Genomic DNA, 57,671 nt, shown 5'->3' with positions numbered 1-57,671 from the left:
TCAACAGCCGCGTACGGAGTCGGCGCAGCCGATGCGGGTCGAGACCCAATCGCTTGCGCATCGCTTCGACAGCGGCGGCGTCATGGATACTACTGGGCATGGCCGCACTTTCGCTCGGCATGCGGTGCGTATTTCGACGGTTCGGTCGGCAAGTTCATGATGGTTCCCGGATTGGCTCAAACGACCCTGTATTGTAGGTCGGATCGGCGGCGGAACCAAGGAACCCTCCGGAGCAGGAATCTCTAATTCGCCGCCGCGCATAAAAAAAGAACGCCCCATCAGGGCGTTCTCAAGCGTTCGCCAACGCGGCGACTTCTATTCGTAGTCCCACTTCATGATCCAGGGATCGGCGGTTCGCTTTTGAAATGCTTTTAGCTTCTCTTGCATTTCCTTTTTGACGTCCGAGTACTTCTCAACGTCGGCCAGATTGTTCGCCTCGTACGGATCGGTGGAGAGATCAAACAGCTCAAACGCCGGGCGATGGATATAGTCCTTCACCGTCCGTTGGCCGTAGTAGGCGTCCGGCCCTTGCTTGTAGATGTCTTGAAATGTCGGCGCCGCCCACAAGTCCGACGCGAACGGATACGGCAATCCATGCGCGATATTCCAGATCAATTTGTAGTTGCCGCTGCGGACGACGCGCATCGGGTAGTACATCGTGATCTCGTGAAACGTGTGCGACGCGTAGATCTCGTCCCAACCCGCGGGCTTTTCCTGATCAAGCGTCTTGAGAAACGAGCGTCCCTGCATTTGATTCTTTTTCGGCGTCGCATTGGCGAAATCGACGATCGTCGGCGTCAGATCAACCCAGCTCACCAGCGCTTCGCAGCGCAGTCCCCGCTTTTGGTTGTAGGGATTGCGAATGATGCAGGGAGAGTTGAGACCCGGCTCGTAGGTGGTCGTCTTTCCACCGGGAAAAGCGATGCCGTGATCCGAGATATAGAGGATCAACGTGTCGTCATAGACCCCCTTCTCTTTCAAGATTTCGACCAAGCGGCCCAACCCCTGATCGATGCGGGAAACCGATTGGTAGTATTGGGCGAGTTCGGCCCGGCAGGTCGGCGTGTCTGGCAGGAAGGAAGGAACAATCACGTCGTTCGGATCAAAGAGGACCGTCTCGACGCCGGGATAGCCTTGCGGTCGATTGCCGAAGGCGTCGGGCTTGTAAGGATCGCTTTTCACCACGCCGCCGCCGCGATGCGGATCCGACGTGCAGATATATAGGAAGAACGGCTTGTCGCTATCTTCCCCGATAAAGTCGGCTGATTCGTTCGCCAGGTCGACGGCGTTGCGGCTATCCCCCTTCAGCGCGTGCTGAAAGTGATAGACCTTTTCCGGCGCGACATGATACTTGCCGATTCGCGCGGTCCGATAGCCGGCCGCTTCTAAGTAAACCGGCAAGCTTTTGACTTTGTCGTACGAGCTGAAGTGATGATAGGCGTGCTCGTGTCCGTAGTGACCGTTGGCGTGATTGAAGATGCCGGTCAAGATGACGCTGCGACTGGCGCTGCAGCTCGCCGTGGTCGCATAGGCGTGATCATAGATCGTGCCGTCCGCGGCTAACGCATCCAGATTGGGAGTTTTGATGACCGGGTTGCCGTAGCAGCCGGCATCTTTTCCCTGGTCGTCGGTAACAAACAACACCACATTGCGCGGAGCCGCGACCGCAGTCGCGGTCCAGCCGAGCAGAAAAAGAAAGGCAAACGATGCGATTCGAGAAATCACGCGAAAACTCCCAGGAAGGTAATAACAGGCGGGAAATTCACAATAACACGCCACGCCGTCCGATTAAAGCGCGTTGCGCCTCTCCTTGAAATCGGTTGGGTGAAATTGCCGCCAACTTCGGCCGCAATTCGACCAGAAACCCGCAATTTGCCGCTCTCTCGCGGAACTGATCTGGGGCAGTTCCGCCCCGTCTGTGAATATTGGCGCAGCCAAACGTGTAGAAAAGCAGCTTATCCCCCACCAAATCAGGCAATGGGGTTAGCGCGCTAGTTAATGTTCGCGACAATCTCGCTTTACCCCCCCTGCAACGCCTGACTTCTGAGCCCCTTTATGCAGTTTCTCGTCGACCAACCGGTTTGGGTCGTCGCCATCTTCATTTTCTGCACACGCATTGTCGATGTGTCGATCGGAACGCTACGAACGATTTCGGTCGTGCAGGGACGTCTCGGCTTGTCCGTCGTCCTCGGCTTTTTTGAGGTGCTGGTCTGGACGATTGCGATCTCGCAAGTCATTACGGGAATCGGCGAGAACCCGATGCTGCTGTTCGCCTACGCAGGCGGTTTTGCCGCCGGCAATGCGGTCGGCATTCGACTTGAGCGGATGCTAGCGATGGGACATGTCGTCGTGCGGATGATTTCGCCGCATGATGGGCCCAAAGCCGCCAAAGCGCTGCGTGAAGCGGGCCAACGGGTCACGACATTCACCGGCGAAGGCCGAGACGGGCCGGTGCTGCTGATCTATATGAATTGCCGCCGCCGCAAGCTGAAGCGCCTGCTCAAGATCGCGACCGCAAGCGATCCCACGATTTTCTACACGGTGGAGCCTGTCCATTCGCACAACGAGGGGCTCAACGTCCCGCTGCCCCATCGCACCGGCTGGCGAGCGCTTTTGAAAATGAAATAGGCGGACTTCAAAATCCCCCCTTTTGAAGTCGCGTTATTTTGTCAAACCTCGTCCTGTGGGCCTGGATAGCTCCGCTATCTCGGCCGACAAAGTAGGCCAGAGACATCAGACCGCAGACGGACCTACAACGATGGTTATGGCGCCGTTTGAATTGGCGAAATGGCCGCGAACTGCTTACCGGGAACCAATGCCGCTTACGGAGTCTTCTCGAAAAGCGCATCACGCCGTGGCTCTTAGATTGTGGTTTTCTTCGGTTTGTCACCGCGATGAATGTGAAGCAGAGGATCCAGCTGTCGAGCTTTTTGCAGCGCTTCGTCCGAATCTCCAAGACAGCCGCGCAGGACGAACTCCTTCGTCAGTTTGGCGGCGGCGATCTTCGTGATGATTTTGTCCGTTAGATTGCAACCGACAAGTTCAAGTCGCTCCAACTTGACGCCGCTTTGCACCAGCGCATCGATATCCGGCGCGTCCTTGAAGAATAACGCGTCTTTGCGAACCACGAGCTGCTGAAGTCCAGCGACCTGAGAGAGCTGACGCAGGAAAGCCCCCGGCGTTCCTTCTGGGATACTAAGTCTTTTGAGTGACTTTATCTCCAGCAAGTGCGACCAGGTCGCTTCACTCGCCCGTTTGCGAAGTTGGATTTTCAGTTCATCGATCTGGGGAAGAAAAGCAAGTGATTCCCAGGCCGCTTCGTCGGTAATATTCAGATTTACGCTTACCGGCGCCGGCGCCCCGAGGACGCCAAACACTTCTCTTGTCTCTTCATTGGGCTTCCAGCCGCGGGTAATAAATAGCCGATACGGATCGTTGAGCGGCGGTGGTCCGCCAGGGGTGGATAGATCGCGCAGCGAATGTACATCCCGCGAAATCATCAATCCGCCATTCCGCGCCCCAATGATCGCCTGACGCATTTTCTCCGACTCCACCGTCGACCAGGTTACCCCTTTCAACTGGGGAGTCGCCTGAGCCAATTGCCGGACTCCGGCGGTCGTTACAAACGTATCGCCTAGCCGAATCGACAGCAGCGCCGGATGCCCTTGCAAGTGGGCGATGCCGGCGTCGGAGACTGGCGTCGTATTCAGAACCAGCGTTTCCAGCGTTTTTATTTTTGCAACCTCCGCGAGGAGCGGATCGGAAATAACGAGCATTGACAGCCCCAGTTCAGTGAGCAACCGACACTGCTGAAGCGTTTTCACCTCCGCCTCCTGTACCATCTGCGTGCCGAACCAGACTTTCGCAACTTCTTCGGTGGGCAATAGAGTGGCTAGTGGGTGCTCCGCCAAATTGATGTCCTCAAGGTGAATGAAAGAGATGAGTCCTTTCATGGAGCCCTCCTCACGGCGAATCACCGCCTGCCCGCCGAGACTGCGGATCTTCTCAGCGAGTTGCTGGTGCTTGGAGATCAGTTCCGGCGCGGGGACTTGGTCGGCGAAGCTGCAGGCAGAGCTACCAAGCAGCAACACAAAGCAAACGGCAAGTTGAAGATGCCGATGAAGCGACTTCGTAAAAAGTGGTTTGCTGGATGATGCTTCAAGCATGCGCATTGAACTACTCCGAGATAAAATGCGATCGTTGACCATGGTCGAGATTGACAATTAACTGAACTAGGAGAATCTCAAGGATTCGAAACATCAAGTTCTTCGTTGAAGTAATCAGAATTGGCCATAATCCATGCCGTGCTGAATGGAACAGCAGAGGACCCTCCCAAGTTTGCCCAGAGAGAAATATCTCCAATATTAATGCCAGCCGGGGGACTGTCGTTAGCTCCCGCTGCATAGGCGATTAGCTTTTCCACATTACTAACGACCAGTGCATCCTGAATTTCGGACAGCTTTTCGCGACTCGCTTCGAGACCCGCCTGATAGACACTAAACATTTCTCCTACACCAATTTCCGTAAAGATTCCGCCGATTTGCAGCGCGCCTTCGATCGCTTCCAAGCCATCCACCGGATTCGAACTCGCGAAACCGTTCCACAACTGCCTTGACCCATTGATGGCATCCAGTGCTGACGACACGTTGCTGAGGCTCTCCACGAGAGTGGGAATGTTGATGTCCAAATTTGTAATCTCCACCAGATCCGAATGTTTCCACTCCACATCTTTAATGTCGATCGTCGCCGCGCCACTGGCAAACACAGCCGCGTCGAAGCCGCCGCCGGGCCGAGGCCGATAGATAATTAGATGCTCGGATTCAATGCTCACGGTAACAATTTGGCCTAGCAATTCACTCCCATCTACGAGCTCAACGCTTTGGAGCGTAAACGAGAGTTCGTCTAGGGTCCCTTGGGGAAGTTGCTCAAATGCCCTTGCAATCAGACCATTCGCATATCCGATAGTATCGTTCGCATATGTCAGCGACTCCCAAGCTTGAGGCGGATTATTTTCGGCGGAAACGACATCCTGAAATCCTTCTTTAAAATAGTATTCATCAAGCAGACGAAACAATTCCCGATGCTCCGGCGTATTCTTCGTCAGCAATGCGGTGCGAAAATCTCTCATCGTCTGATCAACGGTATAGCGAGTCTTTAGCTTTACCATGTAATCGTCGAAGTCGCCCTTGCTGTTAATCTCGTTGACAGTCGCCAGGGCGGCAAGATCGGAGAAATAATATTCTCCTCCGTTGTGAATCACGATCTCGCCGTATCGATCACCGGCGTCGTACGTCGGATTGTAGAAAATGCCGCCGCCAGCATAGAAAAAGGAAATACCAGGCGTCCAGTCGTCAAAATAAACAATGCTACCGTTGTCGGGTAGGTTTTCCGCGTCTTTAAACTTTTCGCTATGAATGGCGTCTCCGCCATCCCCAAATAGAGCCATCGTGAAGAACGACGAACTTCCAGAACCGGATCGCATTAGCAAGTAAAACTCGCCTGGCGCGTATTGATACGGGACGACCGTATAGTCATCGTCGATAGTCGCGTTTTGGATGGCAATCACGGTGTCGTCAAAAGAGGCTTCTACTGCAAAATACTCAGTCGATTCGTCAATATCGATCAGGTCTTGACTGGTTGGATCGACATCCGCCAGTGTTCGCACAAAGACCTCCGCCCTCGTTTGCCCTGCCACGATCGTGACATACTGCTCGAATTGAACATAATCTTCGTCGACTTGAGCGTTGCCGGCATCACCAGTCGATACCCAAAAGGTCACGTTATGGGCAAGCGGATATTCGATTTCCAAGTAGAATCTCGCCACATCGCCTTCCACAACAAAACCATCCGGTATTTCGCTTGGCACAATCGATTCGGGTTGAGAAATCGTAACATCCGGATAAGCATCGACGAGCAACGTGTCGACTACCGCCGAATAGCCTTCCTCATTCCAAACCAGGGCAATCTGATTGTCGGCGGAAGCGATGAGCCCCTCAACATAGATCGTGATTTCTGAGTCGTCGGCAAATTGCGTTACTCCTGTTTTGACTTCCTGGGTCCCCAACTCGTCTAACCAAATCGCAATATTTTGATTGGAGAAGCTAAGTGTGAAATTGCCTACTGGAGCCGATTCACTCTGATTGCCTCGTAGAACGAGTTTGCTAATTTGGCGACGATCACCCATGCCGGAGACGGATATCCGGCCTCCCTTCGCATTCTCCTCAATGTCCGACAGCAGATCTTCCGACGTTTCGCCAATCTGAAGATCCAGATCGCCGCCAAGATCATGGATGCTGACCGTCGCCGTATCGGCGCCAATTGCGTAGTACGGCAGATAGCCGTACTGGGAGTTCCCTTCGCTGGGGAGTAATTTCAAAACAACCTCTTCCGGGTCTTCATGCTCCGAGTCGTTTCGCGGGCGGACGAAGATGTCGACATACGATTCCTGCCCAGGAATCGTCGCCGTTGCATAATTGAACTTCCCTTCGTTGTCATAGTAGATCGGAATATTGAATTCGTACCATTGCTCTTCCACATCGAGATATGCTGGAATCTTGTATCTGGAGACGAGATGGTAGTCACTCAGCGATGCCTGGGTACTTTCGTCAATTTTGAACGCGACCGACAGGCTATGCGTTAGATCGGTTTCGTTGCTGCGAGTAATGCGGAGGAGGCCGTTATTCAGCGGCGTTTCAGACGTTCCGAACTCTGCGGCGATCGCATCGATCGCCGCGATATCGACAGTCCAGTCGTCGTTGTCTTCGATCGTAACGTCGGCCGTGGCGCCGGCACCGATCGTGTAATAGGGAAGACCGGATCGCGTGGACGTGTCAGAGGCGAGGATTGTGATTCGTAATTCACTATCCAATTTGTGATGCGGGTCATTCGTAGGAATGATTCTGAAGTCACCGAACGTGCTCCCCGACCGGATGTAAATGACTCCCCGGTAGAGCTTGTCTTTCGCATCCCAGGTCAACGAGGAGGAAGCTCCGTCGACTCCCACAAAGCTGTAAGGATTTCCTTGTTCGTCCGGTTCAATCTCTACCTTGACCGCCAACGAGTGCGTCAGATCGGTTTCGCCGCTACGCGTAAAGCGGATGACAGCGTCGCGATTCGGTTCGCCGGCGCCATATTCGCTGGCGACGCTCTCCTGCGGCGTTACGTTAACTTCCCAATTGTCGCTTTCATTGATGGTAATTGTCGCAGTGGCGCCAGCGCCTTCGTAGCTCTCTGAAATACCGCTAACAGGGACGGAAAAAGACGATACCAACCGAATGTTTAACTGTTTCGCAGCCTCCGGATCGATATCGTTATTTGCTCGCACCAAGAGGTCAATATCGCTCGCTTCATAATCCCAGGAGATATAGGTGACATACTCGCCGTCGGCATTGGGCGTGCTTCCCAGAGAAATTGGCTGGGCATCACTGGCAGTAATCTTATAAATACTGTGCAAATCACCCAAAGCATCGCCGCTGAACGCGACCACAACTTGCGCGTACCAGCCCGAACTATCGCTACGAGAAATCCGAAACCATTCGCCATCGAAATCCTCTTCATCGACCACACCGTCGTCAATCGTAGAGACCGACATCGTTGCGAGAACTCTGCGCGCCTCTAAAACTTCTACAGGAAAGAGGCGCCTCCGTCGCTTTCGACTTTCCGCCATCGAATAACGACACCGCGCAGGCGTTAAATATTTGACCCAGTTCACAAGAGAAAAGTCCATGCCTTCGCTCGCTGAAATTGCGTGATTGGATAAGAATCGCAAAAAGCTCGAAGTGTGACGTGCACTATAATCGCTGCTGACGCCTTGTTCCGCCTGCGGCGAATCGCAGTTTACAACGTGAGCAGTACGCGAATGGGATAGCGTCTGAGCTAGTTGTAGCGAAGAAAGAACAAGGTTGAATCCGCAGCTTTCAATATTAAAGAAAGAACATTTTCGAGAATTTGCGTCGACAGGCTTTTGATTCGCGGTCGATGCATAGATGGAAATCTGCGAGATTACAGTTACATGCATGATTCCACTAGCATGACGACTATTTCTACAAAATGCATTACTTTCAAGAGAAGCAAGCAGGTTGCTGGACTGCGCCACTCCGCCGCCCGAGATTGAGACAAATTTTGACGATTGCCGCGTCTTCTCTTGTGACTTACTTGTTCAAAGAACTTCCCCGCGCGAGAATTGGCGAATTAACTAACAGCGCCAATCGTACGGCAGAATGAGGGATCCGTAACGCGGCGGCGCTGCAGGAAACTTCGCGGCAAATAGTCAAGACAATCGGAAGTCCTTCACAAAAGCTGCGCTCAAGCGACTTACATCTCGACGTCGTCGTCAATCACTTCCGCATTGTAGGGATGGCTGTGACGATGAAGCCAACGCAGCGCGATACGACCGACGCTGACGACAATCAATAAAAACGGGGGCATCGCGAGCGAGACGACGATAAACAGATACCGTCGCGGCAAAGTATCGCTGGCGACGTTGATCGCATAATACGCCAACGTCGCGACGGCGCAGCAGAGGAACGTCGCGAACATCAAGCCGGCGATGGTGAACCGCGGCATCCAAGCAAGCTTCAGCTTTGACAGCCCCAGAAATTGAGCGACGATCGCGCCCAGCAACATGCCGAACGGGACGCTAATCACCGCGGCGAAGCTGCCGATGATCAAAGCGGCGAACCACGGATTTGCGCCGCTTTGGTAAAGACTGGTCAGCGCGATGATCAATCCGACGGTGACGAACGTCGCAAAGGCGACCAGCGCCGCGATCGCGCGCGCGATATATTTGCCGCTCAAGTTCAAATCTTGGAATCGGCCCGGTAGACTCCGCCGCGAATCTGGCTCACTGGATCGCAGATCGGACATGGTCGATTCCTTACATGCCGTACGTTTCAGGCGTCGGCTTATGCAGACGTTGGACTTCGGCCAATAGCTTGCCGTAGCTGATCTGATCATCCACCGGAATGATCGCGTAGCAACCGTTTTGGCAACAGCAGTCGAGAATCACCTGCCGCGAGTTGGGCGTCTGAAATCCGTCGGTCGACGGCTCATGTCCGGTTAGAAAATATTGAGCGCCTGTCTGCCGAGCGAACGCATCGGCGTTTTCTTGGCGAAAATCGCGTCCCCAAACCAGTCGACCGACATCTCCCTGACAGGCCAGGTCTTCATCGACCAGGGGCCGATCAAACACGGCCGGATCGAACGGTTTTTGGTCGCACTTTTCGGGCAAGCTGTGACAGATCAACAGGCGCTTGCCTGCTTTCACGCCGATGGGAAGACTGCGGAGAAAATGGAGATAGGCGTCGCGGACATCGGCGGTCCGATTGCCGTACATCTCTTGTAGGCCGGCGCGGAACATCAAGTTGAGCATCTTCCCCCCTTTCAGGATCGGGAAGTCGACCATTTCGGCCAGTTCGTGATTGCTCAGCAAAAAATGGACGCGATAGGGAAACTGGCTCACCAACTGCGCGACATCTTCTAACATCAAGTGCGACATGCAGCCCCCCCCTTGCGGATAAGTCGGACCGCCGTGACAAACCTCTTGCAGCACCAGGTGTCGCTCCGGATGAAGCTCGAGTGCGGCGAGTTCTAGAATGCGCTGAAAGTTCCGTCGATTGCCATGCAAGTCGGCGGTCACCATCACATCGGCGGCGTCATTTCCGGCCGGCAGCGAAATCAGATTGCCGTGTCGATTGGGATTGCTGAGGTTGATCTCCGCCGCTTTCTGATAGCGCGCGATGACTTGGTCAGCAAGAGAAGTTTCTACAGTCATAATTTCGACTAGCGGAATCGCGCGAGAAAGGGAAACGTGAATTTCACGTAATCAACTTCTAATTGTTGCCAGTTGATGCGTTCCAGGCAAACGCGATGCGTACTGTGACGGTTGTAACGGGTTTTCCGAGGCCAAGCATTAGGAGAACCTCAAGGAATTCTATGAAATTTCCCCCTCCCCTCCGTTTTTAGCTTAACTTTCAGTTAGGCGCATACCGCCGGCTTCTCCTCTTCATCTTTTCGGATTTCATCAATATGGGCGTAGAGCGGCGAACGTCGATTCGCTTTCCGGTAATGCCGGAAAACGTAAGTGGGCGTCTGGTGCTCGGCAGCGAGGAATTCCGCGTTCGCCTGCTTGATGAATCGATGGCCGGATTCGCGATTGAGCTCGAGGTCTCCAAAACGCGCCTGCAATTGGTAAATCCAGAGCACGAGGAAGAGTTTTTCCTCTTTGGCGAAATCGCCCAGCTCATTCTCAATAATAGCGCTTTCGAAGTTCAAATCACCAGCGTCGGCTTCAAGAACCCTTCGCCCGACCGCAAACTTCATCCCACCAAAGCTCTGCTGCGCGTCGGTGTCCGAATCATTCGTGAGATCTCCGCCGTCGAGTTTCATCGCGCCGCTTGGCGACGAGCGGCGGCGATTATCTTTGTCGCTGCGGCGGTCACCTTTGGCGTCTCGCTGGGGATGTTCAAAGATCAACTGCTGACGGCGACCGGCGCCGAAGAGCCGACGTTCAACGCGCTGATCGCTTCGATGTCTCGCGATTGGAATCAATACGCCGCGGCTCCGCAGGCTCCACGCAATGACGGCCTGCAGGTCTTGGCCGGCCAAGGACAGCAACTTCATCTCTTTGCTCAACAGTTGCGAAGCGACCCGATGCCGCTGCGCGTGCAACGAATCACGGCGCTCAGTACGCCGGAAAACTGGAAAACGATGGAGCTGAGCGAACAGCAGCGTGGCGACATTCAAAATATTCTGCTGGAAGCGAACGCGCATTTTGAGCGAATCTGGACCGTCTATCGCGAGTTTAAGTCGGAACTGGAACTTCGGATCGCCGCCTATCTGGATGAAGTCGAAATCCGCATTCTGTCGCATCTCACGACCGCTCAGGCCCAGTCCTGGTCGCAAATCGGACTGTAATTCCGGCCGGCGACGCCGCGCTGCTAGCAGGCGCTAGTCATTCGGATGATTCCGAATTATTCAATATTCGCGTTTCTACCGCCGATTTAGCAGAGGGAGAGCCTTTTGCGCCGTCGACTCCCGCCGAGCCGGCCCGCGCTGCAAATACGACCCGGACCGTTGGCCACACGAATCAAGAAGGTAGAGATGATGAAACGAATCGCGCTGCTCGCCGCAGTAACCGCCATGGCGGTTGGAAGCGTCGGTTGCCATCAAATTGGCGCAAATCCCTGTCGAAACCCCACCAGCGTCAGCGCTCCTCCTGCCGCCGGCGGCGGCTATGGTGGCGGCGGAGCCGGTGGTTATTCGCCGGAAGTCACCTACCCCTACTACACGACGCGTGGCCCGCGCGACTTCCTCAATCCGCATCCGTACGATATCGGCTATTAATCGTTGATCTCGGGCGTCCACGCGTCCGGAAGAGAACGAAGCCAACGACAAGCGTCGCCAGCAGCAAGCGACGCTTGTCGCATTTCTTGGGCAGTTGCTTGATTCGCGGCGGAGACGCCGTTGCCTGCACGCGCAGCGGCGTGCAGTAGAAAAAACGGATCAGGGCTTGTCGCTATTGCGAAGAGGCCTGCGGTTGCAGGAGCGTCTGATACGCTAGCAGGGCGCGAAACAGATCCCGCGACACCATCACGGTCTCATGCTCGACTTCGTCTTGAATCGTCACCCCACAGCGGCGCGCATCGTCGAAAAGTTGCAGCAATTCTTCGAGGCCGACGGCAATTTCAGCCGCAGCGGGTTGCGCCGTATCGTTCTCGGAGTGATCCTTGGTCGAACCGGCGCGCGGCGTCAAAGCCGCAGTGCGCGCAGAATCGCCGACGACGATCTTCGCCGGTTCGCTCCCGTCGGATGGGGTCGAATCGTCTTCGGGACCAAAATAAACGCGTAAATGCGGCGCCATGGCAAAAAGTCCTAGCGACAACGGCTCGAAACGGAAAGTCAGAGCGACTCGCACCGTGCCAACCTCTCTGTCTACCATTCGATTTCGGCAGAATGCGGCTGATATATCGCACAGAATCGCTGTAACTGCTCCGCAATACCGGCGAGTCATTCGTCGCACCCGCGCAATCGCTAAAGTTCGCCTAGGTACGGATATCTACCACTGCGTCAGGAGTAAAAAGAAGCCGGCTAGGCGAATTCTGTGTTAAATCTTGGACCTTGCCGCTTTGTGAATCCTTGACAACAAAATCGGTAGCCCCTAGATTGCCGGTCTGGCGTCCCATGCGCAGATGCCGCTCTGGCAAGCCTTTGACTCGCGCCGTTGCCTAATTTTTGCAATCGCGCGTCTCCCACCTGATACCTGTTGGCGAATATGGAAATCACAGTCTCGTCCGACCTCAGCATCGTGGCTCGCGAACTGGGGCTGCCGGTCGATCAAGTTCAAAGAACTGTCGAATTGCTGGATGATGGGAACACCGTTCCCTTCATTACGCGATATCGAAAAGATGAAACCGGCGGCTTGGACGAAGAGCAGATCCGCAAGATCCAAGCTCGATCGGCCGCGCTTCGTCAACTGGAAGAGCGAAAGCAGACGATTCTCAAATCGATCGAATCGCAAGGCAAGCTGACCGAAAAGCTGGCCGACAAAATCCAGAAGGCGCCGACCACCAAGCTGCTGGAAGATCTCTATCTTCCCTTCAAGCCCAAAAAGCAGTCGCTGGCCACCCAAGCGCGGCAACGCGGTCTGGAGCCGCTGGCCGACGAAGTCATGGCCGGCAACGAGGCCGCCGCCGATCTGCCGGCGCGTGCGGCTGCATTTGTCAGCGCCGAAAATGACCTCCCCGATGTCGCCGCCGTCCTGCAAGGCGTGCGTCATATCCTGGCCGAAGAATTCGCCGAGAATGCGATTCTCCGTGGACGTCTCCGCAAACTGATGTGGAAGACCGGCACGCTGGTCACGCTGCGTATCGAGCAAGCGGCCGATGCGTCCGACGAAAAAGATCATCACGACGACGAAGCTGCGGACAACGAATCTGAAACGCCCGCAGCCGAAACGGCCGCAGCGGAAACGGTCGCCTCGGCCGAGAGCCAGACTCCCGACGCCGACCAGTCGTCCAGCACCGCCGAGCCCAGCGCCGCGGAATCAAACGCTCCCGAGCCCAACGCAGCAGAATCTAGCGAAACCGCCAGCGAGGCAGAAGCGACTCCTGCTCCGGCACCTCCTGCTCCGGCGGCGCCTGCCGCAACGATTGATCCCAAACGCCGCGCGTTGCAAGAGCAGCGCCGCGATAAGCGTCGCAAGCAAAAGGATCGTGAGCGGAGCAAAAAAGAGAAAGCGTTCAAAGACTACTACGACTATCGCGAACCGATCTCGAAGATCCCGCACCATCGCGTGCTGGCGATCAATCGCGGCGACCGTACTCGCTTTATCCGCGTCAAAATTGAGTGTGACTGGGATCGTCTGTTCGCGTTAGCGGAAGAGACCGCCATCCCGGCTGACCACTCGCAGACCGATTTTTTAAAGCCCTGTTTGCGTGACGGCTTGCAGCGACTGATGCTGCCGAGTCTGGAACGAGAAATTCGCCGCGAACTGACCGAACATGCCGAAGAGCATGCGGTGGACGTCTTCGCCTGCAATCTTCGCAAACTGCTGCTGCAACCTCCGGTTTCCAGTCGCCGCGTCATGGCGATCGATCCCGGCTTCCGCAGCGGTTGCAAGCTGGTGGCGCTGGATCAATTTGGATCGATCCTGGAACAAGGGGTCATTCATCTGATCGGCCCCGAAGATCGCGTCGCCCGCGGTCGCCAACGCTTGATTGAGATGATCCGGCAACATGCCGTCGACATCGTCGCGATCGGTAACGGCACCGCCTGTCGTGAGACCGAAAACCTGGTCGCGTCGATCATCTCGAAAGACATCACGGATCGCGAAGTCGTTTACGTCATCGTGAACGAAGCGGGCGCTTCGGTCTATTCGACCAGCGAACTGGGCCGCGAAGAGTTCCCTGATTTCGACGCGACCGTCCGCGGCACGATCAGCATTGGCCGCCGCTTGCTCGATCCGCTGTCAGAACTGGTGAAGATCAACCCGTCGAACATCGGCGTCGGTCTTTACCAGCACGACGTCAAGTCCAAGCACTTGAAAGAGACGCTGGATAACGTCGTTGAATCCTGCGTGAACTATGTCGGCGTCGACGTCAATCAAGCGAGCCCAGCGCTGCTGAGCTACGTTTCTGGTCTCAATCAATTGACCGCGCGTCGGCTGTACGAATACCGCCGCCAAAACGGTCCCTTCACGTCGCGTGAAGAATTCAAAAAGGTCGCCGGTTTCGGCGAGTCGGCCTTCGTTCAAGCGGCCGGGTTCCTCAAGATTCGAGATGGGGAAAACCCGCTCGACGCAACTTGGATTCACCCCGAAAGCTACGAAGTCGCCGAAAAAGTGTTGGCCAAACTCGACGCGACCATCGACCAGGTTCGCACCGTAAAACCTGTCGAAGCGGCGACGCCAGCCCCTGCTCCGGTCGCAGAGCCTGCGGCGGAAGCACCTGTGGTCGAAGAACCTACCACCGAATCGCCGGTTGTTGCGGAAACGCCCGCGACGGAAACGGTGGAAGCGGAAACTCCGTCCACCGCGGCGGCGGAACCTGCCGTTACCGAAGATGTCGCTGCTGCGGAAGATGCTGCGACGACGGAAGAGGCTACTGCGGAAGAGGCCGTCACCGAAGAAGCCGTCGCTGAAACTTCTGCCGAAGCTCCGGTCGAAACGCCGCCGACTCCGGTCAAGAGCGAAGTCCCTTCGGCCGCGCATGCCGAATTGGTAAAGAAGATCGCAGGCGTCTCAGCCCCCGAGTTCGCCGCTGAATTGGAAGTGGGCGAACATCTGACGCGGGACATTTTGAATTCGCTGTCGCGACCTGGTCGTGACCCGCGAGCCGATTTCCCACCGCCGCTCTTCCGTCGCGGCATCATGAAGTTGGAAGACCTGCGTCCCGGTATGGAGCTCTCCGGCACCGTTCTGAACGTGGTCGACTTTGGCGCCTTCGTCGATATCGGTTTGCACGACAGCGGCATGGTTCATATCAGCCGCCTGGCCAACCGCTATGTGAGCGACCCGCACGAAGTTGTTAGCGTCGGCGATGTCATCACCGTGTGGGTTGTCGAAATCGACAAAGATCGTCGTCGCGTTTCGCTGACGGCGATTGAGCCCGGCACCGAAAAGGCAATTCCGGCCGCCGACGAGAAGCAGCGAGTTGATCGCCCGGAGCGGGCCAAGCGACCTCCGCGCGGCAAAAATCGGCCCGGCGGGAACAAACCGCAACATGCGGGCCACGGGAAACCGAAGGCGAAGACGTTCGTCGCCAAATCGAAACCGACGCCGAAGAAGCCGATCTCCGAAGCGATGAAAGAAGGCAAAGAGCCGCTTCGCTCGTTCGGCGACCTCGCTCAGTTCCTGAATCAAAGTCAAAAAGAAGAAAAAGAGAAGAAGAAGCCGAAAGGGAAATAGTCCCGCTCGGTTTACCGTGACGGCATTTCTTGATTGCCGTCATGCTGATCGCCTTGTTGTTCGCAGCGTAGCGGAACGTTTTGCGATTTCCCCTTCGCTCCATTCACATCGCCGAGCGCGATACGAAGATTCATGAACGATTTTGAAGACCGCCTGAAAAAAGCGATCCAACGAGGCGAAAAACGGAGCTCCGCTCGCACCGAGGCGCTCCGCGCTCAAACGTTGAGCGAAGAAGAATGTCGCGAACTGCACAGCAAATTGCGGCTTCAACTCTCGGACTACATCGAAAAGTGCGTCAGCACGTTGCCCAATCATTTTCCTGGTTTTCAGACCGAGACGATCTTCGGCGAACGAGGCTGGGGCGCCGCTTGTTATCGAGACGACCTTGACCTGACCGGCGGCAAACGCCGCAGTTTGTACAGTCGGCTGGAAATGACGATTCGCCCTTATTCGACCGTTCACGTCCTGGAGCTAACCGCCAAAGGCGCGATTCGCAACAAAGAGACCTTCAATCGCAACTACTTCGAGAAACTGGGGGAAGTCGACGTCGACACGTTCACCAATTTCATCGATGTCTGGGTGATCGAATATGCCGAGATCTACTCCGGCAGCAAAGGCTAGTCGCTGGGCGCCCTGCTGACGGACGATTGAGCATTTCGCAGATCTCGGCGATAATGCGGCCTCTTGATTCGCTTTGACATCGGAAGTCGATTATGTCCGCACCAGCGCCGCGCACGTTCGCCGAATTCTTCGCCGGCATTGGTCTCGTCCGTCTGGGACTGGAGCGCGCCGGCTGGGAAGTTCGCTTCGCTAATGACATCGACGCCGCCAAGCATCGCCAATACGAGGCGCACTTTGGCGCCGATGAGGCGTTCGCCCTGGGTGACGTCCATCAATTGGATGCGGCGGCGATTCCTGATGTGACGCTCGCGACGGCCTCGTTTCCCTGCACCGATCTGTCGCTGGCCGGTGGACGCAAAGGACTCGGAGGCGCTCAGTCTTCGGCGTTTTGGGGCTTCTTTGACGTGCTCAAGCGACTCGGCGGCCGCCGACCGCCGCTCGTCCTGCTCGAGAACGTCCCGGGGCTGCTCAACTCGCACGGCGGCGCCGACTTCGCCGCGGTGCTGACCGCGCTGAACGAGCTCGGCTATCGCGTCGACCCAGTCATGCTCGACGCTAAATGGTTCACGCCGCAAAGCCGCCTGCGACTATTTGTCATCGCCAAAGCGGTTGATGATGACGAGACGCTCGCGCCTGAGCTGCTGACTCCTTCGCCGCTTCGTCCCGCGAGCCTGATCGACTTCATCCAGCGCCATCCTGAGATCATCTGGAGCTGCGCCAGCTTGGCGGATCCGCCGACCGCCAGTCCCCAGAAGCTGGCCGACGTCTTAGAGAAACTGGCCGACGACGATTCGACTTGGTGGTCCGGCGAACGAGCCGAATACCTACTCAACCAGATGAGCCCGCGCCATCGTGCTGACGCCGACGCGATGATCGCTCGCCGCCGCTGGACCTACGGCGCCGTCTTTCGCCGCGTCCGCCGCGCCGCCGATGGTGAGAAGCGTTCGATGGCCGAGATGCGAACCGACGGGCTGGCCGGCTGCCTGCGAACGCCCAAGGGGGGCAGCGGACGCCAGATCCTGTTCAAAGCAGGTTACGGGCGATACGCGGTCCGGCTGTTGACCCCGCGCGAGTGTGCTCGGCTGATGGGCGCCGGCGAATTTACGATCAGCGGATCGAACAACGACGCGTTATTTGGATTCGGCGACGCCGTCTGTTCGAGCGTGTTGACCTGGATCGGCGAGAACTATTTGAACCGCCTGGCGTCCGAATGTCTCTCGCCGCGTCAGCTGGAACTCTTTTGCCGGTAGCGCGAATGTCCCGCTCGACCGATATTTTTGATCCCGAAACTCGCAGCGAAATAATGCGGCGGGTTCGATCGAGCGATACTCGGCCAGAGCGGATTGTCCGCAGTTTGGCGCATCGCTTGGGGTACCGCTTTCGGCTAGGGCGTCGCGACTTGCCGGGGAGCCCCGATTTGACTTTCCCCGGCCGCGGGAAAGTAATTTTCGTACATGGGTGCTTTTGGCATCAGCATGACTGCGCCAGAGGACGACGCCCTTTACCGAAACAGAACGCTGATTATTGGCGTAAGAAGTTAAGCAGGAATCAACAGCGTGACCGCCAAACCCTAAAATCACTGCGAAAACTGGGGTGGAAAACGCTGATCGTGTGGGAATGTGAGACAAAGCAGGGGAACTGGCCTCGATTGGCCCAAAAGTTGAACCGGTTTTTGGCCGCTTCGTCCAAGCGATAGCCGGATTTTGTCGGGGGGGAGGTAAAACCTGGATTTAGGCCTGGTTTATTGCTTTCGACGTCGTATCGGCTATTCTGGAATTGATGTTTTCGCAAACCGCGAAGACCGCCTATTTCCCCAAAGCTTATCTCGCGATCCAGTTTCACTGAATCGTATTCGACTTAATCGAGGGATGCGTCATGTCGCTTCGACTACTTCTAGCTATCGGCATTGCGTCGGTGGTCGCTCAAAACGCGTCGGCCCAGTGGTACTACAACACCGGCGCCAAAGCAGCAACCGTCGCCGAGAGTCAGGCTCGCGGCCTGGCCGATATCGTCCGCGCTCAAGGCGAGTACAACCTGAACACGGCCCGGGCCGCGATCGACGTCGAAGAAGCACGCAGTCAGTACATTGAAAATCGCAACCGGGCCCAACAGGTCTATTTCGAGATGCGTCGCCGCAACGACGAATACCGCGCCGAAAAGGCCGGCCCCAAACCGACCAGCGAACAGCTGTTCCGTTTCAATCAAGAACGCGCGCCGCAACGCTTGGCCGCTTCGCAGTTGGATCCGCTGACCGGCGAAATCAACTGGCCGTTCATCCTGACGGACAAGCCGTATGACGAATATCGAGAGAAGCTGAATCTGGCGTTCGCAATGCGTGCGCGAGAAGGCTCCTACGCCAATGTGGACGAATACCGCAACGTCACCGGCACCGCCGATTCGATGTTCGACGAACTCAAGATCCGAATTCGCGAATACTCTCCGCAAGACTTTGTCGACGCTAGCAACTTCATGAAATCGCTGGTTTACGACGCCCAATTCCCGTCCGGCTAATCGCCTGACGGCCTACGCTCTTCACTCTCATCTTCCGATCCCCTTCCAAAAACATCGTCGCAGCCGACGTACTTTTCTGCGGAGCTTGCAATGTACAAACGACTGTTGTTATCCGTGGCCCTGCCTTTGGCGGTCGCTTCGATCGCTTGGGCTGACGCCGCCGATTCGATCAAGAAACTGTCGAGCGAGGGCGCTGACGCGGTCGCCGCGGCCGACGCGCTGGCGCTGCATCCAGAAGCGGCCGACAAAGCGGTCCCCGCTTTGATTACGGCGCTGGGAAACAAAGACGCCGAACTACGCTGGCATTCCGCCCGAGCACTGGCCGAGTACGAAGCAGCCGCAGCGCCAGCGCTAGATGCGTTGACCAAAGGGCTGGATGATCCCGACGCCCAAGTGCGAGCCTACAGCGCCTATGCGATCGGCGAGATCGGCGAAAAAGCGCTGCCGGCCGTTCCGGCGCTGATCAAGAAAATCACGGACAAAGAAGCGATCGTCCGTCGCGCCGCGATGGGGGCCGTTCGCAAGTTGCCGACCGATCCCAATGAAACGTTACCGCTGATCGCCAAAATCTTGAATGACGCTGATCCCAGCGTCGTCGTTCCGGCGCTGCACACGTTGGCCGAAGCCGGTAAAAAATCGTTGCCCGTTCTGAAAAAAGCCCTCCTGACCGAGCGCGGCGCCTATTGGGCCTGCTTGATCGCCGGCGAGATGGGCCCCGAAGCCGAGAGCGCCGCGCCCAACCTGGCCGAAGTGCTGAAATCGCACAAAGATCCGGATACGCGGATGCAAGCTGCCGTCGCTTTGGGTGAGATCGGCCCTGGCGCAAAAGCCGCGGTTGGTCAATTGGCCGCTAGCTTAGAAGGAGACGACTCGGTCGCCGTTCGCTACGCGTCGGCATACGCGCTCGGCGTCATCAAAGATGTCGCGGCCGAACCGGCCCTGGAATCGGCCGCCAATTCGGACGACGAATTCATGCACATGCTGGGCGAATGGGCGATTGCTCGCCTCCACCCCGATGATACCGAAGCGGTCAAGCATGCCGTCGAGGATCTGGTCGCAGGCATGAAAAGCAAAAACGCCAACGTTCGCGCCGCGGCCGCTCGCTGCCTCAGCGAACTGGAAGCGCCTCGCGAACTGGTCGCTCCGGCCTTGCTGAAAGCGCTTTCCGACGCCGACCCGACGGTCGTGGTCAACATTCGCGAAGCGATTGTCACGCTGGGCCCGAGTGCGACTCCCCGTCTGGTGAAAGCCCTAGAAATCGAAGGGTTGCGGATGCATGCATTGGCGATCCTCCGCCAGCTTGGTCCGGACGCCAAGACCGCGATTCCGGCCCTGATTGAGACCTTGAAAGTGACCGACGGCCAGGTCCAAAGCGAAACGATGATGGTCTTGGGCGGACTCGGAGCAGAGGCCGCTCCGGCCACGGAAGCGATCACCAAGTTTCTCGCCAGCCCGAGCGTCGGTCTGCAGCAAAGCGCACTTTATGCACTGGGCAGCATTGGACCGGCCGCCAAGTCGTCGATCGCCCAGATCGTCCCGCTGTTGGATGGTGATGGCGATTTTACCAAGGTCGCCGCCGGTTGGGCGATTGCTCACATCGATCCCTCCAGCCCAGCAGCCGCCAAAGCGACGACCGTTCTGGCCGCCGCTCTAACGACGGGAAGCGACTTGGTTCGTTTGGAAGCCGCCAAGGCGCTCGGCATGTTCGGCAAACAAGCCGCTACCGCCAAAGAAGCGCTGTCGAAAGCGGCGAGCGATGACAAGTCGGATGCGGTTCGCGCCGCGGCGACCGAGGCCCTGACCAAAGTGCAATAGCACTCGGCGACACAGGATACGAAACGAATCAAACCGCCGCTCCTCCTTCACGGGGAGCGGCTTTTTTTGTCTCGGCGCCGAACGCACGAACTTTCCGCACTCTCCGTAACCTCCATTGGTTGTCATCTTTGCGGAGCATACGATAGCATAAGGCCGAATACTCTTCCGTCGCCTACCTTCCCCCGTTGTTGGCGGTTCCTACCCACGTTGAGATTCGATAGTGACGAGAATTCTGCAATCCGCCTTCTTTGGGTATCTTGTTGCGATCGTCGTTTCGGCCGCCTGTCTGGGGCTCGGCCTGATTCTGACGACTCAGCTTGGCGAGTCGGCCGGGATGATGCTGCTGGTGACCGCCGTGCTGATCGCTTCCTGGTGGGGAGGTCTCTATCCTGGTCTGCTGTCAACAGCCCTGTGCGTCATCGTCGGTTGCTATTACTTTTTATCCCCCCTCTTTTCACCGCGCGTGGATAGCGCCGGCGACTTGCTACGGGTCGCTCTGTTCTTTGTGATCGGCGTGATGATCGCGATCGTCAACGAGGCGAAACGCCGGGCCGTCCTGCGCGAAGTCAAACGTCGCGAAGAACTGCGGCTGATCATGTCGAGCATCGGCGATGCGGTGATCACGACCGATGTCGACGGCAAGATCACCGGCTTGAATCCGGTTGCGGAAGAACTGACCGACTGGACCACCGCCGAGGCCATCGGGCGTCCGTTGACGCAAGTCTTTCGGCTGGTCCATCAACACTCGCGGATAACAATTGACAATGTGGCCCTCAGAGCCGCCGCCGAAGAGGTGACCGTCGGCGCCGCTACCGATTCGATCCTGATCGCGAAAAGTGGTCGCGAACTGCCGGTCGAAGACAGCACTTCCCCCATTCGTGATCGCAGCGGCGCGATCATCGGCGCCGTGCTGGTTTTTCGTGACGTCACGTCTCGCCGACGCACCGAACAGAAACTGCAGTCCAGCGAAGAGCGCTTTCGCGCCTTGGTCAAAGCGACCGCAACGATTGTCTGGACGACCGCTCCCAACGGCCAAATCATCGAAGACTCGCCAACCTGGCGCGCGTTCACGGGCCAAACGTTCGACCAATGGAAAGGAACCGGGTGGCTGGACGCCGTTCATCCCGACGATCGCGAACATACCTTCGAGTGTTGGCGCGTCGCGACGGCGGATCACTCCGCCTACCAATGCGAATACCGCCTCCGCCGCAGCGACGGAGAATATCGCTGGACTTCCGTTCGCGGCGTTCCGATCCTGAACGCGGACGGCAGCGTGCGCGAATGGGTCGGGATGAATGTCGACATCACGGATGAACGAGCCACGGCCGAAAAGGTGCGTGATAGCGAAATCCGCTATCGCCTGGTCAGCGAAGCGGCCAACGACGCGATCTGGGATTGGGATCTCAATACGAACAAAGTGCGCTGGAATGAAGGGCTGCTGCGCAACTTTGGCTACACCAAGTCGCAAGTCGGGACCGACGCCAGCTGGTGGAAAGCCGGCATTCATCCCGATGATCGTCTGCGCGTAGTGGACGGAATACAACATGCGATTGACCACGGACAAGAACGCTGGGCCGACGAGTATCGTTTCCAAAGGGCGGACGGCGACTACGCCTACGTGTTTGATCGCGGACGAATTGTGCGCGACCAAAATACGCCGGTTCGCATGGTCGGTTCGCTGCTTGACCTGACCGAACGAAAACGGAACGAACAGATCCTGGCCGAGCGGTCGCGACTTGCGGCGATGCGCGCCGACGTCAGCGGATGTTTGACCACTAGCGAACCGATGACCGACGTCTTGCAGCGCTGCGCGGAAGCGGTCGTGCGACACCTGGATACGGCGCTGGCGCGCATCTGGATCGTGGACGAAGCGGAATCCATTTTGGATTTGAAAGCGAACGCCGGCGAACGAGGTCATTTGATCGCCGGACATCAACGCGTCGTTTTGGGCGAAGGCAAGATCGGCCGCATCGCCCAGCAGTGCCAGCCGCTGGTGACCAATCAGGCGCCGCTTGATCCCAATCTGAGCGATCCGCAATGGGCGCTGCGCGAAGGAATGGTCGCATTCGCCGGCTATCCCCTGACGATCGAAGGACGCGTGATCGGCGTTTTGGCCACATTCGCTCGGCACGAACTTTCGGACGCAATCCTCAGCGATTTGGCCCCGTTGGCGGACGCGATCGCCCAATATGTCGTCCGCAAACGGGGCGAACAGGTCCTCGAGCGATTGACGGCCGAAACCGAACGCCAACGCCGGCTTTACCGCACGATTCTCTCCACCATTCCTGATCTGGTCTACGTCTTCGATCTGCAGCATCGCTTTACCTACGCAAATGACGCGTTGCTGAAAATGTGGGGAAAAACCTGGGAAGAAACGATCGGAAAAGATTGTTTTGAACTCGGTTACGAACCATGGCACGCCGAGCTGCATGGCCGTGAGATCGATCAGGTTGTCGCAACGCATGAGTCGATTCGCGGCGAGGTCCCCTATATCGGAGCCCATGGTCGTCGAGTTTATGACTATATTTTTCTGCCGGTGTTTGGCGCTGACGGCGAAGTCGAAGCAGTCGCCGGAACAACGCGCGACATCACCGATTTGAAAGAGACGGAAGAAGCGATTCGAGAAAACGAAGCTCGCCTGCGACAACTGGCCGACGCGATGCCGCACATCGTCTGGTCCGCCGGTCCCGATGGAGAAGTCGACTATTTCAACAATCGCTGGCATCAGTTCACCAACTTCGAACGCGGCGCCGATGATGATCGCAACTGGGAGCATCTGCTTCCCCCCGATGACTTGACGGCGTTTCGCGCCACTTGGGATGAAGCGGTGCGTAGCGGAACGCCTTGCGAGATTGAACATCGTTTTTTTGATCAAGCGAAAAACTCGAACCGTTGGTTTCTAACGCGGGCCGTACCTGTCCGGGACGCCAGCGGCGGCGTCGTTCGCTGGTTCGTCTCCAGCACTGATATTCAACGGCAGAAACGAACCGAGCAAATCAATCGTTTTCTGGCCGACGCCAGCGCTTGTTTGACGGCCAATCTCGACTACGAAACGACGTTCAAAGAATTGGCGCGCGTCGCCGTCCCCTATTTCTCGGATTGGTGCGCCGTCGACTTGCTGGATGACAATGGCCAACCGCGTCGCGTCGCGCTGATGCACCAAGATCCAGCGAAGATCGAACTCTCCAATCGCATGCACGCGCTCCATCCGCCGCAGCGAGATGACAAATTCGGCATTGGGAACGTCCTCCGCAATGGAACGTCCGAACTCTGGGAAGTCCTCACCGACGAAGGTCTGGTAGCGACGGCCCGCGACAACGAGCAGTTGCAAATCTTGCGTGCGCTGCAGCTCAAGTCCTACATCGGCGTCCCCTTAATCTCTCGCGGTAAAACGATCGGCGTGTTGACGTTCTGTATGGCCGAGTCAGGGCGACTGTTTGATCAAGAGGCGCTGCGCGCCGCCGAGGATGTCTCTCGTCGCGCCGCCGTCGCGTTCGAAAACAGCGTACTCTACCAACAACTCCGCGAAGCCGATCGACGCAAAGATGAGTTTCTCGCGATGCTGGCCCACGAATTGCGAAATCCGCTCGCTCCGATCCGCAGCGGCATCGACATCCTCGAGATCGACTCTCCCCAAGACGCCCAAGTTCTCGATGCGATGAAGGACCAGGTCGAACACTTGGTCCGCCTGGTCGATGACTTGCTGGACGTCTCACGGATCATGCGCGGCAAAGTCGAGCTTCGCCCGGAGGTCGCCTCGTTGTCAGCGATCGTCGAACGCGCGGTGCAAGCCGTCCAGTGGCTCTTTGATGAGAAAGACCATCAACTGGAAGTCGAGTTGCCCGCCGAGTCGATACCGATCCGCGTCGATCCGGTTCGCATGGTGCAAGTCGTCAGTAATCTGCTGAACAACGCCGCCAAGTACACCGATCCCGGCGGCCATATTCAGCTTTTCGTCGATCGTGTCGACGGCAAAGCGCAGATCCGCGTCAGTGACGACGGCATCGGCATCGAGCCCGAATTGACCCCCCACGTGTTCGATCTGTTCACCCAATCGTCTCGCGCCTTGGACCGCGCTCAAGGAGGACTCGGCATCGGACTGACCCTAGTAAGGAACCTGGTCGAAATGCACCACGGCGCGGTGGCGGTCAAAAGCAACGGCGCCGGAAAAGGGAGCCAATTTATTGTCGAACTGCCGATCTCGGATGCGCCGCTGCCTATCGAAGTCGAGTCGGCGGACGATGCTTCCAACATCGCGCGCCGGATCCTGGTGGTCGATGACAATATCGGCGTGGCCCGCATGTTATCGCTGCTGTTAGGGAAACTGGGGGAACATCAAATCGAACTGGCCCACGACGGTCCAACCGCGATCGCCAAGGCTGTTGCGATGCGCCCCGAGATGATCTTCCTCGACATCGGCTTGCCCAACATGGACGGCTATCAGGTCGGCCAACGTCTTCGCGAAGATCCCGATCTTGATCAAACGCTGCTCATCGCGCTGACCGGCTACGGCAAAGAAGAGGATCGTCGCAAATCGGCCGAGGCCGGCTTTGACGAACACCTGGTGAAACCGCCGGCGCTTGATATTTTGCGTGGTCTCTTCTCTCACCCGAAATTGAACGGCGTCAATCCTTCCTCCCTTTAGCGACTGCGCAACGTTTAAGACGCGGCGACCAAGGATGGAGCCAACGTTTGGATCACGTCCCGAATCCGCTGGGCGCCTCGATGGAACGTCGCCTGCTCCGCTTCGTTCAGTTCCGGTCGTAGTACGCGTTCGATCCCGCGGCGGCCGATCACGGCCGGCAGCGAAAGACAGACGTCGCTCACCCCATGGTAGTTGTTGATCCGCATGCTGACCGGCGCCGTGCGACGCCGATTGTTACGGATCGATTCGAGAATCATCATCGTTGCGCCGGCGATCCCATAGTTGGTGAAACCGCGGGTACGATAGATCTTGCCGGCCGATTCGGCCGCTTGACGTGCGAGCGACGCGAGATCGTCGCTCGGCTTCATCGCTTCGCCCCCGAGCGAAGCGCTGCTGAATGAAGCGACTTGGTCTTCGCCATGCTCGCCGATGACATAGGCTCGCACGTCGCTGGCATGCACACTCCATCTTTCCGAGAGCAGCCGTCGCAGCCGCGCCGTATCTAACAACGTGCCGACGCCAAAGACGCGCTCTTGTGGAAAGCCGGACAACTGCAACGCGAACCAGGTCATCACGTCGACCGGGTTGGTCACCATCACGCAAATCGCTTGGGGACTAGCCGCGGCGAGGATCGGTATTCGCTCACGCAGCCGTTCCAGATTGCCTCGTGCGGCGCAGTAACGATCCACGTCGCTTGTCTTACTCTGCGCTGCGTCGCAATACAAAATGACGTCGGAGCCTGCGGTGTCGACGTCGCCGCCGGCGCGAACTTCGACCGAATGTTCTTCGAGCCCGGCGGCATGATTCAGGTCATCCGCTTCCGACCGGGCCATCTCGGTCCGCCGCGATACTAGCACAAGTTCATCGGCCAATCCCTTCAGCACAATCGCATGCGCGACGGCGGAACCAACTTTGCCAAGTCCAATCAGGGAAACTTTCATGCTGCCAATTCTCGCAATATCCAGGGCTCGATAGCCGCATTCTAACGTGAGAGCGGTCGACTACGTCATGGCCAAAACCGGTCTCGCGTGCTGTTTTTCGCCGATTACCGCCGCAGCTATGACAGCGCGAAACCTGATTTTATTCTTTGTTTTTTCACCACAGGCAGTGCGCGGCCAACACGCTCACACCGTTTTGTCGGCGACTTCCACCGAGTACCTTATACAGCGTGTGACTTTCGCTTCGATTCTTACTCTCCCTCCCACTTTGTGAACGACGCCCATCGCGGCGATTGCCGATGCATTGGAAGCGACCACCGCAATGGCCAGAGTTTTGCGGAACCTGGTGCTGGGCATGTCGCGCGTCGTGCTGGCGATCAGACGACTTTCGATCGCCGCCGGACGAAGCTGGCGTTTTATTGCGCTGCACGTTTCTTCCCGTCTGCGACATTCGTCTTCTCTTTAGGTAATGGGGATCGGACCGGACCGGACCGCAACGATTTTTTTCTTCGTAGCCCGCCGCGCCAGCAAGGGAAATGCGGCCTCCATTCCAAAAGACGCGCGTCCCACCAGTAATTCACGCTTCCCTCCGCCTTCGCCGATCCAATATCCAACTTCGTAACGGATTTCCCAATGTGGACCGGACCGCAACGATTTTTTTCTTCGTAGCCCGCCGCGCCAGCAAGGGAAATGCGGCCTCCATTCCAAAAGACGCGCGTCCCACCAGTAATTCACGCTTCCCTCCCCCCTCGCCGATCCGATTTCAAACTTCGTGATTGGTTTCACAATGTGGACCGGACCGCGACGTTTTTTTTCTGCGGAGAGTCCAGCGTTGCGCCCGTCGCATTCTCCTCGAACGCCCAGCGCGTACGGTCAGCGCCGCCACCGCTGGGTGGTTGAAGATTTTGGGCGCCCCATGCCTGATCGCGATCGCTAACAGATCTACCCAATGCCGGCTTGGCGCACCGCCGCCCACCCCTCAATCGACCCGCAGTCCGTGCGTTTTGTCAATCGACAATATTTGGGGATCGAAGGACACATCCTGCGAGGCGAAGATATTCAGGAATTGGATCCAACGTCCACGTTGCCTGGATGGATGCAAACCCAGGGCTGCATCGCTTCGCGATTCCACCCTGGGCTATTTTAGAACAGCCCGTTGGGCTTCAGAGAATTGGTCGCTGGTGACTTCTGTTCTGGCCGGATCTTTCCGCGCTTCATCCGTGGCCTGGCCGTGTTCTATTCTTGTCTGCTGGCAACGGGACTCAGCATCGGGCCGACGCATTTCCCTCGCTTGCGCTTCGGGCTACGAAGAGTTCGAGCTGCGAAGAAAATGGTTGGGCCAGCGGATCCGCAGGGCTAGTCCTGCTCTTTGGTTGACATCATCCGGGCTTCTTCGTCTTCGGCTTTCATCTGATCCATTGACGCGATCACTTCGTCCAGGTCGTCTTTGAACAGGTCGCCGATCAAGAGGTCGGTGACGCGACCGGTGTAGTGCGGGAAGCGGCGGATGAAGCGGCCGAAGTTGAAGCCTTCGTAATACTCGCTGACCAAGCGGCGCATCCGTTTCATACCGACCAGATAGTTGGGCACCCAGTGGCCGAGTTGGTCTTTCGACGTATCCCCTTTTTCTAGCCCGTCGCAAATCGCATCGGCCGCCAGTTCGCCGGACTTCAGCGCCAGCAGCACGCCGGAAGAGTACAAGGGATCGAGGAACCCAAACGCATCGCCGACCAAAACCCAGCCGTCGCCTGAGCCTTGGCTGGCGCGATAGGTGTAGTCCTTGGTCGCGAAGATCTTTTCGACCTGCTCCGCATTCTCGACGCGCGCCTTGACCGCTGGGCAGCGTTCTAGTTCTTCGGCATAGGTTTGCTCGTGACTGGTGCGTCCTTTGAACAGATAGTCAAAATCGCCGACCACGCCGACGCTGACGATGTCGTCATGCAGCGGGATATACCAGAACCAGCCGTTCTTGCCTTGCACGCTTAACACGACGGTCGCGCCTTCGTCTTTGCCGACATCGCGATAGGCGCCTTTGAAGTAGGTCCAGATGGCGCCTTTGTTGAGCTCGGGATCGGGGACGCGCAGCTTGAACTTGTTGATCAGCATCGAGCTTTGCCCGCTGGCGTCGACCACCACATCGGCGAAGACTTCGCGCGTTTCGCCGGACGGATCGGCCACTTTGACGCCGATCGCACGATCGCCGTCAAACAGAACCTCCAGCACGCGGGTTCCTTGATGGACGGTGACCCCATGTTCGGCGGCGTTTTCGATCATCATCAGATCGAACTCGCTGCGTCGCACTTGCCAGGTCTGCGAACATTCGTGCGGTTTGTTGTCGTGAAAGTAGAACGGCGCCGACAGCCGGCCCGACTGGCCGACAAACTGCACGCTGTACTTTTTGATGAAGTGACTTCCCTTCATCTTGTCGAGCATGTTGAGCCGCTTGAGCACCCAGTAGGTTTCCGGAATCATCGATTCGCCGATGTGATACCGAGGGAAGACCTCGCGTTCAAACAGTTCGACGCGGTACCCCTTCTGCGCGATCAGGGTCGAAACGGTCGATCCAGCCGGACCACCGCCGATGACGACGACATTCGGTTTCTCGCTGGCGATCATAGTGCTCTTCTTCTCAACAACAGATGGGTCGATGGGCGGGAACAGGTATCAACTTTATAGGGCGATTCTATTGATCGACCAGCGATAGATTTTCAGAATCTTCGTGCGGCTGTCGCGCCGCCTTCAGCAACAGTGCTAGCTGCTGTAGCGACTTTTCCTCCAAATGCCCCAGCTGTTGCTCGTGACATTTTCGCACGGCGCTGTCCAGCTTGTTCACCAGTTGCAGTCCCTCTGGCGTCAAGCGAACTTCGACCACGCGGCGATTCTCAGGCGGGCGATGGCGGACCAACAAGCCGCGCTGCTCTAGCTTGTCGAGCAAACGCGTCATATCCGGGGCTCGGGAGATCAGACGACTTCCTAAGACCAACGTCGGCATTCCTGCTGGATAGACCGACCGCAACAACCGTAGCGTGTTGTACTGCTGGGCCGAGATCCCCGACTGGCTGAACATCTCATCTTCCAGCGCCTTGAGCCGATCGTAGGTTCGCCAGAGGTTCAAGAAAACTTCCTGCTCTAGCGAGTCGAATTTGCGACCCCGTTTGGCCGAACCGGATTTGGAACTAGCGGCGTTCATTATCTTTCAGAATACCCGTCAAAACAATAAACGTCAAGACAACTGTCTTGCCTCGCCTGCACATTCCGCCGTCAGAAAGGAAGCGAAAAAGAGTTGTAGCGGCCATCTTACTGCGATAGCCTAGACTCACCCGCCAACCGCTCATTGTCCTTCGCCTATCCCTCCTTCTTTTCCTGCCGACGAGCGAGCCATGATCCCTCGACGTACTTTTTTGCAGTCGTCCCTCTGCGGCGGAGTATCGCTGTTGAGCGTCGCCCTCCCTTCCGCTCGCCTGTTTGGCGAAACCAAGCCGAACGACGCTGTCCGGCCGCAGTTTGACCTGACGCTCGACGTTCCGACCAAACTGTACGACGGCGAAAAATGTTGGTGTCATCCACGGGCCGGCATCGTCCCTGGCGCAGGCCAAGCGGGCCAACCGCGGGTGGTGATGACGATGAACACGATTCATGTCAGCGGCAGTGACGTGTTTAAAGCGATGTTCAGTCTCTCGACAGACGACTTGGGTCAGCACTGGACCAAGCCTCAGCCGCAACCGGGCCTGGCTGTTCGGCAGGAAACGATCACCGGCGTCGAGCGTCCCGTAGCGGTCAGCGACTTTTGGCCCACCTGGCACGCTGCATCGCAAACGTTGCTAGGAACAGGGCACTCGGTCGTTTATACGCCTGACTGGAAGGTAGCGCATCCTCGCCCGCGGCACACGACCTATGCGACATACGATCCGCAGCAAGACGCGTGGAGCGCTTGGAAGAAGCTGGAGATGCCGCCGAGCGACAAATTCCAGAACAGCGGCGCCGGCTGCACCCAACGCGTCGACCTGGCGGATGGCTCGATTTTGTTGCCGATCTACTTTAGTCCGCCCGGCAAGAGCGCCCAAGTGACGGTTGCCCGCTGCTCGTTTGACGGCCAGACTTTGCAGTATGTCGAACACGGAACCGAGCTCTCGGTCAGCGACAAGACGCGCGGCCTGCACGAACCGTCGCTGACTCGCTTTGGCGATCGGTGTTTTCTCACGATTCGTAACGACAAGCAGGGCTTTGTCACCCAGAGCGATGACGGCCTCCACTTCGAGCCGCTGCGCGATTGGAAGTTTGATGACGGCGGCGATCTGGGCAATTACAACACGCAGCAGCACTGGGTGACGCACAGCGACGGGCTATTCCTGGTCTATACCCGCCGCGGAGCGAACAACGACCACGTGATTCGCCATCGGGCTCCCCTGTTTATGGCGCAAGTCGACCCTGATCGCCTATGCGTGATCCGCGAAACCGAACGCATTCTGGTGCCCGAGCGCGGTGCGCGGCTCGGCAACTTTGGCGTCACCACCGTTAATGAACACGAAACCTGGGTGACCGTCGCCGAATGGATGCAGGATGGCAGCCGGACGCACATCATGCCGGTCAACAACAAGTATGGCAGCGACGGCAGCGTCTTTGTGGCCCGCATCCATTGGGATCGGCCGAACAAATTGGCGTAGACCGTTCGAGCGGAAAAAGGCGGAAGTCGGTATAATCGCCAAGCATGGAAGCGACCAAGACCAAGCAGGGTCAAAACGAATTCGGCGATTTTCAAACTCCGGCGGCGCTGGCTGCGGAAGTGTGTCAATTGCTCGCCGCGCAAGACTTCCACCCGGCGACCATTATCGAGCCGACCTGCGGCCAAGGCGCCTTCGTCCATGCGGCGCTGACCCACTTTCCCACTGCGGCGGTGATCGGCGTCGAGATCAATCGCCGCTACGTCAAACAGTTGCTCCATTCGCTAGGCGGCGCGCACGGCGCGTCACGAGCCACGATCGAACATGGCGATTTTTTCGCCGTCGACTGGCAAGCGAAGCTGCGCGACTATCGGCAGCCGATTCTCGTTCTAGGCAATCCTCCCTGGGTCACCAATTCGCAGCAAGCCGTTTTTCAAAGCGCCAACTTGCCGGCGAAGAGCAACTTTCAACAGCAGTCCGGCATCGATGCGATCACCGGCAAAAGCAACTTTGACATTTCGGAATGGATGCTCCGCCGCTTGTTGTCGCTGCTTGCCGGCGGCGACGCGCAGATCGCGATGCTCTGCAAGACGATGGTCGCCCGCAAGGTGTTGCAAGCGGCCTGGAAAGAATCGCTCGCGATCGAGCGAGCCGAGATTCGCGAGATCGACGCGGCGAAGCATTTTGGCGTCGCGGTCGACGCTTGCTTGTTTTCCTGTAGGCTTGGCGGCGGGCGCTCGACGACAACCTGCCAAACGTTCGCCAGCTTGAACGCCCCAGCTCCTCAGAGCGAACTAGGAATCGTCGACGAGACGTTGATCGCCGACATCGGCCTTTATCAACGCTGGAAACATCTGGCGGGCGACTCTGTCTATCAGTGGAGATCCGGCGTTAAGCATGACTGCGCCAAAGTGATGGAGCTTCGCCGTGACGGAAAAAAATTCTGCAATGGACTTGGGCAAATCGCGTCGCTTGAGGAGCAGTATCTTTTTCCGATGTTGAAAAGTTCGGAAGTCGCCGGCGGCAAGACCGACTCTCCCCGCCGTTGGATGTTGATCCCCCAGCGCAAGATCGCCGACCCCACCGATCCAATCGAACAGGCGGCGCCAAAAACTTGGGCCTACCTGCAGCAGCATGGCGAAGCGCTCGATCGCCGCCGCAGTTCGATCTATCGACGTCGGCCGCGTTTCTCCGTCTTTGGAATCGGCGACTACACGTTCGCTCCCTGGAAAGTGGCGATCTCCGGTTTTTACAAGCGGTTGCAATTTTCGGTGATCGGCGACGTCGACGGCAAACCGATCGTGCTGGACGATACGGCTTATTTTCTCGCTTGTCAGTGCGAGCGTGAAGCGCGGCTGATCGTCGAACTGCTTCACTCTGAACCGGCGCAGCAGTTTTTCACGTCGCTAATTTTCTGGAACGCCAAACGCCCGATCACGGTGGATGTGTTGAAACGGCTTGATCTATTGGCGCTGGCGCGAGAATTAAACGCCGAAGAAGAATTACTGGCGCTGCGAAGCGAGAAGCCGATGTCGGCGGCGATCTAGTCTCTCTTGATATCAACCGCAGACTTGGCGAAATCGATAAGCCCGGCGAATTTGTAGCTGGGATCGACGTAATGCTCGATCACGTAGAACGCGAAGTAGTCGGCGAGGCTGTTCGCACACGTAACGCAGGTCGATAACATCCCAATCACGGCGTCCGTCTGGAACATGCTTGATTGCGAGTCGAAAATATTCGACCGGTTCGCATCCGATGGGAGCGAAGAATGGTCCCCAATCTTCAAGCGGATAGGACAAAATGCGCAGTTTGTCGACGCGAGAATATTGCTCGCGAACGCAAAACGGCACGAAGCCAATCGGCTCGTCGTTTTCAAGAATCACGCGAAGTCGCAATTTTTGCGGACGTGGAAAATGGTTCCAGATCACCGCGAGCCATTCCCACGTTGGAAAGATGTCGCCGACGACGTTCGTGCATGCAGTTGATCCCACCGGGACATCCCAAATGGCAACTGCCCAATATCGTTGATTTCGAGGATCCGTCGATTCATGCGTGCCGGCCCCAGCAATAGTTTTTTCAAAAACAGCACCCCAATTGAGGCCCTGCGACGACCAGCTAGTAGTACTTTTCTAAATCATCCTTTTCTAGCAAATGACCGGTAATCGAAAAAAACAGATGCGGTTCGTTTTTGGCTTTTGCTAGTGCGATAAACTTTGCGCATAACCACAATAGAAACCGATCTTATATTCATTGCGTTGAAGCGATTGGTCGGGAATTGCCGATTACGTGAGGTCTTAATACAACGATTTTGCGCTCATCCTCAGGAATTCTTCGAGATTTGCGCGAGTCACGCATCGACGTTCTTGACTTGTGACAGGACGCGTCCAAATTTCAATAACCCGCTCTATTAGGTAGACGGGGAGAAATTGATTGGGGGCAGTGCGACGCGACGTGCGTTCGCATCCATATCAAGGATCACGCTTCGGCGTGCGAAGGATGGACAGTCAATGAACGCTATTTTGCTGGGGCCGCGAAGCATGGCCCAATCGCTGGAAGGCATTCTTGCTCAAAGAGGCGTACGCGTTGCAAAGACGGTCAGTCAGCAGTTAAGCGGCGCTCGAGAAGAGTTGTTATTGATGCAGGAGAAGATGGATTTTCTGTGCATCATCGCCGAACAAGATCCCAGCGTGACGCGTTCTACACTGCAAGGTCTGCGCTTATTGACCGACAAGCCGATCATTCTGTTCGGCGCTGTGACGTTACCGGCCGAAATCATGCGATTCATTCGGGCCGGAGCCACGGACTATATCAACGTCGCTGGCGACTTCACTAATGAACTGGACGAGATTCTCTTCCATATGCGCGATCAGTCGAAGCGCGACGTACAAAGCGGCGAAATCGTCGCATTTTGCGGCGCTAGCGGCGGAGTTGGCGTGACCACGCTGGCCGTCAACTGCGGAATCCATTTGGCGCAAGAGGGCGCCAGCGTCGTGCTGGTCGATCTGAATCTTTGCGGCGGCGATGCTTCTCTTCACTTGGGACTGCAACCGGAGAGCAACATTTTGGAATGCGCCGTGAGCGCCGACGACATTCATGCGGTGACCGTCAGCAAACTGTTGGCGCGGCACGAGTCGGGGCTGAATCTCTTGGCGGCGCCGCAATTTTTGGATGGTCAGGAAATCATGCAGCCGGAATCCGTTCACCGCACCATCGGCGTTCTCGCCGCGATGCACGACTACGTAATCATCGACATGGAGGATGTTTTTCACCGCGAACAGATCGCGGCGCTGACGTTAGTCGATCACTTGTACGCCGTCTTTCGAATCGAGTTTCCGTCGCTGGTGCGCACGCGCAGGTTGCTCGATTATCTGAGCGCGAATGAGATGAATAACGTCCATTTGTGCGCCAATCGAATGGCGCAGGGAAGCGGCATCTCCAAAGAAAGAGCGGAACCCGTGCTGCGTCGTTCCATCGACTATTTGATACCGGAGGAGACGCGCATGGCCACCGACGCCGTCAACGTAGGGGTGCCTGCCGTAGTCGAGTATCCTCGATCCAAGCTCGCCAAAGCCTGCGTTCAGATTAGCGGAGACATGAAACGTAATTTTGAACTCAAATCCGAGATAAACCATGTTTCAGAGCCGATCAGCTAAGTTTGCGGTCGCGGCGCCGACGCCGACGCCCAAAAAACTGGGACTGCCGTATGACGTCGTCAAAGGCCGGATCCATAAATCGCTCGTCGATCGTATCGACGTGCGCGCGATGAACCAGATGAACGACCAATCGCTTCGCAACGAATTGAAAGCGGCGATCGAAGATATCTTCCTGACCAATCCGGACCTGATCTCGTTTACCGAAAAAGACCAACTGACGGCCGAACTGATCGATGAGATGATTGGTTTCGGTCCACTCGAGATTCTGTTTCGTGATTCCGCGATTTCCGACATTCTGATCAACGGCCCTAACGACGTTTACGTCGAGCGACTAGGGGCGATTGAACGCAGTAAAGTCCGCTTCACTAGTCGTGATCAGTTGCTGCGAGTTATCCAGCGAATTGCGTGTAAAGCAGGCCGTCGAATCGACGAGTCGAGCCCGATGGTCGACGCCAGACTACCAGATGGAAGCCGCTTCAACGCCGTCATCGCTCCGCTCGCGATCGATGGCGCACTGGTCTCGATTCGTCGCTCGACGACGCAATCGATGACTCCGCTCCAGTTTGTCGAAGCAGGCTCGTTATCGTCCGAGATGCTCGAGTTCCTGCAAGCCGCGATTCGCGCGCGGCTCAATATTATCGTCTCCGGCGGCACCGGCAGCGGCAAGACGACGCTCTTGAACATGTTGTCAGGATTCGTCGCTCCCCATGAACGGATCGTCACGATCGAAGACGCCGCCGAGCTCAAGTTGCGGCAACCGCACGTCGCCCGCCTAGAGACGCGGCCCGCAAATATCGAAGGAAGCGGCTGCGTCACGACGCGAGATCTCGTGAAAAATGCGCTGCGGATGCGGCCCGATCGAATCATTGTCGGCGAATGCCGCGGAGCCGAAGCGTTCGATATGTTGCAAGCGATGAACACCGGCCATGACGGCAGCATGACGACGCTGCACGCGAATGGCGCGACCGACGCTTTGCAACGTCTCGAGATGCTCGTCGGGATCTCGCAGCAAGAGCTTTCGATGTGGTGCATCCAGCGTCAAATCTCTTCTTCCGTAGATTTAGTCGTACACGTAGCACGGTCGCAGGATGGCGTTCGTCGCATTACCGAAATCAGCCAGTTGGCTCGGGGCGACCAAGATGAACTGGTCGCCGAATCGATCTTTTCGCATGTGGAATCGCTGAATGAAGCGACCGGTCAGGTGCAAGGCCGCTTTCACACGCACGGCGTCACGCCGCGCGCCATCGACCAAATTCGAGCGAGCGGCTGCGTATTGTCGCCTAACCTCTTTCAAACTTGCGATTAAACCGTCGCTAGGGGAGCTGTCACGATGTCGATTTCCTCCGTCATGTTGTTTACGTTTGTCGGCGTGACGTTTTCCATCGTCAGTATCGGCTGGATCGTTTACGACCTGTTTTTCAGCGTGCGGCATCGAGCGGACGATCGTCTGAAAGACGCTTTTTACGACGAAATGCGCTCGCGGTCGAATGCTTCACCGTTGCTTCGAGAACTGAGCAACGCGAACGCCGGCTTTACGTTCAATTCCCGTTCATTAACGACGCGTTTCAAAACATGGCTGGAACAGTCGGGCTCGCAACTGACTCCGCGGGACTTCGTTCTGTCGTCCCTTTGTTTGGCGGCGCTCGGCGGCGGTGGGATTTTTTACGTGACCAACTCCTTCTTCCTGGCTCCGCTCGGCATGATCGCCGGGCTTTTGCCAGCCGCGTGCATTTGCCATCGCAGACTGCAACGAACCGAAATGTTGACGCAGCAACTCCCCGAAGCCTTTTCTGCGATTTCTCGCGCTCTCCGCGCAGGTCAAGGGTTGCCGACAGCGATTCAGATGGTCGCCAACGATTTTCCGAAACCGCTGTCAGAGGAGTTTACGCACTACTACGAACAGCAACATCTTGGCGTCGCTAACGAGGTTGCGCTGCGCGATATGGTTCGGCGCGTCGATGTCATGGAACTACGGATTTTTGCCGTCGCTTTGATCGTCCAGCAACGAGCGGGGGGCAATCTCGCCGAACTACTGAAAAAACTGGCGGATTTAATCCGCAAACGAGTCAAGTTGAGGCGCCGCGTCAAGGCTTTAACCGGCGAAGGTCGCATGCAAGCGGTCGTCTTGATCGCGATGCCGGTTTTAGTGCTCGCCGCGTTAGCAGTGGTCGCTCCCGACTATAGCAGCGTTCTTTGGGAACATTACGAGATACTCATTGGCTGTGCGATTTCGCAATGTATCGGCGCCTTCCTGATCTCTCGAATCGTGAACATCGACTACTAAACAGGCGATAATATGGATGCATTCTCCAATCTCTGGATCATACAAACCGCAATCTTCGCCTTTGTTTTTTGCGGCGTTTTGTACGCGTTATCCAGGTCTCGTCCCGCGGTGGTGAAATCCGACGCACGACTCGACTCATTTTTGCAGGAAGTCGAACACGGGCCCAAAGTTGTGCCCGGATCAAACTCACTCGCCAGCGGTCTCAATTTTATCGAAATGCGACTGTTGCCCAATGAGGAGGAGTCACGCACCTACTATACGCGGCGATTGGTTTTAGGCGGGTTCCACAGTCCGACGGCGATCTCGCTGTTCATGCTGGCGCGTCTGCTACTGATGGTTTGTCCGGTGTTTATCGCATTGGCGATCGCATTGCTCGGCATTTTTCCGTTTCATACAACCATCCTTGTCGGCGTCTGTCTTGGTTTTATTGGGATCTTGATCCCGGAATTATGGTTACGATCCTGCACTCAACAGCGGCAAAAACGGCTACGAGAATCGTTGCCTGATTTCGTCGACCTGGTTGTGACATGTCTGGAAGGAGGCATGGGCGCGGCGGAAGCGATCAGCCACGTGCATCAAGAATTGACCTCTACGCACGCAGACCTCTCTTATGAGCTCGGCCTCGTAGCGCGCGACGGGACGCTCGGCATCTCGCTGGACAAGTCATTCCGCCGAATGGCGGAACGCACCGGAGTGGAAGAGGTGCGAACGCTCTCCACCTTTCTAGAGCATTCCCAACGCTTCGGTTCGGCAATGGGGGAAGCGATGCACGAACTTTCCGACATGCTCCGATATCAACGAGAGCAACGCGCCGAGGAACGTGCGCAACAAGCCTCCGTCAAAATCCTGATTCCGACTTTATTGTTTATCTTTCCTACGATCTTCGTCGTGCTGGCGGGACCAGCCGCAATTCAGATTAGCGGAAAGCTCTGCAACTCCACACTGAATGCAGACGAAAGCGAAAGCGACTCGAAATGACCCGCATCAAACGAACTGCGGCCGCAGCGATTGAATTGGCGATATGCCTGCCGCTGCTGATTACGATCACGATCTTTACGCTTGACGCCGCCAACGTGCAATACGCCAAAATCACTCTGGACAGCGCCGTACGTAACGGCGTCCATCGCGGAGCGACAATGCAGTTCACGCCGTTTACGTACGAAAACTGGCGTGATATGGCGGAACAAAGCATTCGTGAAGAGATGGAAACGATGTCAGATTTCGAATCTCAAAATTTCCAAGTCAACGTCGAAGCGACCGAGCAAAACGATCGCGTTACGGTGGTTGCAACCGCTACTTATCAAATCTCAACGCTGTTTAATTGGAGCGGCAGGGGAACCGAACTGACGCTCGCGCGTCAATACGAAATGCGCCAAGTGCGTTAGGAGCAAATTCAATGCGATTACACCGCCTGCAGCGAAAAGGGGTAACGATAATCGAAGGCGCGTTTTGCCTGGTTGTCGTCTTCTTCATGCTGGTCGGCATGTTGGAGTTTGGCGTCGCTTCGTTACGCCGCAATTTACTCCGTGATGGCGCGTCGCGAGTTGCCCGAGCGGCGATCATTCGCGGTGAAAAGAGCGAGTTGTCAGAGTGGGGCTCGAATCATGTGGAACTAACAGCCGCGGCGGATGATTCGATCGCCGTGGCGATTCTTCCTTCCCTGGCGACGATGGCGCCCGACGATGTTCGCATCACCATCGATTGGCTGGACGGCGACAACCTGACCGATCAACGGGTCAACGTCATCGTCGAGTACGACCATGATTTTCTGTTTGGCCAGATTTGGATGATCGATCAGTTGAATCTAAAAGCGGAAACACAAATGCGCATTGAACGATAGGGGCCAACATGTTCAGACATCGACGTCACTCGCCAAGCGTACAGCGCCGGCGCGGAAAAATTCTCGTACTTGTGGTGTTACTGCTGCCGGTTTTGTTCGCAACTATGTTGCTCGTGTTCGACGGCAGTCGAGTGACGGTCGAATCTCGTTCGCTGCAACATATGGCGGACGCCGCCGCGCTGGTCGCTGCGGACGAACTCTATCGAGCCGTATCGACGAGTACGGCGATCACCGCGGCGGAGGCGAATTTTCTCACCAACGACGATTTGGCGAACGGCGCCGTTCAGGTCAACATTCCGCCGACATCCGGTGAGTTCGCCGGCTCCAGTCGACATGCCGAAGTCATCATCAGCCGTCCGCTCGACAACTACTTTGGCGGGATCTTTCAACTCGCTGACGACACGCCGCTGTCGGTGCGAGCCGTCGCCGGCATTGAACCGGCGACCGATGGAGCGGCGATCGTCGTGCTCGACGAAGATCCGCCGCCTCTCAAATTATTGCAAGCGTTGCCGATTGTTCCGTCGTTGCCAACGTTGATCGCGGGCTTCGAGATCCTTGGACTGGGGCGCGTCACCATCGACGGCGCAGTCCTCGTCAATAACACTTGGGGAGGCGAAGATGAGCTCGGATTACCGGCCGGACAATCCATGGGACCTCCCTATGCAGTCGCTTGCACTCCAATTCTGCCGCTCTCGAAACTACAAGCGACGGATCTACGCGTCGCCGGCGGAGTCGATCGTCGTCAAAACTATCGGGGGTTCGACGGCGACTATTCGACGGTGTTGCGCGCTGGCAGCCGTCCTGTTCCAGACCCGCTGCGTGAGGTTCCTCCACCAACCGCTTCCGTCGACCCGGCCAATATCGTCGACGACTATTATGGAGGCCAAACGATCGTCGGCTTGCCTTTGATCGGCCCCCCGGTCGTGCTGAAGCCAGGCGTGTACGAATGGATCAATATCGTCACGGGAAACGTAGTTTTTGAACCGGGGGTCTACGTGATCCGGAGCAAAAGTCCTTTAACTCAACTTTCGCTCACCATGCTGGCGGCGAACGTTCAGGCTCAAGGAGTGATGTTCTATATCACGGACAATAATAGCTATTCGGTCAACTCACCTGGCGTGGATGCGACCGATGGGGACACCCACCCAGGCAATGTCGGAGCTCTCGAATTGTTGCCAAGCACGGTCATTAACATCGGCATCCTAGGAAGTTCGTATTCGCCGCTCAATAGCCCCGGCAGTCCCTACGACGGGATGATGATTTATCAGCGCCGTCATGATCGGCGTCCCATCGTCCTGGTTCAAGAAAACTTGCTCGGACCGGGGACGATCAGCGGCACGCTCTATAGCAAATGGGGACATCTGTTGCTTGCCGGTAAAGGAACTTTCGACACCCGGATCGTGACCGGCACCTTGCGGATCATCGCGTTGCTGGATGTCGATATCGCTCCAACGTGGAAACTAGACCCAGCCTTTGAAGTTTATTTGGTCGAGTAGTCGCCGCTTCACCTACCGTTGCGTTAACCAAACCGGTAACGCAACAGGCGGCCAAACCGTCGCAGCGGCGGCGCCAGGTGCATGATCTGCGCGAGCGTTCGTAGCGGCCAAGAGATCCGCGTTAACTGCTGGGGATCAAGACGCGTTTGCTCAGCGACAAATGTTAGACGCGGCGCCTGCGTCACCAGCCAGTAAGGATCGCCCAGGCCCCAACGCAATTTGGCGCCGGTCGCTTGAATCGACGGCAGAAGATTGAGGATCCGCACGCCGAACCGCGTATAGGCGTCAAACGCGATTTCTCCCTGCTCGAAATGCGCCGTGATCTGCCGGAACAGGCGCGGCACGGCGTCTATCGGCAAATAGGGAAGCACCCCTTCCGCAACAATCAACGTCGGGCGATCTCGGGGAGTCGCATCGAGCCAATCGTCGTCTAAGATCGAAGCGCCAATCCAATCACAGCCAGGGCGATCTGCATACATGCGGCGACGCAGTGCGATCACCTCGGGGAAATCGACCTCGAACCAGGCGACATCCCGGGAAGGGTTTACCCGCAGGATTCGACTATCCAATCCGCACCCCAGATGCAGCACCGTCGCTTGCGGATATCGGTTCAAGAAGTCACGCGTCCAATCGTCGAGCGCCTTCGAGCGCATCGCCAAGCTGATCATGCCGTCGCGGGTCACGCGCAACTTGAGAAAATCATAGTCGAGTCGCTCCACCACGCCGGCCGCAAAGTGATCCTGCAACAACGAATCGGCGAGCCGACTCTCTTCGGCCTTGCCATACAGCGTGATCAGCAGCGTTTCCCGCTCGTGGGTCAGTTCAATCGATTCCTTTGCGGTCACGCTGGCTCTTTCGTCGTTTCGCCGCTGAATGAGGCTCGTCTGATTCCATTCTCGGGAAAGCGATGATCGCTCCAAGAGGGCGTCCCAACCGTTTGAGGACGAATCTTGACAGATCGGCCAAGTTTCGTCCTCCACCGTACCGATATGCGATGATTTCAATGCCAGTATAGTAAGATTAGGAAAGCTTGGCCGTACTCAAGGAGCCCCGATTTGCGGTCAGGTCTCCTCTCCTTGGCGAAAGGCGCATCCAATAACTCCGTTGCAGATTTCTCGCCGGATGGAGTTGCGCATGGCCGCCGTTCTGACCGCTGGTTGCGCCGCCCCTTGAATGCCGCCTTTGTAGGGGGAAGAAGAAACGACCGATCCGACGGCGAACATTGGATTTGCATTGCTCGAACTTTTTACTTCCGAGGGCTGCAACAGTTGTCCCAGTGCTGACCAGAATCTGGCTCGCGTGAATCTTGTCTCGCTGCAGAAGTTGCCGATCTACACGCTCTCGTTTCACGTCGACTTTTGGAATTATCTAGGGTGGGAAGATCCCTTTAGCGACGCCACTTTTTCACAACGCCAACGAAGCGACGTCCAGTCGTTTCAAGCCGATCGAGTTTACACGCCGCAAATGATCGTCAACGGCCGCGTCGAATTCCCCGGCTCGAATCAAGCGACCGATCGCGCGATCGCCGCCGGGCTCCGCAGTCAACCGCCAACGCGACTAGAGCTGAACGTCACCGCTCAAGCCAACTTGGCCCATGTCGCCTGGCAGGGAACCGATCTGACCGAGCAAAACTCGCTGCTATTGGCGCTGGTGCAAAAGCGGGCCTCGCATTAGGTTGACGCGGGTGAAAACAAAGGGCGAACGCTCACGCACGTCAAAGTAGTCCGCCAGTTGCTGACGGTTCAGTCGCCTGCCGCCGCCGGCCAGACCAAGCTACAACTTCCGCCGCAAATCAATCCAGCCGATTTCCATCTCACCGCACTCGTTCAGTCGCGGGCCGATCAGAAGATCAAATTCGCCGCCCAAGCCGAGTTCGCCGCATCCTAAAGCCAGGAAGACGCGGCCGCATGCTCTCGACTAGAATAGACGCTTTATCGCCGCTCTCCCCTTGGTTGAGACTTGCGCCATGCGAACTCTTTCTTTCGTCGCTACGGTATCGCTTCTGCTAGCGCCGTTGTCCCTGATCGCCGCTGATAAGCAGCCCAACGTCATCCTGATCATGGCCGATGATATGTAGAAAGCGGACGGCAAGTTCTGCCCCAAATAGCCGAAAAAATAGCGTTTTCCTGGGTTAGATGCGACGTTTCCAAATTGTGGTTAATCGCTGCAAATTCAGGTCGAATTTGGGCAATTAACTACACTTTGCTACATACTTCGAGGACTGTCGATTCGTTTTCTTTCAGATGATCAGTGCGTCGAAAAGGGCTTTTTGCTTTGCAAGTTCTCAAATACGACGCGATCCAGTTCCTCAATCACGAAGTTTTGCGGCACGCGTTCCTGCTCGATTCGCAAATTGGTTTCGTAGCAAATTTGATACGCTGACATTTCCTCAGGCGTCAGATTCAAAGACGGTTCTCTGCGGCCCGAATTCCCTACTCCAGCCAGTGATTTTCCCCACGTTCTTACCATCTCTTCGTTCATCATGAGGCTACGAATGTGAGGCAAAAAAGTGCGAAGCCGAGAGAGAATCTCGAATCCCTCTAAATCAATATCCCCCCAGTACCACACTTCTTTTTTGGCGAGCCAAGTCAAGTAACGCATATCCGTAACCGAATTTCCAAGCCCTCCCATCGCAACACCTTCTTGGATGAAAGGTAGCGTCATTAGATTGACCTTATTTTCCACGATCAGCACTCGATTCCCAGGCAATGGCGTTTCGGCCAACGCGTGCAATGGAACGGCAAGCTCTGGCCAGAGAGATGCTGTTTCACGCTGAAGTTCTTCATCCAGAAAGCGAACATGAACTAAGGGTTCGGCGTAACGTAGCCCAAAGCGGCGGCAAAAATGCTCTTCATCCGCACGAATCGCCTCCGGGGGTAATACCAGATCCAACCAACATCGCAGAATTCGGGAATTTTGTTCGATAAACTTCGTATCGACGGACAGAGGAAGCTCTCGTGCAAAACGGTTGGGGCGAGGATACCCGACAAAATAGTCCAATACTTCTAGCAACCCATCCAGCGATTCGGCCACATCGACAAGATCCTTGCGATGCGTGCCAATCCATGTCGCTAGTTCCGGATAACGATCGCGAATCGCGTCTACCGAAGATTTGAACAGGCGGAACTCTCGTTGCTTTTCGACGAGTCGCAGGAGGTCCTCTTCTGACTCTATGAAAACTCTCTCAGGAAACCAATTCTTGCCGTGCCGACGCGAATTCTTTTCTTTCCAGTCAACGGAATAACCACATCCTACCTTTTCCTTGGATCCATTGCGGAGGGCAAGGATCGACTCTCGAGCAACCGCCAAGTTTTCGTCCAACTGTTTCTCACAAGGAATTGTCCGGGGAAAAAATGGCTCTTGATTGAGCCAAGCCTTTTGCCACTGTGGATAAAGACGAATTGCCTTTCGCTTGATTTCCTCCGGGCGAATCATGACATGGCCGCCCCGTCTTTCGAATAGGATTGAGAGGCCTCCGCCACCTCGTCGAACTCCGTGGCTGTCATTTCATAGATTGCTGAGCGATTCTCCTTTTTGACGACATGCAGATACCGCCCGACGTAAGGTTGCGTTACCCGCGCCTTTGCGTCCAACGGCGCCACAATTAACAATTGCAAGCCGAATTGACGAAACAGATTCAATGCGTATTCCGCATGTTGGTCATCTACTTTTGAGAACATCTCGTCAACCACAACGAAATGGAAACGGTCGCTTACAGGAAGGTCCGGTTCAAGATCGTATTGATAGGCGATCGCCGCCACCAAAATCGTGAATGCAAGCTTCGCCTTTTCTCCTCCGGATTGCCCGCTACTATCTTGGTAGACGGACACGGTCTTTCCGCTGTCTTGATCGATGACCGCAGCGACAAAATCAAACCAACGCCGCACATCCGTCACCTTGTCTCGCCATCGTTTACTCTCTTCATCACGAAGCCGGACAATCAGCTTTTTGATCCGCAAGAACCTCGCTTCATTCGCTTCCGCCGTATCCTCAAAGCTACCTTCAATACATTCTCGCAATTGCGACTGAAAATCGGAAATTTCAGAGTCTCGCATCGGACGCGGCTGAAGCTCTATGTGCGTGCCTGAACGATATTCCAGTTTCTTGAGCGAAACGTTCAGAAGTTCAATCTTTCCTTCAATCCCGCGTCGCTCTTGCTCTAAAGAATTCCGGAACAGTCCAATCTCTTCAATGACCTTCTGATTGAGCCGTTCTTTGAACCGCTGTTCGTGACGTGGTAGGTCGTCCTCTAAAATCTGCTGACGAAGATCAAGAAAGGCATCCAGATAGACGCTTGAGGCGCTGAGATCGTCCGTTTTTTCTGGACAAACGCCCAAAAACTTCGACATAGCCGTCGTAAGCCTATTTTGAGATTCGGTCAAGTTTTTTCGTTGCTGTTCGATCACTTGATGCCAATTCGCAATCTGCGCCTTTAGCCTCTCGAAAAGCGAAAAAGCCGTCACGGGCGGCTCGCGTAACACCTCATCAATCTCTTCGTACAACGGAAGGAATTGCGCAAGGCTGCCATCACCACGCCATCTGTCGAGACATCTTTCCGCGTTGGCGATAGCTTTTTGCGCACTATCAATTGAGTTTTTCCGCTCCCGTTCGTCTCCGATCAACTCGTCCTTTTCAAGCTCGAGGTCTGTAATCAAAGCTTCCGTTTCCTGAAGATGTCGTTTAAGCGTCTGAAGTTCGTTGGATTGACTCTCGATTGCCTGCTGCTCCTCTTTCAGTCGTGCGATTTCTACGTCATGCCTGGGGAAGTCGATCTGATCAAAATTTGTGATTCGTTGAGCCTCTTCGATTGCCGTAAGTTGCCGTTGAATCCGTCGGTACTGTCTATCCGCTTGGTCAATTTCGCCAGTTAATACGGAATCCGCTGTTGAAAGCCGTTGGATCTCTTCCGCTAATCGACGTTTCTTATCTCGGTTATCCCAACCCAAAACAAAATTCCGTGGATCGACTACGCGATCCCGATCGTCTTTCTCATGACGCCGCTTGCCATACTTGACATGGCGATTTTGCGTCATTGCCTGTCCTTCAAAGCTCCTGAATTCGTCAATCGACTCGCAGCACCTGAAGTCAAAATGCTCGCTCAATTCGATCTTCAGCCAAGGCAAAAGCGGATGACGATCTCTGAGGTCAAGTTTCTCGACTAACGATTGCGGGGAGTTCATTCCCCCTGTCCGTCCATGCCTTCGATCGGTGACTCTTTGGTATACCAGCCGCTGACCATGCCCTTGGGCAATCAAACGAGTTCGTTCCATATGCGACGCGATGAGGGGATAAAATCGGTCTGGCACGAGAAGGCTCAATGCAAGTCCGTGCAATACCTTCTCTATCGACGACTCCCAATCCCGCTCGTCCGCTCGAACTTGCATCAATTCCGCGGCAAAGGGTATTTCGCCAATTGCGATGCCCAACGCATCACTGATAGATTTCCGCATTTGCACGCACCACTCAGGCATATTGTCTCTGCGGCGTTCCAAACCAGTGAGTTCGGCACGGAGATCAACTAATAGACTGCGAGCAGTTATTTGTCGGTGAGCCAAATCACTTCGTATGCGTGCGACTTGCTCCGATTCCGATTCAAGCGAGGATTTGCGTTCCGGAAACTCGGATATAGCTTTGACGAACGCCTCAGCGTTCGACATCTCGGACTCAATCCCGATCGTTGCCAATGAGTCCTGAAAACTGACAAACGCGGAATGCTTATTCCGACTCTCCACCTCTTCCAAACCAATAAGTGCGGGAATTAGCTTCAAACGATCTCCACCAACATTGTCGATCTGATTTAGTAACCAGCGATGGTTGGATCGAAGACGCGCCGTTTCATCGGCAATCGATACGAGGCGAGAACGCACTTCTTTTAACTCGCGCTCTTCCTTCTCCATCAATGGCGTAAAAAGGTCGATTGCCCTTTGAGCTTCATATGCGGGAGCCGCATTCTGGAGATTTTCAATTCGCCGAATAGAATTCTCAATGATTCGATATTCTTCGCCGAATCGGGCAACGGGCTCCAAAAGATCACGCTGCTGCCTCGCTCGAACTAGACAGTCATGGGCTTCATTTAGCTGCATAAAGTGCCCCAATAGTCGTTCAACTTTATCGCTCCAGTCATGTGCCTCCAACATATGACTTCGTATGAAGTCGTTTAGCTTTTGAATGTCTTTCACGGCGACGGTCTGATTAAAGACTTCCATCGCCTTGCTCTTTACATGGGTCGCCTTATTAAACCAGCCTTCGTATTCTTGAAAGGTTCGCGTTGCCCGAACGCCTCGTTGCTTGAGAATCTTGAGGATCGATTCCGCCGCTTGAAGCTCCCCAAAATCTGTTTGAATCGAACGTTCGTCGTCGGTAAAGCAATAGACCTTCTCCACGCTTTGATCGGATGCTAAGTAGAGAACCTGTGCAACGGTGAATGACTTTTCGATATCGGCATTATGAAAGAAGGCAAGGAGGACCGAGTAAGAGTCTCCTTTCGGGCGTAAGTGTTTGACGCGGATACTTTGGCTATCGTCGTCGCTTGAACGGTCATAGGCGCCGAGCAAATACGACTTCTCATCTCGTTCCCGTTTTTTGGCGCCAGCCGCGACGTTAAAATTCCGGACGCCCGGCCGCACCAAAAGGGTCAACAACGCATCAACTAACGTTGACTTGCCGGAGCCATTCTTTCCGATTAGCAGCGTAGAGTCTCCGCCTGGACTGGCACGATAGATTTGCCCATCAAAGGTCCCCCAATTCAGTACCTCAATTTTCTGGAGGCGAAATCCAGTCGTAGCAGATGAGCCAAAGGGAAGGTTGGACTGAATCATCGTTCTTTGCCTATATTGTGCTGACGCTCCGATTGGTCGTCATCGCAAGTTCACTGAGAGTCGCCGGTGGAAACTTCCGCATCTGACTTCCTTTGGACGGCGTTCGCCAATTGATCACGCAAGTGTTCCAGACTATCCGCCGTAAGGCGAGCTTTGAGGATTCTCCGAACCTCCCAACTTGCGGAGTCTTTTCCAAAACGCCGAACGAAAGACAGCTCTTCCAATTTCCTGAGCGTCGCCTGAAGATCTTTTTGCAGCTTGACTTCGTCAAACTGATTAGGAAAAAAGGCCTTCCAAGTATCGAGAAGCGTCGCCTCGTCGACTACACAACGAGCGTCTCTAGTCTCTTCCTCGTCGAAGCGTCGCAATAAGTCGCGCAATACGACGGCAAGCACGGTCTGACCAAAGCTGAGTCGTGACGCGCGAAACAGCTTGGGCAACGCGTCGTAGCCAGCGGGCGTCTCTTCTTCCGAAAACTGCCGCAGATAGGCCAAACCTTCCGTTTCATCGGTGACAAGTTGAAGCCCAAGTCGAGCGACGAACTGCTCAACCTGGGAAATGTTTGACATCAATACATCCCACGCCTTCCCATCCTCTTGCTCAATGACTCCCTGCAAGAGCCGCACGAGAGGAAGACTCCATTCGCGATATTCTGGATAGTCACTTCGCACGACGTCGACTCCTTGAGGGCAGAAACGTGATGCGAGGTACAGTCACTTGGTAACTGCGGTCCAATGGACTGGCTGCAGCAACATGGATAACTTCATCTTCCGTCGGATCGATCAAATGACCATCCTCATTCGCTAGCTGTAGGTACCCAATTACTTCCACCACGCCAGCGGAAATCGGATGCACCGCGAGAAGCTGCCCCAGCGTGGCGGAATGTTCAGTCGCTAGTAAGTGGCGTATACAATCCCGCATTCGGCGCCAGTCTAGATGTTGAAGCGACGCAAATTCATGGAAAACTTCTCGCCGCTCTTCCGAACTAGGCAGGAAATTGGTCAGATCGATCGTCTCGAACTGCGGCGGCTCTACCCAAAACGATCTGCGAAACGGAGAATCTATATCCAGCGCAAAGTCGAACGAGACGCCAGGAGCCTGGTCACGCGAATTTCCCTCATAGGTAATCGCAAGGCTTTGAATCTCCTGCAGTAATTGGGCGATCCGTCGCCTGTCCGCAAATGCCCGAGCATCTAGCAAACGACGCAACGTCGCCGAAAGTCGCTGATTGGTCCGCATCACCTTTTCCGCTTCATTTTGTAGCAGGGTGATCATATTGCGAACCGTCTCCAGCCCTTCGTGCAGCGAATACAATTCGGGGATGCAACGTACTTCTTGAATCACCTTTTCCAAGCGTTCTGTTTGGCTTGGAGAAAGAATCAGCTTGACGAATTCATAAAAGCTGACCCCCTGATCTTCCTGTTTCAGCAGATCTTCTGAGTCCAGTGCGAATTCTAGAATCGCTCCGCGCCTTTCGAGCCCCTCTTGTTCTCTCTTTTGGACCTGTGAGGTAATCTCTCGAAACGAGTCTTCAACGGCACGAAAATCGCCCTGAAGCTGCCTAAGAAGCGACACGGCCGTCGCAAACCGCTCGCGTATTTGTGCCGGCTGATACTTAGAAATCTGCCCGTCCTGCTCGATCTGCTCAATCTCCCGAACGATGCGATCTCGTTCTTTGCGAAGATGAATCAGCCGCGTCTCGGGATCATCAGAAGATCCGACGACTAGATCGGATAGAGTTTCAATTACTAGCTTCAATCGGGATTCCGTTCCGACGAAGCCCAGATCCAGATTGATCGCTCGATCGACGAAAAGAAGAACTTCTTCGGTGTGGGTCGTTAGTTGATAGACAGGCTCTTCTCGATCGGCTTCTAAAAATCGTTGCAACCATCGCTTCTCTGGATCGCACCAATCCGCAAGATAAGCGTCTGGTTTCGCGGTCATCCTGTCCGGGTGCGTCTCCTTGAGTTCATCGAGAAATAGAACTAGCGCAGAGATCAAATCCGAATGCGGAATAACGATTTGTCCCGATTGCTTGAACTGTTGATCAAGAAACCCAATGACAAACGGAGCGTTTCTCGATTGCAAGAGGCTAACGGCCGGAGAAGTCTCGAAGTAGACCAGCAACTTTCCGAGCCGGATCATCGGATACTTTCAATTCACTCTTCGGAGTTAGAACGAGCCCTAGACAATCATGGAATTGTCGCGACATATAACTGCTCGTTGCCCCGGGCGACTAATTCGGGTTAGATCTCACAATACACGTGAAATTTGCGATTTCAAACCCAAAAAATTTTCCCAAGCGATTCCAGCCCGCTTCGATGTCGAGATATTCAGAAAAATCGGCATCTACCACTTCCTCGACATGCATAGTCTCTACCCAATCTCTTGACCGATTCGTGCCCTTCTCCACAGCGAACATGGTGGTTGCAATAATTCAAAGAGCGCCTATCGGCAATGGCGGCGTCACGCGTCGACAGGCCGAGTTGCAAAACCCACGCGTGGTCGAACATCGCCGTCGTCTGCGGACGACCAACATGCCTGAGCGTTTGAAGCAAGAGATCCAGAGTCGTCTACTCGACGAATGTCTGGATCGTCAACTGTTCGTCACACTGACCGAGATTCGAACTGTGGATTTTCATTTTGGTACAGGATGATCCCGTATCAATAAACGTTCGAGAACTCCTCGAAATTCATCCACTGTACATCGCTAATTCCTTCGGTAGTTTCCAAGATTTGGGAAACGTTCTTCAGTAACTTGGAGAAGTGTTGCAATGGTCGCCTAAACAACCAGCCGATGAGTCCCATTACCGGGTAAACTTGAATCACCCAACAATCTACAGGAGGCTCATCGATCAGAGCCCAGTGAACATGCAACTCGTAGCGCTCGCCGCCCAAAATTACGTCTAACGTCCAGGCTGATTCGTCTTGGTGAGGACCGTTAATGCTTGTAACTTCATCAAATGCTCGAAGTCTTTCTTTGACAAATGCAGCACAATCCTTTCCCCACGGAGGTGCAAGATCAGGACCTTCCTTTGGCCATGCGAAGCTGAAAAGAGCGCTCCGAAAGACGACATAGGTCTTCGACGGTTCTTCATTCATCGATGTCGGTCCCCCAAAAATGACTGCCAGCCAGCGATGCGCCAAGGGCGAATTCGGCGCCAATAATCTTCAAACCCGCCGGACTTCCAAACCAAAGGTATCCGAGTCGGCTGCCGTCTAGTCATGCAGCGACTATGTGAACCTGGCACAAATCACCGGAACGACATGAAATCGACCTGCCTCACCCTTACTCCCATGCCAAATGCACCAAGAGCCGTTCCAAGATAGTCTCCTTGCTGATATGCGTCATAGGATTGATAGGCGTTCGCACCAAAATCAGCAGTTTTCACGACATCCGAGAATCGGCCAATTGCACGGACCCCTCTTGTCGCATCGAGGGCCACTCCTGCACCACCTGGGATTATTGGAATCGCCAAAGCGATCAGGTCAGTCGTGATTCCAACCGCATCAAAAATTGCCCCGCCAAAATTGCCTTCATTGAGATTATGTCGGTAACTGTAACCGTCCGGCCAACCACTCAATCGCCGTCGGCCCGTCCGCACCGGCGATCACGGCGCACATCGCAATGAGCACGACATTGACCAACTTATGTCGCTGATTCACATGCGACCGCGAGTCGTCAAGCGACTGAAAATATTTCGCCAATTCCCGAAGTTCCGCCTCGGCGACAACCCGTTTCGTGATCCGCTTCTTCTTCCCTTTCTTCGCCACGCCAATCTCCCGCTGAAAAGTGTTCAGTTGGAGAACGATTGTCGCAAAGATTCGCTTGCCGCGCTAGGCTCTGTCAGAAAACAGCTAAATCGCCTGAAAATCGGAACTTGCGAAGTGAAAAGTCTCGGAAAAACCAGGGTTCAGGATCATCTATAAAAGCCAACTATTAGCGTTTTCTGACAGAGCCTAGGCTAAATTGCCTAGAGTGCGCGATAGCCGTGCCGCAGCCAGTTGGCTGCCAAGCAGTAGATTCATTTTGTATTACGGAGAGCACTCAACAGCCTGGCTGCTCGGAGGACTGCTTCGTAAAGCAGAGTTCCAGTAATGATCCAAACAGGAAGGAATGCCAGCCAACAAATGCTTTTAAAAAGCGAGTCATCCGCAAGCGGCCTGGCCACGGTATTCAGAATAACGAAATAAGGCACGTAGAATAGAATGCTGGTAAATAAAAGAGCACGCGACGCATGTTCTATATGATTGTCAAGATCATCATTCTTTCCACCCACGTAAAAAGATATATTCACAGATAATACTATTTCGTAAAAACCGAGCACTGTCGCAGAAGTGATCACTGCTGTAATGATAAACAGAAAACAGTCCGTACGATGGATATCAGCTCCAAAGTTCTCTAGTAAAATCGTTAGGGAGCGATATAGAAAGACACCATTGAAAAATATAGCTCCCGTAAAAGCCATCATCAACGAGAATCCTGAAAACATGTCGAGCATCATAGCAATGATCCGAAAGCCGAATTGCACAGGCGTCAAAAATGGGCTAGGCTCTGTCAGAAAACGAAAATTTGACTTCTGCCGCCCAACCTCGAAGGCTTGAAAGAGACGCTTTCTCTTTCCACCCATGGAGGTATTTATGGAACGGCATCGACTTACGAATGATCAATGGGAATTGATTCGCGATATCTTTCCTCCGCCGGCCGCGACTGGTCGCCCGCGCGTTTCGCGGCGCAAGGTCGTCGATGGCATTTTGTGGATCTTGCGAACCGGCGCTCCGTAGCGCGACTTGCCCGAAAAGTACGGCAAGTGGGGAACTGTCTATGATTTGTTCACCACCTGGAACGCCGACGGAACCCTCGATGAAATCCTCGATTTGCTGCGTGCCGCGCACGTTGATGCGGAAGCGATCGACGAAGAGTTGTGGTGCGTCGATGGAACCAACATTCGTGCGGCTCGCTGTGCGGCGGGGGCTAAAAAAGGGACGCAGTGACGCAGCTAGCGATGAGGCGTTAGGTCGTTCTCGCGGCGGGTTTAGCACGAAATTGCATCTGTTGTGCGATTCCCAAGGAAATCCGTTGCATGCCTGTTTGTCGCCTGGCCAACGACACGAGTCGCAGTTTCTGGAAGAACTTCTCGACGGCTGCGAGGTCTGTGGTGATGAACGAGACGAAGCGATCTGGCCCGTGTTCCTCGCTGGCGACAAAGGGTACCGTGCGGATTGGATTGACGAGTACCTGATCGAAGAGGGAATCTTGCCAGTCATCCCGAGCAAAGAAGACGAAGACCGTTCCGCCCGATTCGTTGAATTCGATCGCGAGAAATATCGCCGTCGCAACATCATCGAGCGACTCATCGGCTGGTTAAAAGAATGTCGTCGCGTCCAAACCCGCTTCGAGAAACTCGCCACGAATTTTCTCGGAATGGTGAAGATGGCGTTCATTCAACGATACTTGAAATTAATGACTTATTAGGGTTTTCTGACAGAGCCTAGATTCGCCGAGCTTCTTATCGGTATCTTGCTCGACTGACAGGATCCAATCTCCAGCCTCCCTCGTAGGGCAACTTAATCACCACATTGGTTAAAGGTGGTACGTAAACGTGAGGAGAGCCAATGAAAGACGGAAAGGACTCGTGGATAATCCATTCATACCAAAATCTTGGCTTGAGAATGGCGTATCGACTGTTTCGGAGTGCCGCTTGCGAAGCTCCAAGCGCCGGGTTTCGAAGAAACTGGCTAACATGCAATAATTCGTGTTGGACAATCTCACCAGCTAGATTTTTGGCCAACCATTTTCCTCCAAGTGGAAGTACGATCCTGAGTCCCTCAGTTCCTGTGATTGGGTCCACGCGGGGCAAGAATCGAGAGCCTTTACGGAGTTGAACCAATTCGAAGATTGACTTTTCCAGCACATCATCAATTTGTGATCGCGTAACCCATGAATATGTTCGTCCTGACAACCTTCCTCCTGCCCATCCGCTCAGATTTTGTACAAACAGCTTGGCCCGGAAGCTGAGAGTGCCGGCCTGCTGATGTGCAATCTCTCGCAACGCTGCTTCAGTGGCTTCTTTTCCAGCGGTTCTAATACCATCGCTAGCGAGTTCGCGGCCTAATGTCTTCGCCCCCAGTGTCAGAAAGGCTCGCCCTCCTGATCTTAGTAGTGAACTAACCAAGAAGACATCTCCCACAGCAATAATCGCATTTAGTGTTCCCCAGACCCATTCGCCTTTTGAAAAATGATATCCAGCGGAGCGACTTGGTCCCCAAAGAGGAGCGAGCCCCTCATAGAATTCGGGTGGGCCTTCCTCGGCCCCGGTCGTGGCGGCGGCATATGCAAGCGTTCCTAAGAAGCTAAGTGTCAGGGCCGTCAAGAATACCGTCCCACTGGGATCAATAAAATTAACCGGATCCCCCGCACAATACTCATAAAGATTTGGTCCATCGACCATCCCCAGCGGGTCTTTGGTGAGCCAGCGACCCAGCTTCGGGTGATAGACCCGGTTGCGAACCACATACAGCCCCGTATTGGAGTCGTAGTAGTAGCCGCCGAACAGCTGTCGGAAATCGCCTTGATTCGAGGGAGCGCCGTAGGGATCGTAGGTAATCAGGCGGTCCAGACTTTCGTCATCTTCGGGGATGAGACGCACAGTGTTCCCATTGGCGTCGGAGAGCGAATAAAGCCGCTCCTGAATGTGGTTTAGGTCGCTATATCGTTCACGGCAGATCAAATCATCCTGGCCGCGGATGCCCCAGATATACTCATAGCGATAACTTCCGCCTTCCTGGGGAGTGACCACTTCCTCCAATAGTCGCCAATCGGGCGAATACGTAAAACGCCGCTTTTCAGCACCTGAACTGAGCAAGGCGAGTCTTCCCAACCCATCGTAGGTAAGGCGCGTCAAACTGGAAGTCAGTTTAACCGGGCGGTTCCAGGCATCGTACGTAACTCTTTCAGTAACCTCCGGTTGCTGGGGATTCGGGCAGGCGGTCAGATTGCCTGCCTCGTCGTACTCCGGCTGCGCCCATGGCGTTTCTTGCGACGCGTTGGTAAGCGACTTGATTCGATCGCCTGGACCATAGGTCCGGCTTTGGAGCAATTTTTCTGAGGCGCCGTTTCGAGTATCCCATTTCCGCCAATTGCCAAGAGCATCCAATGACCAAGACTGCTCCTGCTGATCTTGGCCCTGACGTGTAAACTTTTTGAGTCGATTCAAGCCATCGTAGACGAATTGATCTCGCTGGACGACGCCAGCGGTGCTTCGCATTTCGCGATTTGAAATCAGGTAATTGCGATCGTGTTGATACTTGAATTGCAGCAATAGGGTTGGAGAATCGCCCGACTGGACCCAGCGCAGTGTTTGCAAACGGTCGAGGGAATCGAGGGCTCCAAACCGTTTCCCCGACGGAAAATCAAGATTGAACACGAGTCCATCAGAAGTGCTATGCCCCAGGCGAACCTGGTAAATTTGACCACTCCCCCAGTAGACATAGGAGGCGTAGTCGAACAGGGGCTGTTGTGATTTCGTGAGAAACTGGATCCGCGTAATCCTGCCCGTGTCGTTATCCGCATGACTTGCGTATTCGTAGCGAATGGATCGCTGGCTGGGATACTCCAACTGTGTCGGTCGAATTGTATTCGCGCGCGCGACTTCATCCGGGCTTTCCAGGTCGCTTAGACCGACGAATTGTATCGAAGTGGACTTGGAGTCGTAGCCTGTGATCGAGGTCGTTTCCTGGTTAACCTGGTTGAAGGCGGTATAGCTTCGGTCGACGGAAGTCAGCTCTATCTTGCCGTCCGCATCCGCAAAAGTCTGAATTTTGATGAGACGACCAAGATCATCAAATACTCGCGTGATTCGGCTGGTTGTATTGTCGACCTCGCTCGTACTAGGCCCGGAATAGTGGACAATATCGTCTGTCTGGCGTCCATATTCGTCATAGAGATATTCATGCAAATCCCCTCGTGGGTCCTGCATCCCGATCACTTCCCCTTGCAGATTGTAGCCAAAGCTGGTTGCTGCGCCGTCGGCGTCAATTTTCTTGGCGACAAGGGAATAATCCGGAACGTAGAAGGAAATATCCGAGTTCTCGGGGCCATACAGAAGCCGGACAACCGTTTGATCAGTCCCTCGGCGCGGATCTCGGACGATAATCGACTTGATCCGCCCATCGGGAAGAAGTTGGTTACGAGTGAACCGTTGTGGTATCTGTCCTTGCAACTCTGTCGTGGTGATAGCGCGTCCCGCATCGTCAAATTCCGTTTGGACCTGCTTTCCTGATGGGGACTGCACCAAGGCCAATTCACCGCGAACGTTGTAAACATAGCGTGTGACCAGTGTGTAGTCCGTAGAGGGAGGGATTGAGTCGCCGCCCATAGGTTGCCCTGTGCCGTAGTCAACACTTGCCACCACGCGGCCCAGAGGATCGAAGAACGACTGAGCGTACTCGGTCCTGTTCTCAGGTAATTCATTGAGTCCACGGAAGCTGTTTTGCTGCGTGGGGCCAGTATGTTGCACAGTGACTTGACGAGGTTGCCCCAGAGGGTCGAACTCAGTGTCGCTTTTCTCCAAAACGAGATCAGCGACACTGAATTGTATCGCTTGAGAGAGGGGCGAATTTGCACGCTCGTTGTATGCCCAGAATCGCGTCTTTTCCCGCCCGAGCGAATCGTATTGCATCTTGAAATAGCCAAGGCTGCCTGCCGGTCGATATTTGACAGCGTTGCCCGATTGGTCCCTCCAAATTAAATCCGTCATTTGTTCGACTAGCTCCAGATTGGAAGGAGTAGCTTGGCTTTGTCGCAAATAGTTCTTCCGATAAACAAATCCGCGAGAGTCGTATTTGGGAACCGTCGCAGAACTGAAATTCGATATACCTTGCCGCTTCTCAATCAACTCGATTTTTAGCCGACCGGCAAGGTCCCAGAAAAATTCCTCAGCGGAGTCGGCTTGCTGTTCTTCATCTTTCACGATCTCCTGCCGATGGAGTTGATTTTTCCAATCGTAGACCATCTTCAAGACGCGCTTCTCGTTTGGCTTAGCGTATCGTGTAACAGAAGTGAGATTTCCTATGTAAACAGGGTTGTCGAAGTTAGGTTTTTCGTTGTCATATCGAAATTCAGTGGTAAGCGTTTCAGCTGACTTGGCCCCTAACCAAATTTTTTCTGGCTGCCCAAACATGTTGTACTGAGTGATCCAGCGGGTTCCGTCCGGGGTGACGGCGTTGGTGAGGTTGTACATTTCATCGTACGCCTCGAAATAGGTGGTGAAACTCTTGCCCGCAGCGATGTCGTAGTAGACTTGCTCTTCTTTTAGTTGGTTTTTGTCGTTGTACACCAGCACGCGTGACCGGCACCAAGTTCGAGCAGAAGCCAAGTCGCTGGCTCGAATCCGATCCGGGGCATTCGTATTGCGAACCATCGCATTGATTTGCTGTCGGATTCTGCCAGATCGATCAAACTGCGAAGCAGAGACCGGATTGATGACCTGGAAATCACCACCTGCGCGCTGGAATCCGACGGCCGAAATAGCGACTCCCTCAAGATCATCGAAGATCGTCCAATTGGCTCGTCTGATTCTCTCTGTTCGCGTGCTGTCTGGACTCGTAACGGCCCGGTGAATCGGTCCCAATGCCCTGGTAATCCGGCCGAGTTGATCCGCCCGCAAATCCGTTGTCAGAACTTCGCCTTCTAAGGATCTCGTGACAATTTTCTTGGGAACACTGAGCTCATCGTAGTAGCTAGCCGAGGTTTTGACTCCTCGTTCGTCAGTTGAGCTTTTCGGCAAGCCAAATTGATTGAAGACAGTCTCAGTCGAAGCCGACGGCGCGTCACCGTTCTCATCCCTGGGAACAGGCGGCAAGTTGACGCTTAAACTTGACGCCCCTGCAAGTCCTGAGGATCCCCAGGTCCACCAATAGCTAAGGTCGCAGTTCGGATTCTCGTCATTAGTCAAGTAGTAAAATGTAATTCCTTCCTTCTCTCGCGGGTCATAAGAAAAGGTATGAAGAATTGATGGGTCGGCTTCATTCTCTTGCGTTTCATTGGCCCCACTGGCAATAGCGCCCGACACGAATTGCGGGTTGTCATTCACTATCCTAACCTTCTCGACTAGCTGCGAAGATGCCTCCGTATCTATGACAATACACAACCCGCTTCTGCTATATCCTTGAACGACCTCTCCAGATGGGTAAAAAAAGTACTTTGAACCCGTATTCGGAGTCGAGATCCATTTCAGTTCACCAAAACGCGGCCTATAAAATGCGTAAGTCTGACTACTCCTTCTAATTGGTGAAATTGCCTCCACGGGCAGCTTTACATCATTGTGAAGTATGTGTACTTGAGTTTCATTGGCTGCGTTCGAACTGACTAGCGTTTGGGCAGAATTGGGCAGGGTTTCCGTGCTAGTGCTAAACCAACTGCCAACTTCTTCAGGGTTTTTCGTTTCGCTGAACTCGTATTTGTACTCGAATGTCCGTCCGTTCCGATCCAAGGTGATGGATTTAATGCGTCGGACGAGCTGTTTCGTTGCGCGGGCGCTATTGTTCGCGATAACCTGCTTGTTATCGTCCGAGTAATACTCAATCCAGAGATCGCTAAAGTATTTCTCGGGCCCATTTTTCAAAGGATCTTTCCCCGCCTCTTTCATGCGATGATACGCATCAGCCCCCACCATCGCCTTTAACATTCCCTGGGCATAGGTTGAGTTTGAAGCCGACGGGCTGTTCTTGTCAGTGTAATAAGCAAAATATTGCAGAGTGTCCTTGCGAGATTTCCAGCCTTCATTCCAGAACTCGAACTGTACAGTCTTGAGGTCCCCCTTGCATCCGTGGTCCTCGTTCTCACCATAATAGGTGTAGTTGGCGCGAGAAACGTTTTCTTCCTTTCCTTGGCTCTTTCTGCTCAACGTCACATTTTCGACACGTCCGTCCTGCCAACTGTATTTGAAGGTCTCCGTGATCAGATTAAATGCCGCAGAGGACTGG

At 55.2% G+C, this 57,671-nt stretch carries 47 protein-coding genes (1 of these 47 cut by a window edge); 26 read left to right on the top strand and 21 right to left on the bottom strand.

Features of this window, described 5'->3' with window-relative positions; all coding sequences use genetic code 11:
* Positions 1-100 carry the start of a 23S rRNA (adenine(2503)-C(2))-methyltransferase RlmN gene (rlmN, locus tag DSM3645_RS05185; protein WP_040352137.1) on the bottom strand. It extends 965 nt beyond the left edge of the window, so the window shows 100 of its 1,065 coding nt (coding positions 1-100); its start codon is at positions 98-100; its stop codon lies off the left edge, out of view.
* A gap of 215 nt (positions 101-315) precedes the next feature.
* Positions 316-1,725, bottom strand: coding sequence for a sulfatase family protein (locus tag DSM3645_RS05180; protein ID WP_002651005.1), 1,410 nt, complete (start codon positions 1,723-1,725; stop codon positions 316-318).
* A gap of 330 nt (positions 1,726-2,055) precedes the next feature.
* On the opposite strand from DSM3645_RS05180, the gene DSM3645_RS05175 reads away from it, so the two are divergent.
* Positions 2,056-2,628, top strand: a complete 573-nt coding sequence (locus DSM3645_RS05175; protein ID WP_002651004.1) for a DUF2179 domain-containing protein — start codon at positions 2,056-2,058, stop codon at positions 2,626-2,628.
* 233 nt (positions 2,629-2,861) lie between these two features.
* Here DSM3645_RS05175 and DSM3645_RS05170 read toward each other — a convergent pair whose 3' ends face one another.
* The 4 genes from DSM3645_RS05170 to DSM3645_RS05155 form a co-directional block, all read right to left on the bottom strand.
* The gene (locus tag DSM3645_RS05170; protein ID WP_040351629.1) at positions 2,862-4,172 is read right to left on the bottom strand and encodes a hypothetical protein; all 1,311 of its coding nucleotides are present in this window, start codon (positions 4,170-4,172) and stop codon (positions 2,862-2,864) included.
* A gap of 71 nt (positions 4,173-4,243) precedes the next feature.
* On the bottom strand, positions 4,244-8,095 hold the full coding sequence (locus DSM3645_RS05165; protein ID WP_131282252.1) for a hypothetical protein: 3,852 nt from the start codon (positions 8,093-8,095) through the stop codon (positions 4,244-4,246).
* A 218-nt stretch (positions 8,096-8,313) separates the two neighbouring features.
* A complete protein-coding gene (locus DSM3645_RS05160) occupies positions 8,314-8,865 on the bottom strand; it encodes a hypothetical protein (RefSeq protein WP_040351628.1) in 552 nt (183 codons plus the stop codon).
* A 10-nt stretch (positions 8,866-8,875) separates the two neighbouring features.
* Complete coding sequence (locus DSM3645_RS05155; protein ID WP_002650999.1) at positions 8,876-9,772, bottom strand: metallophosphoesterase; 897 nt, start codon at positions 9,770-9,772, stop codon at positions 8,876-8,878.
* Between the two features lie 254 nt (positions 9,773-10,026).
* Here DSM3645_RS05155 and DSM3645_RS05150 point away from each other — a divergent pair, with 254 nt between their 5' ends.
* Positions 10,027-10,914, top strand: a complete 888-nt coding sequence (locus tag DSM3645_RS05150) for a hypothetical protein (RefSeq protein WP_002650998.1) — start codon at positions 10,027-10,029, stop codon at positions 10,912-10,914.
* Between the two features lie 189 nt (positions 10,915-11,103).
* On the top strand, positions 11,104-11,343 hold the full coding sequence (locus DSM3645_RS05145) for a hypothetical protein (protein ID WP_237564758.1): 240 nt from the start codon (positions 11,104-11,106) through the stop codon (positions 11,341-11,343).
* 172 nt (positions 11,344-11,515) lie between these two features.
* Here the strand turns inward: DSM3645_RS05145 and DSM3645_RS05140 are convergent, their stop codons facing one another.
* On the bottom strand, positions 11,516-11,860 hold the full coding sequence (locus tag DSM3645_RS05140) for a hypothetical protein (protein WP_002650996.1): 345 nt from the start codon (positions 11,858-11,860) through the stop codon (positions 11,516-11,518).
* Between the two features lie 411 nt (positions 11,861-12,271).
* On the opposite strand from DSM3645_RS05140, the gene DSM3645_RS05135 reads away from it, so the two are divergent.
* Positions 12,272-15,403 (top strand): Tex-like N-terminal domain-containing protein, encoded by a 3,132-nt coding sequence (locus tag DSM3645_RS05135; protein ID WP_002650995.1) that lies wholly within the window; start codon positions 12,272-12,274, stop codon positions 15,401-15,403.
* 11 nt (positions 15,404-15,414) lie between these two features.
* Here the strand turns inward: DSM3645_RS05135 and DSM3645_RS31610 are convergent, their stop codons facing one another.
* Complete coding sequence (locus DSM3645_RS31610; protein WP_002650994.1) at positions 15,415-15,537, bottom strand: hypothetical protein; 123 nt, start codon at positions 15,535-15,537, stop codon at positions 15,415-15,417.
* Here DSM3645_RS31610 and DSM3645_RS05130 point away from each other — a divergent pair.
* The 6 genes from DSM3645_RS05130 to DSM3645_RS27720 all read left to right on the top strand — a co-directional run bounded on the left by DSM3645_RS05130 (position 15,536) and on the right by DSM3645_RS27720 (position 24,995).
* Positions 15,536-16,024 carry a hypothetical protein gene (locus DSM3645_RS05130; RefSeq protein ID WP_002650993.1) on the top strand — a complete coding sequence of 163 codons (489 nt, stop codon included), beginning with the start codon at positions 15,536-15,538 and terminating at the stop codon, positions 16,022-16,024. The two genes, DSM3645_RS31610 and DSM3645_RS05130, sit on opposite strands and share 2 nt — an antisense overlap.
* Positions 16,025-16,116: 92 nt before the next feature.
* Positions 16,117-17,274, top strand: coding sequence for a DNA cytosine methyltransferase (locus DSM3645_RS05125; RefSeq protein WP_002650992.1), 1,158 nt, complete (start codon positions 16,117-16,119; stop codon positions 17,272-17,274).
* Positions 17,235-17,720, top strand: a complete 486-nt coding sequence (locus DSM3645_RS31765; protein WP_390071060.1) for a very short patch repair endonuclease — start codon at positions 17,235-17,237, stop codon at positions 17,718-17,720. The genes DSM3645_RS05125 and DSM3645_RS31765 overlap by 40 nt, the downstream gene beginning before the upstream one ends.
* 179 nt (positions 17,721-17,899) lie before the next feature.
* Complete coding sequence (locus DSM3645_RS05120; RefSeq protein ID WP_002650989.1) at positions 17,900-18,535, top strand: hypothetical protein; 636 nt, start codon at positions 17,900-17,902, stop codon at positions 18,533-18,535.
* A gap of 90 nt (positions 18,536-18,625) precedes the next feature.
* Complete coding sequence (locus DSM3645_RS05115) at positions 18,626-20,350, top strand: HEAT repeat domain-containing protein (RefSeq protein ID WP_002650988.1); 1,725 nt, start codon at positions 18,626-18,628, stop codon at positions 20,348-20,350.
* Between the two features lie 220 nt (positions 20,351-20,570).
* On the top strand, positions 20,571-24,995 hold the full coding sequence (locus DSM3645_RS27720) for a PAS domain S-box protein (RefSeq protein WP_002650987.1): 4,425 nt from the start codon (positions 20,571-20,573) through the stop codon (positions 24,993-24,995).
* Between the two features lie 14 nt (positions 24,996-25,009).
* Here the strand turns inward: DSM3645_RS27720 and DSM3645_RS05105 are convergent, their stop codons facing one another.
* Entirely contained in the window at positions 25,010-25,936 is a 927-nt protein-coding gene (locus DSM3645_RS05105) for a malate dehydrogenase (RefSeq protein ID WP_002650986.1), read from the bottom strand.
* A 319-nt stretch (positions 25,937-26,255) separates the two neighbouring features.
* Here DSM3645_RS05105 and DSM3645_RS31185 point away from each other — a divergent pair, with 319 nt between their 5' ends.
* Complete coding sequence (locus DSM3645_RS31185; protein WP_237564757.1) at positions 26,256-26,399, top strand: hypothetical protein; 144 nt, start codon at positions 26,256-26,258, stop codon at positions 26,397-26,399.
* An 890-nt stretch (positions 26,400-27,289) separates the two neighbouring features.
* Here the strand turns inward: DSM3645_RS31185 and DSM3645_RS05090 are convergent.
* Both DSM3645_RS05090 and DSM3645_RS05085 read right to left on the bottom strand, forming a co-directional pair.
* The gene (locus DSM3645_RS05090) at positions 27,290-28,549 is read right to left on the bottom strand and encodes an NAD(P)/FAD-dependent oxidoreductase (RefSeq protein ID WP_002650981.1); all 1,260 of its coding nucleotides are present in this window, start codon (positions 28,547-28,549) and stop codon (positions 27,290-27,292) included.
* A gap of 67 nt (positions 28,550-28,616) precedes the next feature.
* Positions 28,617-29,123: a MarR family winged helix-turn-helix transcriptional regulator gene (locus tag DSM3645_RS05085; RefSeq protein WP_002650980.1), complete on the bottom strand. Its 507-nt coding sequence runs from the start codon at positions 29,121-29,123 to the stop codon at positions 28,617-28,619.
* 190 nt (positions 29,124-29,313) lie between these two features.
* On the opposite strand from DSM3645_RS05085, the gene DSM3645_RS05080 reads away from it, so the two are divergent.
* Positions 29,314-30,597, top strand: a complete 1,284-nt coding sequence (locus DSM3645_RS05080; RefSeq protein WP_002650979.1) for a hypothetical protein — start codon at positions 29,314-29,316, stop codon at positions 30,595-30,597.
* A 44-nt stretch (positions 30,598-30,641) separates the two neighbouring features.
* Positions 30,642-32,141 (top strand): hypothetical protein, encoded by a 1,500-nt coding sequence (locus DSM3645_RS05075; protein WP_002650978.1) that lies wholly within the window; start codon positions 30,642-30,644, stop codon positions 32,139-32,141.
* On the opposite strand, the gene DSM3645_RS30825 is transcribed toward DSM3645_RS05075, so the two are convergent.
* Positions 32,138-32,308, bottom strand: coding sequence for a hypothetical protein (locus DSM3645_RS30825; RefSeq protein WP_154657799.1), 171 nt, complete (start codon positions 32,306-32,308; stop codon positions 32,138-32,140). The genes DSM3645_RS05075 and DSM3645_RS30825 overlap by 4 nt on opposite strands.
* A gap of 793 nt (positions 32,309-33,101) precedes the next feature.
* Here DSM3645_RS30825 and DSM3645_RS05065 point away from each other — a divergent pair.
* The 7 genes from DSM3645_RS05065 to DSM3645_RS05035 all read left to right on the top strand — a co-directional run bounded on the left by DSM3645_RS05065 (position 33,102) and on the right by DSM3645_RS05035 (position 39,867).
* Entirely contained in the window at positions 33,102-34,247 is a 1,146-nt protein-coding gene (locus DSM3645_RS05065) for an AAA family ATPase (RefSeq protein WP_040351625.1), read from the top strand.
* Positions 34,225-35,553 carry a CpaF family protein gene (locus DSM3645_RS05060; protein ID WP_002650973.1) on the top strand — a complete coding sequence of 443 codons (1,329 nt, stop codon included), beginning with the start codon at positions 34,225-34,227 and terminating at the stop codon, positions 35,551-35,553. The genes DSM3645_RS05065 and DSM3645_RS05060 overlap by 23 nt, the downstream gene beginning before the upstream one ends.
* A 24-nt stretch (positions 35,554-35,577) precedes the next feature.
* Complete coding sequence (locus tag DSM3645_RS05055) at positions 35,578-36,531, top strand: type II secretion system F family protein (RefSeq protein ID WP_002650972.1); 954 nt, start codon at positions 35,578-35,580, stop codon at positions 36,529-36,531.
* Between the two features lie 171 nt (positions 36,532-36,702).
* On the top strand, positions 36,703-37,509 hold the full coding sequence (locus tag DSM3645_RS27715; protein ID WP_161603297.1) for a type II secretion system F family protein: 807 nt from the start codon (positions 36,703-36,705) through the stop codon (positions 37,507-37,509).
* Positions 37,506-37,916, top strand: a complete 411-nt coding sequence (locus DSM3645_RS05045) for a TadE family protein (RefSeq protein ID WP_002650970.1) — start codon at positions 37,506-37,508, stop codon at positions 37,914-37,916. The genes DSM3645_RS27715 and DSM3645_RS05045 overlap by 4 nt, the downstream gene beginning before the upstream one ends.
* Positions 37,917-37,927: 11 nt before the next feature.
* A complete protein-coding gene (locus DSM3645_RS05040) occupies positions 37,928-38,371 on the top strand; it encodes a TadE/TadG family type IV pilus assembly protein (protein WP_040351624.1) in 444 nt (147 codons plus the stop codon).
* A gap of 8 nt (positions 38,372-38,379) precedes the next feature.
* Positions 38,380-39,867, top strand: coding sequence for a pilus assembly protein TadG-related protein (locus DSM3645_RS05035; RefSeq protein WP_081444726.1), 1,488 nt, complete (start codon positions 38,380-38,382; stop codon positions 39,865-39,867).
* Positions 39,868-39,890: 23 nt separating this feature from the next.
* Here the strand turns inward: DSM3645_RS05035 and DSM3645_RS05030 are convergent, their stop codons facing one another.
* A complete protein-coding gene (locus DSM3645_RS05030) occupies positions 39,891-40,712 on the bottom strand; it encodes a class I SAM-dependent methyltransferase (RefSeq protein ID WP_040352134.1) in 822 nt (273 codons plus the stop codon).
* Positions 40,713-41,100: 388 nt separating this feature from the next.
* On the opposite strand from DSM3645_RS05030, the gene DSM3645_RS05025 reads away from it, so the two are divergent.
* Both DSM3645_RS05025 and DSM3645_RS30390 read left to right on the top strand, forming a co-directional pair.
* The gene (locus tag DSM3645_RS05025; RefSeq protein ID WP_002650966.1) at positions 41,101-41,541 is read left to right on the top strand and encodes a DUF1223 domain-containing protein; all 441 of its coding nucleotides are present in this window, start codon (positions 41,101-41,103) and stop codon (positions 41,539-41,541) included.
* Between the two features lie 57 nt (positions 41,542-41,598).
* Positions 41,599-41,754 (top strand): hypothetical protein, encoded by a 156-nt coding sequence (locus tag DSM3645_RS30390; RefSeq protein WP_002650965.1) that lies wholly within the window; start codon positions 41,599-41,601, stop codon positions 41,752-41,754.
* A 360-nt stretch (positions 41,755-42,114) separates the two neighbouring features.
* Here the strand turns inward: DSM3645_RS30390 and DSM3645_RS05020 are convergent, their stop codons facing one another.
* From DSM3645_RS05020 to DSM3645_RS05005, 4 genes are read right to left on the bottom strand one after another with little or no spacing between them, the layout of a single operon-like run.
* Positions 42,115-43,302, bottom strand: a complete 1,188-nt coding sequence (locus DSM3645_RS05020; protein ID WP_002650963.1) for a Wadjet anti-phage system protein JetD domain-containing protein — start codon at positions 43,300-43,302, stop codon at positions 42,115-42,117.
* Entirely contained in the window at positions 43,299-46,685 is a 3,387-nt protein-coding gene (locus DSM3645_RS05015) for an ATP-binding protein (protein WP_002650962.1), read from the bottom strand. The genes DSM3645_RS05020 and DSM3645_RS05015 overlap by 4 nt, the downstream gene beginning before the upstream one ends.
* Positions 46,686-46,735: 50 nt before the next feature.
* On the bottom strand, positions 46,736-47,356 hold the full coding sequence (locus DSM3645_RS05010; RefSeq protein ID WP_002650961.1) for a DUF4194 domain-containing protein: 621 nt from the start codon (positions 47,354-47,356) through the stop codon (positions 46,736-46,738).
* Positions 47,346-48,830: a DUF3375 domain-containing protein gene (locus tag DSM3645_RS05005; RefSeq protein WP_002650960.1), complete on the bottom strand. Its 1,485-nt coding sequence runs from the start codon at positions 48,828-48,830 to the stop codon at positions 47,346-47,348. Before DSM3645_RS05005 ends, DSM3645_RS05010 begins: the two co-directional genes overlap by 11 nt.
* A gap of 275 nt (positions 48,831-49,105) precedes the next feature.
* Between DSM3645_RS05005 and DSM3645_RS04995 the strand changes: the two genes are divergently transcribed.
* A complete protein-coding gene (locus tag DSM3645_RS04995; protein ID WP_002650958.1) occupies positions 49,106-49,342 on the top strand; it encodes a hypothetical protein in 237 nt (78 codons plus the stop codon).
* Positions 49,343-49,349: 7 nt separating this feature from the next.
* Here the strand turns inward: DSM3645_RS04995 and DSM3645_RS04990 are convergent, their stop codons facing one another.
* The 3 genes from DSM3645_RS04990 to DSM3645_RS04980 all read right to left on the bottom strand — a co-directional run bounded on the left by DSM3645_RS04990 (position 49,350) and on the right by DSM3645_RS04980 (position 51,316).
* Entirely contained in the window at positions 49,350-49,787 is a 438-nt protein-coding gene (locus DSM3645_RS04990) for a hypothetical protein (protein ID WP_002650957.1), read from the bottom strand.
* Positions 49,788-50,231: 444 nt separating this feature from the next.
* Complete coding sequence (locus tag DSM3645_RS04985; protein WP_002650954.1) at positions 50,232-50,459, bottom strand: transposase family protein; 228 nt, start codon at positions 50,457-50,459, stop codon at positions 50,232-50,234.
* Positions 50,460-50,710: 251 nt separating this feature from the next.
* Positions 50,711-51,316, bottom strand: coding sequence for a hypothetical protein (locus DSM3645_RS04980; RefSeq protein WP_002650953.1), 606 nt, complete (start codon positions 51,314-51,316; stop codon positions 50,711-50,713).
* A 10-nt stretch (positions 51,317-51,326) separates the two neighbouring features.
* Here DSM3645_RS04980 and DSM3645_RS29270 point away from each other — a divergent pair, with 10 nt between their 5' ends.
* Genes DSM3645_RS29270 through DSM3645_RS29265 form a run of 3 tightly spaced genes read left to right on the top strand, consistent with a single transcriptional unit; the run spans position 51,327 to position 52,161 of the window.
* The gene (locus DSM3645_RS29270) at positions 51,327-51,470 is read left to right on the top strand and encodes a transposase (RefSeq protein ID WP_002650952.1); all 144 of its coding nucleotides are present in this window, start codon (positions 51,327-51,329) and stop codon (positions 51,468-51,470) included.
* Positions 51,471-51,476: 6 nt separating this feature from the next.
* Positions 51,477-51,680 (top strand): transposase, encoded by a 204-nt coding sequence (locus DSM3645_RS30615; protein ID WP_002650951.1) that lies wholly within the window; start codon positions 51,477-51,479, stop codon positions 51,678-51,680.
* On the top strand, positions 51,586-52,161 hold the full coding sequence (locus tag DSM3645_RS29265) for an IS5 family transposase (RefSeq protein WP_315849859.1): 576 nt from the start codon (positions 51,586-51,588) through the stop codon (positions 52,159-52,161). Before DSM3645_RS30615 ends, DSM3645_RS29265 begins: the two co-directional genes overlap by 95 nt.
* Before the next feature lie 34 nt (positions 52,162-52,195).
* Here the strand turns inward: DSM3645_RS29265 and DSM3645_RS04965 are convergent, their stop codons facing one another.
* Entirely contained in the window at positions 52,196-57,592 is a 5,397-nt protein-coding gene (locus tag DSM3645_RS04965; protein ID WP_040351623.1) for an RHS repeat domain-containing protein, read from the bottom strand.
* Between the last annotated feature and the right edge of the window lie 79 nt (positions 57,593-57,671).

The sequence above is a fragment of the Blastopirellula marina DSM 3645 genome (assembly GCF_000153105.1).
In the GTDB taxonomy this organism is placed as follows: Bacteria; Planctomycetota; Planctomycetia; order Pirellulales; family Pirellulaceae; genus Blastopirellula; species Blastopirellula marina.
The sequence above is the reverse complement of the archived record's forward strand: the minus strand, read 5'-3'. Positions and strand labels throughout refer to the sequence as shown.

Coding starts and splice junctions, on each gene's coding strand:
- DSM3645_RS05175 (WP_002651004.1), top strand. CDS start 2,056: ATGCAGTTTCTCGTCGACCAACCGGTTTGGGTCGTCGCCATCTTCATT.
- DSM3645_RS05170 (WP_040351629.1), bottom strand. CDS start 4,172: ATGCGCATGCTTGAAGCATCATCCAGCAAACCACTTTTTACGAAGTCG.
- DSM3645_RS05160 (WP_040351628.1), bottom strand. CDS start 8,865: ATGTCCGATCTGCGATCCAGTGAGCCAGATTCGCGGCGGAGTCTACCG.
- DSM3645_RS05155 (WP_002650999.1), bottom strand. CDS start 9,772: ATGACTGTAGAAACTTCTCTTGCTGACCAAGTCATCGCGCGCTATCAG.
- DSM3645_RS05150 (WP_002650998.1), top strand. CDS start 10,027: ATGGGCGTAGAGCGGCGAACGTCGATTCGCTTTCCGGTAATGCCGGAA.
- DSM3645_RS05145 (WP_237564758.1), top strand. CDS start 11,104: ATGAAACGAATCGCGCTGCTCGCCGCAGTAACCGCCATGGCGGTTGGA.
- DSM3645_RS05140 (WP_002650996.1), bottom strand. CDS start 11,860: ATGGCGCCGCATTTACGCGTTTATTTTGGTCCCGAAGACGATTCGACC.
- DSM3645_RS05135 (WP_002650995.1), top strand. CDS start 12,272: ATGGAAATCACAGTCTCGTCCGACCTCAGCATCGTGGCTCGCGAACTG.
- DSM3645_RS05130 (WP_002650993.1), top strand. CDS start 15,536: ATGAACGATTTTGAAGACCGCCTGAAAAAAGCGATCCAACGAGGCGAA.
- DSM3645_RS31610 (WP_002650994.1), bottom strand. CDS start 15,537: ATGAATCTTCGTATCGCGCTCGGCGATGTGAATGGAGCGAAGGGGAAA.
- DSM3645_RS05125 (WP_002650992.1), top strand. CDS start 16,117: ATGTCCGCACCAGCGCCGCGCACGTTCGCCGAATTCTTCGCCGGCATT.
- DSM3645_RS31765 (WP_390071060.1), top strand. CDS start 17,235: ATGTCTCTCGCCGCGTCAGCTGGAACTCTTTTGCCGGTAGCGCGAATG.
- DSM3645_RS05120 (WP_002650989.1), top strand. CDS start 17,900: ATGTCGCTTCGACTACTTCTAGCTATCGGCATTGCGTCGGTGGTCGCT.
- DSM3645_RS05115 (WP_002650988.1), top strand. CDS start 18,626: ATGTACAAACGACTGTTGTTATCCGTGGCCCTGCCTTTGGCGGTCGCT.
- DSM3645_RS05105 (WP_002650986.1), bottom strand. CDS start 25,936: ATGAAAGTTTCCCTGATTGGACTTGGCAAAGTTGGTTCCGCCGTCGCG.
- DSM3645_RS31185 (WP_237564757.1), top strand. CDS start 26,256: ATGGCCAGAGTTTTGCGGAACCTGGTGCTGGGCATGTCGCGCGTCGTG.
- DSM3645_RS05090 (WP_002650981.1), bottom strand. CDS start 28,549: ATGATCGCCAGCGAGAAACCGAATGTCGTCGTCATCGGCGGTGGTCCG.
- DSM3645_RS05085 (WP_002650980.1), bottom strand. CDS start 29,123: ATGAACGCCGCTAGTTCCAAATCCGGTTCGGCCAAACGGGGTCGCAAA.
- DSM3645_RS05080 (WP_002650979.1), top strand. CDS start 29,314: ATGATCCCTCGACGTACTTTTTTGCAGTCGTCCCTCTGCGGCGGAGTA.
- DSM3645_RS05075 (WP_002650978.1), top strand. CDS start 30,642: ATGGAAGCGACCAAGACCAAGCAGGGTCAAAACGAATTCGGCGATTTT.
- DSM3645_RS30825 (WP_154657799.1), bottom strand. CDS start 32,308: ATGTTCCAGACGGACGCCGTGATTGGGATGTTATCGACCTGCGTTACG.
- DSM3645_RS05065 (WP_040351625.1), top strand. CDS start 33,102: ATGAACGCTATTTTGCTGGGGCCGCGAAGCATGGCCCAATCGCTGGAA.
- DSM3645_RS05060 (WP_002650973.1), top strand. CDS start 34,225: ATGTTTCAGAGCCGATCAGCTAAGTTTGCGGTCGCGGCGCCGACGCCG.
- DSM3645_RS05055 (WP_002650972.1), top strand. CDS start 35,578: ATGTCGATTTCCTCCGTCATGTTGTTTACGTTTGTCGGCGTGACGTTT.
- DSM3645_RS05045 (WP_002650970.1), top strand. CDS start 37,506: ATGACCCGCATCAAACGAACTGCGGCCGCAGCGATTGAATTGGCGATA.
- DSM3645_RS05040 (WP_040351624.1), top strand. CDS start 37,928: ATGCGATTACACCGCCTGCAGCGAAAAGGGGTAACGATAATCGAAGGC.
- DSM3645_RS05035 (WP_081444726.1), top strand. CDS start 38,380: ATGTTCAGACATCGACGTCACTCGCCAAGCGTACAGCGCCGGCGCGGA.
- DSM3645_RS05020 (WP_002650963.1), bottom strand. CDS start 43,302: ATGATTCGCCCGGAGGAAATCAAGCGAAAGGCAATTCGTCTTTATCCA.
- DSM3645_RS05015 (WP_002650962.1), bottom strand. CDS start 46,685: ATGATTCAGTCCAACCTTCCCTTTGGCTCATCTGCTACGACTGGATTT.
- DSM3645_RS05005 (WP_002650960.1), bottom strand. CDS start 48,830: ATGATCCGGCTCGGAAAGTTGCTGGTCTACTTCGAGACTTCTCCGGCC.
- DSM3645_RS04995 (WP_002650958.1), top strand. CDS start 49,106: ATGGTGGTTGCAATAATTCAAAGAGCGCCTATCGGCAATGGCGGCGTC.
- DSM3645_RS04990 (WP_002650957.1), bottom strand. CDS start 49,787: ATGAATGAAGAACCGTCGAAGACCTATGTCGTCTTTCGGAGCGCTCTT.
- DSM3645_RS04980 (WP_002650953.1), bottom strand. CDS start 51,316: ATGGGTGGAAAGAGAAAGCGTCTCTTTCAAGCCTTCGAGGTTGGGCGG.
- DSM3645_RS29270 (WP_002650952.1), top strand. CDS start 51,327: ATGGAACGGCATCGACTTACGAATGATCAATGGGAATTGATTCGCGAT.
- DSM3645_RS29265 (WP_315849859.1), top strand. CDS start 51,586: ATGCGGAAGCGATCGACGAAGAGTTGTGGTGCGTCGATGGAACCAACA.